66 protein-coding genes (2 of these 66 only partly in view) are annotated in these 54,120 nt (G+C 69.8%); 14 read left to right on the plus strand and 52 right to left on the minus strand.

What is annotated here, in order from left to right:
• Window positions 1-915, plus strand: the final stretch of a protein-coding gene (locus ACE4Q9_RS13350; RefSeq protein ID WP_397984467.1) for a glycoside hydrolase family 3 N-terminal domain-containing protein. Its footprint begins 1,449 nt before the window's first position; only the last 915 of its 2,364 coding nucleotides appear in the window; its start codon lies off the left edge, out of view; the stop codon is at window positions 913-915.
• Window positions 916-1,146: 231 nt separating this feature from the next.
• Here the strand turns inward: ACE4Q9_RS13350 and ACE4Q9_RS13355 are convergent, their stop codons facing one another.
• The 4 genes from ACE4Q9_RS13355 to tsaB are packed head-to-tail and all read right to left on the minus strand — an operon-like array spanning window position 1,147 to window position 3,632.
• Window positions 1,147-1,404, minus strand: coding sequence for a hypothetical protein (locus ACE4Q9_RS13355; protein WP_397984468.1), 258 nt, complete (start codon window positions 1,402-1,404; stop codon window positions 1,147-1,149).
• A complete protein-coding gene (tsaD, locus tag ACE4Q9_RS13360; RefSeq protein WP_397984470.1) occupies window positions 1,401-2,489 on the minus strand; it encodes a tRNA (adenosine(37)-N6)-threonylcarbamoyltransferase complex transferase subunit TsaD in 1,089 nt (362 codons plus the stop codon). The genes ACE4Q9_RS13355 and tsaD overlap by 4 nt, the downstream gene beginning before the upstream one ends.
• Window positions 2,482-2,958, minus strand: coding sequence for a ribosomal protein S18-alanine N-acetyltransferase (rimI, locus tag ACE4Q9_RS13365; RefSeq protein WP_397987207.1), 477 nt, complete (start codon window positions 2,956-2,958; stop codon window positions 2,482-2,484). The genes tsaD and rimI overlap by 8 nt, the downstream gene beginning before the upstream one ends.
• 17 nt (window positions 2,959-2,975) lie before the next feature.
• Window positions 2,976-3,632 carry a tRNA (adenosine(37)-N6)-threonylcarbamoyltransferase complex dimerization subunit type 1 TsaB gene (gene tsaB / locus ACE4Q9_RS13370; RefSeq protein ID WP_397984471.1) on the minus strand — a complete coding sequence of 219 codons (657 nt, stop codon included), beginning with the start codon at window positions 3,630-3,632 and terminating at the stop codon, window positions 2,976-2,978.
• Window positions 3,633-3,745: 113 nt separating this feature from the next.
• Here tsaB and ACE4Q9_RS13375 point away from each other — a divergent pair, with 113 nt between their 5' ends.
• On the plus strand, window positions 3,746-4,306 hold the full coding sequence (locus tag ACE4Q9_RS13375) for a hypothetical protein (protein ID WP_397984472.1): 561 nt from the start codon (window positions 3,746-3,748) through the stop codon (window positions 4,304-4,306).
• A 367-nt stretch (window positions 4,307-4,673) separates the two neighbouring features.
• Here ACE4Q9_RS13375 and tsaE read toward each other — a convergent pair whose 3' ends face one another.
• The 6 genes from tsaE to ACE4Q9_RS13405 form a co-directional block, all read right to left on the minus strand.
• The gene (tsaE, locus tag ACE4Q9_RS13380) at window positions 4,674-5,204 is read right to left on the minus strand and encodes a tRNA (adenosine(37)-N6)-threonylcarbamoyltransferase complex ATPase subunit type 1 TsaE (RefSeq protein WP_397984473.1); all 531 of its coding nucleotides are present in this window, start codon (window positions 5,202-5,204) and stop codon (window positions 4,674-4,676) included.
• The gene (locus ACE4Q9_RS13385; RefSeq protein WP_397984474.1) at window positions 5,167-6,432 is read right to left on the minus strand and encodes an alpha/beta fold hydrolase; all 1,266 of its coding nucleotides are present in this window, start codon (window positions 6,430-6,432) and stop codon (window positions 5,167-5,169) included. Before ACE4Q9_RS13385 ends, tsaE begins: the two co-directional genes overlap by 38 nt.
• 146 nt (window positions 6,433-6,578) lie before the next feature.
• A complete protein-coding gene (gene alr / locus ACE4Q9_RS13390; protein WP_397984475.1) occupies window positions 6,579-7,757 on the minus strand; it encodes an alanine racemase in 1,179 nt (392 codons plus the stop codon).
• Complete coding sequence (locus ACE4Q9_RS13395; RefSeq protein WP_397984477.1) at window positions 7,750-7,917, minus strand: hypothetical protein; 168 nt, start codon at window positions 7,915-7,917, stop codon at window positions 7,750-7,752. Before ACE4Q9_RS13395 ends, alr begins: the two co-directional genes overlap by 8 nt.
• Before the next feature lie 51 nt (window positions 7,918-7,968).
• Window positions 7,969-9,408, minus strand: coding sequence for an NAD(P)H-hydrate dehydratase (locus tag ACE4Q9_RS13400; protein WP_397984478.1), 1,440 nt, complete (start codon window positions 9,406-9,408; stop codon window positions 7,969-7,971).
• 76 nt (window positions 9,409-9,484) lie between these two features.
• Window positions 9,485-9,856, minus strand: a complete 372-nt coding sequence (locus tag ACE4Q9_RS13405; protein WP_397984479.1) for a holo-ACP synthase — start codon at window positions 9,854-9,856, stop codon at window positions 9,485-9,487.
• A 52-nt stretch (window positions 9,857-9,908) separates the two neighbouring features.
• Between ACE4Q9_RS13405 and ACE4Q9_RS13410 the strand changes: the two genes are divergently transcribed.
• Window positions 9,909-10,700: an SDR family NAD(P)-dependent oxidoreductase gene (locus ACE4Q9_RS13410; protein WP_397984480.1), complete on the plus strand. Its 792-nt coding sequence runs from the start codon at window positions 9,909-9,911 to the stop codon at window positions 10,698-10,700.
• Window positions 10,701-10,743: 43 nt separating this feature from the next.
• Here the strand turns inward: ACE4Q9_RS13410 and glmS are convergent, their stop codons facing one another.
• Window positions 10,744-12,591: a glutamine--fructose-6-phosphate transaminase (isomerizing) gene (glmS, locus tag ACE4Q9_RS13415; RefSeq protein WP_397984481.1), complete on the minus strand. Its 1,848-nt coding sequence runs from the start codon at window positions 12,589-12,591 to the stop codon at window positions 10,744-10,746.
• Window positions 12,592-12,777: 186 nt separating this feature from the next.
• On the opposite strand from glmS, the gene ACE4Q9_RS13420 reads away from it, so the two are divergent.
• The 4 genes from ACE4Q9_RS13420 to ACE4Q9_RS13435 all read left to right on the plus strand — a co-directional run bounded on the left by ACE4Q9_RS13420 (window position 12,778) and on the right by ACE4Q9_RS13435 (window position 17,954).
• On the plus strand, window positions 12,778-14,349 hold the full coding sequence (locus ACE4Q9_RS13420; protein ID WP_397984482.1) for an FG-GAP-like repeat-containing protein: 1,572 nt from the start codon (window positions 12,778-12,780) through the stop codon (window positions 14,347-14,349).
• Between the two features lie 133 nt (window positions 14,350-14,482).
• Window positions 14,483-15,451, plus strand: a complete 969-nt coding sequence (coaA, locus tag ACE4Q9_RS13425; RefSeq protein WP_397987208.1) for a type I pantothenate kinase — start codon at window positions 14,483-14,485, stop codon at window positions 15,449-15,451.
• Between the two features lie 28 nt (window positions 15,452-15,479).
• A complete protein-coding gene (locus ACE4Q9_RS13430) occupies window positions 15,480-16,409 on the plus strand; it encodes a DUF389 domain-containing protein (RefSeq protein WP_397984483.1) in 930 nt (309 codons plus the stop codon).
• Between the two features lie 327 nt (window positions 16,410-16,736).
• Window positions 16,737-17,954, plus strand: a complete 1,218-nt coding sequence (locus tag ACE4Q9_RS13435; RefSeq protein WP_145486262.1) for an IS110 family transposase — start codon at window positions 16,737-16,739, stop codon at window positions 17,952-17,954.
• 109 nt (window positions 17,955-18,063) lie between these two features.
• On the opposite strand, the gene glmM is transcribed toward ACE4Q9_RS13435, so the two are convergent.
• The 3 genes from glmM to rplM form a co-directional block, all read right to left on the minus strand.
• Window positions 18,064-19,422 carry a phosphoglucosamine mutase gene (glmM, locus tag ACE4Q9_RS13440; protein ID WP_397984484.1) on the minus strand — a complete coding sequence of 453 codons (1,359 nt, stop codon included), beginning with the start codon at window positions 19,420-19,422 and terminating at the stop codon, window positions 18,064-18,066.
• Between the two features lie 196 nt (window positions 19,423-19,618).
• The gene (gene rpsI / locus ACE4Q9_RS13445; RefSeq protein WP_391083534.1) at window positions 19,619-20,131 is read right to left on the minus strand and encodes a 30S ribosomal protein S9; all 513 of its coding nucleotides are present in this window, start codon (window positions 20,129-20,131) and stop codon (window positions 19,619-19,621) included.
• Between the two features lie 41 nt (window positions 20,132-20,172).
• The gene (gene rplM / locus ACE4Q9_RS13450) at window positions 20,173-20,616 is read right to left on the minus strand and encodes a 50S ribosomal protein L13 (RefSeq protein WP_397984485.1); all 444 of its coding nucleotides are present in this window, start codon (window positions 20,614-20,616) and stop codon (window positions 20,173-20,175) included.
• A 278-nt stretch (window positions 20,617-20,894) separates the two neighbouring features.
• Here rplM and ACE4Q9_RS13455 point away from each other — a divergent pair, with 278 nt between their 5' ends.
• Entirely contained in the window at window positions 20,895-21,788 is an 894-nt protein-coding gene (locus tag ACE4Q9_RS13455; protein ID WP_397984486.1) for a hypothetical protein, read from the plus strand.
• A 1-nt stretch (window position 21,789) separates the two neighbouring features.
• Here ACE4Q9_RS13455 and truA read toward each other — a convergent pair whose 3' ends face one another.
• The 31 genes from truA to rpsJ form a co-directional block, all read right to left on the minus strand.
• Complete coding sequence (gene truA / locus ACE4Q9_RS13460) at window positions 21,790-22,644, minus strand: tRNA pseudouridine(38-40) synthase TruA (protein WP_397984487.1); 855 nt, start codon at window positions 22,642-22,644, stop codon at window positions 21,790-21,792.
• Between the two features lie 146 nt (window positions 22,645-22,790).
• Window positions 22,791-23,264 (minus strand): 50S ribosomal protein L17, encoded by a 474-nt coding sequence (rplQ, locus tag ACE4Q9_RS13465; protein WP_397984488.1) that lies wholly within the window; start codon window positions 23,262-23,264, stop codon window positions 22,791-22,793.
• A 189-nt stretch (window positions 23,265-23,453) separates the two neighbouring features.
• Entirely contained in the window at window positions 23,454-24,476 is a 1,023-nt protein-coding gene (locus tag ACE4Q9_RS13470; RefSeq protein WP_003966937.1) for a DNA-directed RNA polymerase subunit alpha, read from the minus strand.
• Between the two features lie 128 nt (window positions 24,477-24,604).
• On the minus strand, window positions 24,605-25,009 hold the full coding sequence (gene rpsK / locus ACE4Q9_RS13475) for a 30S ribosomal protein S11 (protein WP_003956432.1): 405 nt from the start codon (window positions 25,007-25,009) through the stop codon (window positions 24,605-24,607).
• A gap of 66 nt (window positions 25,010-25,075) precedes the next feature.
• Window positions 25,076-25,456, minus strand: a complete 381-nt coding sequence (gene rpsM / locus ACE4Q9_RS13480; protein ID WP_037657579.1) for a 30S ribosomal protein S13 — start codon at window positions 25,454-25,456, stop codon at window positions 25,076-25,078.
• A 191-nt stretch (window positions 25,457-25,647) separates the two neighbouring features.
• Window positions 25,648-25,761: a 50S ribosomal protein L36 gene (gene rpmJ / locus ACE4Q9_RS13485; RefSeq protein WP_003998809.1), complete on the minus strand. Its 114-nt coding sequence runs from the start codon at window positions 25,759-25,761 to the stop codon at window positions 25,648-25,650.
• A 60-nt stretch (window positions 25,762-25,821) separates the two neighbouring features.
• Window positions 25,822-26,043, minus strand: coding sequence for a translation initiation factor IF-1 (infA, locus tag ACE4Q9_RS13490; RefSeq protein WP_004927214.1), 222 nt, complete (start codon window positions 26,041-26,043; stop codon window positions 25,822-25,824).
• Between the two features lie 166 nt (window positions 26,044-26,209).
• Window positions 26,210-27,049, minus strand: coding sequence for a type I methionyl aminopeptidase (gene map, locus ACE4Q9_RS13495; RefSeq protein ID WP_397984489.1), 840 nt, complete (start codon window positions 27,047-27,049; stop codon window positions 26,210-26,212).
• 102 nt (window positions 27,050-27,151) lie between these two features.
• Entirely contained in the window at window positions 27,152-27,817 is a 666-nt protein-coding gene (locus ACE4Q9_RS13500) for an adenylate kinase (protein WP_397984490.1), read from the minus strand.
• Complete coding sequence (gene secY / locus ACE4Q9_RS13505; RefSeq protein ID WP_397984491.1) at window positions 27,817-29,133, minus strand: preprotein translocase subunit SecY; 1,317 nt, start codon at window positions 29,131-29,133, stop codon at window positions 27,817-27,819. The genes ACE4Q9_RS13500 and secY overlap by 1 nt, the downstream gene beginning before the upstream one ends.
• A 324-nt stretch (window positions 29,134-29,457) precedes the next feature.
• A complete protein-coding gene (rplO, locus tag ACE4Q9_RS13510; RefSeq protein WP_037657572.1) occupies window positions 29,458-29,913 on the minus strand; it encodes a 50S ribosomal protein L15 in 456 nt (151 codons plus the stop codon).
• Window positions 29,914-29,915: 2 nt separating this feature from the next.
• On the minus strand, window positions 29,916-30,098 hold the full coding sequence (rpmD, locus tag ACE4Q9_RS13515; RefSeq protein WP_003974250.1) for a 50S ribosomal protein L30: 183 nt from the start codon (window positions 30,096-30,098) through the stop codon (window positions 29,916-29,918).
• Window positions 30,099-30,100: 2 nt separating this feature from the next.
• Window positions 30,101-30,706, minus strand: coding sequence for a 30S ribosomal protein S5 (gene rpsE, locus ACE4Q9_RS13520; protein WP_003992370.1), 606 nt, complete (start codon window positions 30,704-30,706; stop codon window positions 30,101-30,103).
• A gap of 41 nt (window positions 30,707-30,747) precedes the next feature.
• Window positions 30,748-31,131, minus strand: coding sequence for a 50S ribosomal protein L18 (gene rplR, locus ACE4Q9_RS13525; RefSeq protein WP_030174556.1), 384 nt, complete (start codon window positions 31,129-31,131; stop codon window positions 30,748-30,750).
• A gap of 3 nt (window positions 31,132-31,134) precedes the next feature.
• Complete coding sequence (rplF, locus tag ACE4Q9_RS13530; protein ID WP_397984492.1) at window positions 31,135-31,674, minus strand: 50S ribosomal protein L6; 540 nt, start codon at window positions 31,672-31,674, stop codon at window positions 31,135-31,137.
• Between the two features lie 24 nt (window positions 31,675-31,698).
• The gene (gene rpsH, locus ACE4Q9_RS13535; protein WP_037657563.1) at window positions 31,699-32,097 is read right to left on the minus strand and encodes a 30S ribosomal protein S8; all 399 of its coding nucleotides are present in this window, start codon (window positions 32,095-32,097) and stop codon (window positions 31,699-31,701) included.
• 211 nt (window positions 32,098-32,308) lie between these two features.
• Complete coding sequence (locus ACE4Q9_RS13540) at window positions 32,309-32,494, minus strand: type Z 30S ribosomal protein S14 (RefSeq protein WP_003948630.1); 186 nt, start codon at window positions 32,492-32,494, stop codon at window positions 32,309-32,311.
• Between the two features lie 5 nt (window positions 32,495-32,499).
• A complete protein-coding gene (gene rplE / locus ACE4Q9_RS13545; protein WP_037657562.1) occupies window positions 32,500-33,057 on the minus strand; it encodes a 50S ribosomal protein L5 in 558 nt (185 codons plus the stop codon).
• Window positions 33,057-33,380 (minus strand): 50S ribosomal protein L24, encoded by a 324-nt coding sequence (rplX, locus tag ACE4Q9_RS13550; protein ID WP_067045328.1) that lies wholly within the window; start codon window positions 33,378-33,380, stop codon window positions 33,057-33,059. The genes rplE and rplX overlap by 1 nt, the downstream gene beginning before the upstream one ends.
• 2 nt (window positions 33,381-33,382) lie before the next feature.
• Window positions 33,383-33,751 (minus strand): 50S ribosomal protein L14, encoded by a 369-nt coding sequence (gene rplN, locus ACE4Q9_RS13555; protein WP_003998823.1) that lies wholly within the window; start codon window positions 33,749-33,751, stop codon window positions 33,383-33,385.
• 99 nt (window positions 33,752-33,850) lie between these two features.
• The gene (rpsQ, locus tag ACE4Q9_RS13560; RefSeq protein WP_018543912.1) at window positions 33,851-34,135 is read right to left on the minus strand and encodes a 30S ribosomal protein S17; all 285 of its coding nucleotides are present in this window, start codon (window positions 34,133-34,135) and stop codon (window positions 33,851-33,853) included.
• The gene (rpmC, locus tag ACE4Q9_RS13565) at window positions 34,135-34,359 is read right to left on the minus strand and encodes a 50S ribosomal protein L29 (protein WP_007494763.1); all 225 of its coding nucleotides are present in this window, start codon (window positions 34,357-34,359) and stop codon (window positions 34,135-34,137) included. The genes rpsQ and rpmC overlap by 1 nt, the downstream gene beginning before the upstream one ends.
• On the minus strand, window positions 34,359-34,778 hold the full coding sequence (gene rplP / locus ACE4Q9_RS13570; protein ID WP_046418010.1) for a 50S ribosomal protein L16: 420 nt from the start codon (window positions 34,776-34,778) through the stop codon (window positions 34,359-34,361). The genes rpmC and rplP overlap by 1 nt, the downstream gene beginning before the upstream one ends.
• 5 nt (window positions 34,779-34,783) lie before the next feature.
• A complete protein-coding gene (gene rpsC / locus ACE4Q9_RS13575) occupies window positions 34,784-35,605 on the minus strand; it encodes a 30S ribosomal protein S3 (RefSeq protein ID WP_014674374.1) in 822 nt (273 codons plus the stop codon).
• Window positions 35,605-35,952, minus strand: coding sequence for a 50S ribosomal protein L22 (rplV, locus tag ACE4Q9_RS13580; protein ID WP_003974262.1), 348 nt, complete (start codon window positions 35,950-35,952; stop codon window positions 35,605-35,607). Before rplV ends, rpsC begins: the two co-directional genes overlap by 1 nt.
• 45 nt (window positions 35,953-35,997) lie before the next feature.
• Window positions 35,998-36,279: a 30S ribosomal protein S19 gene (gene rpsS, locus ACE4Q9_RS13585; RefSeq protein ID WP_031076666.1), complete on the minus strand. Its 282-nt coding sequence runs from the start codon at window positions 36,277-36,279 to the stop codon at window positions 35,998-36,000.
• Between the two features lie 12 nt (window positions 36,280-36,291).
• Window positions 36,292-37,128, minus strand: coding sequence for a 50S ribosomal protein L2 (gene rplB, locus ACE4Q9_RS13590; protein ID WP_030811669.1), 837 nt, complete (start codon window positions 37,126-37,128; stop codon window positions 36,292-36,294).
• 40 nt (window positions 37,129-37,168) lie between these two features.
• Entirely contained in the window at window positions 37,169-37,588 is a 420-nt protein-coding gene (gene rplW, locus ACE4Q9_RS13595) for a 50S ribosomal protein L23 (RefSeq protein WP_397984493.1), read from the minus strand.
• Window positions 37,588-38,241 (minus strand): 50S ribosomal protein L4, encoded by a 654-nt coding sequence (gene rplD, locus ACE4Q9_RS13600; RefSeq protein WP_397984494.1) that lies wholly within the window; start codon window positions 38,239-38,241, stop codon window positions 37,588-37,590. Before rplD ends, rplW begins: the two co-directional genes overlap by 1 nt.
• Before the next feature lie 8 nt (window positions 38,242-38,249).
• Entirely contained in the window at window positions 38,250-38,894 is a 645-nt protein-coding gene (gene rplC, locus ACE4Q9_RS13605) for a 50S ribosomal protein L3 (RefSeq protein ID WP_285561826.1), read from the minus strand.
• A 17-nt stretch (window positions 38,895-38,911) separates the two neighbouring features.
• On the minus strand, window positions 38,912-39,220 hold the full coding sequence (gene rpsJ / locus ACE4Q9_RS13610) for a 30S ribosomal protein S10 (RefSeq protein ID WP_003948644.1): 309 nt from the start codon (window positions 39,218-39,220) through the stop codon (window positions 38,912-38,914).
• Between the two features lie 560 nt (window positions 39,221-39,780).
• On the opposite strand from rpsJ, the gene ACE4Q9_RS13615 reads away from it, so the two are divergent.
• From ACE4Q9_RS13615 to ACE4Q9_RS13630, 4 genes are read left to right on the plus strand one after another with little or no spacing between them, the layout of a single operon-like run.
• On the plus strand, window positions 39,781-40,086 hold the full coding sequence (locus tag ACE4Q9_RS13615; protein ID WP_397984495.1) for a hypothetical protein: 306 nt from the start codon (window positions 39,781-39,783) through the stop codon (window positions 40,084-40,086).
• Complete coding sequence (locus tag ACE4Q9_RS13620; RefSeq protein WP_397984496.1) at window positions 40,083-40,796, plus strand: hypothetical protein; 714 nt, start codon at window positions 40,083-40,085, stop codon at window positions 40,794-40,796. The genes ACE4Q9_RS13615 and ACE4Q9_RS13620 overlap by 4 nt, the downstream gene beginning before the upstream one ends.
• A gap of 22 nt (window positions 40,797-40,818) precedes the next feature.
• Entirely contained in the window at window positions 40,819-42,342 is a 1,524-nt protein-coding gene (locus ACE4Q9_RS13625; protein WP_397984497.1) for a putative T7SS-secreted protein, read from the plus strand.
• Window positions 42,343-42,346: 4 nt separating this feature from the next.
• Window positions 42,347-43,021 carry a hypothetical protein gene (locus ACE4Q9_RS13630; protein WP_397984498.1) on the plus strand — a complete coding sequence of 225 codons (675 nt, stop codon included), beginning with the start codon at window positions 42,347-42,349 and terminating at the stop codon, window positions 43,019-43,021.
• Window positions 43,022-43,046: 25 nt separating this feature from the next.
• On the opposite strand, the gene ACE4Q9_RS13635 is transcribed toward ACE4Q9_RS13630, so the two are convergent.
• Entirely contained in the window at window positions 43,047-43,667 is a 621-nt protein-coding gene (locus tag ACE4Q9_RS13635; protein WP_397984499.1) for a serine/arginine repetitive matrix protein 2, read from the minus strand.
• A 60-nt stretch (window positions 43,668-43,727) separates the two neighbouring features.
• On the opposite strand from ACE4Q9_RS13635, the gene ACE4Q9_RS13640 reads away from it, so the two are divergent.
• Together ACE4Q9_RS13640 and ACE4Q9_RS13645 are read left to right on the plus strand one after the other, a co-directional pair.
• Window positions 43,728-44,678 carry a toxin glutamine deamidase domain-containing protein gene (locus ACE4Q9_RS13640; RefSeq protein WP_397984500.1) on the plus strand — a complete coding sequence of 317 codons (951 nt, stop codon included), beginning with the start codon at window positions 43,728-43,730 and terminating at the stop codon, window positions 44,676-44,678.
• 127 nt (window positions 44,679-44,805) lie between these two features.
• Window positions 44,806-45,741 carry a hypothetical protein gene (locus ACE4Q9_RS13645; protein WP_397984501.1) on the plus strand — a complete coding sequence of 312 codons (936 nt, stop codon included), beginning with the start codon at window positions 44,806-44,808 and terminating at the stop codon, window positions 45,739-45,741.
• Window positions 45,742-45,843: 102 nt separating this feature from the next.
• On the opposite strand, the gene ACE4Q9_RS13650 is transcribed toward ACE4Q9_RS13645, so the two are convergent.
• The 6 genes from ACE4Q9_RS13650 to ACE4Q9_RS13675 all read right to left on the minus strand — a co-directional run.
• The gene (locus tag ACE4Q9_RS13650) at window positions 45,844-46,797 is read right to left on the minus strand and encodes a hypothetical protein (RefSeq protein WP_397984502.1); all 954 of its coding nucleotides are present in this window, start codon (window positions 46,795-46,797) and stop codon (window positions 45,844-45,846) included.
• Window positions 46,798-46,931: 134 nt separating this feature from the next.
• The gene (gene tuf, locus ACE4Q9_RS13655; RefSeq protein ID WP_397984504.1) at window positions 46,932-48,125 is read right to left on the minus strand and encodes an elongation factor Tu; all 1,194 of its coding nucleotides are present in this window, start codon (window positions 48,123-48,125) and stop codon (window positions 46,932-46,934) included.
• Between the two features lie 154 nt (window positions 48,126-48,279).
• A complete protein-coding gene (fusA, locus tag ACE4Q9_RS13660) occupies window positions 48,280-50,406 on the minus strand; it encodes an elongation factor G (protein WP_397984506.1) in 2,127 nt (708 codons plus the stop codon).
• A gap of 39 nt (window positions 50,407-50,445) precedes the next feature.
• Entirely contained in the window at window positions 50,446-50,916 is a 471-nt protein-coding gene (gene rpsG, locus ACE4Q9_RS13665) for a 30S ribosomal protein S7 (RefSeq protein ID WP_003992340.1), read from the minus strand.
• 2 nt (window positions 50,917-50,918) lie between these two features.
• Window positions 50,919-51,290 carry a 30S ribosomal protein S12 gene (gene rpsL, locus ACE4Q9_RS13670; protein ID WP_003948652.1) on the minus strand — a complete coding sequence of 124 codons (372 nt, stop codon included), beginning with the start codon at window positions 51,288-51,290 and terminating at the stop codon, window positions 50,919-50,921.
• 543 nt (window positions 51,291-51,833) lie between these two features.
• Window positions 51,834-54,120: the 3' portion of a DNA-directed RNA polymerase subunit beta' gene (locus tag ACE4Q9_RS13675; RefSeq protein ID WP_397984507.1), read on the minus strand. It continues 1,613 nt past the right edge of the window; only the last 2,287 of its 3,900 coding nucleotides appear in the window; the start codon falls outside the window, past its right edge — the gene reads right to left on this strand; it ends in the stop codon at window positions 51,834-51,836.

The raw sequence follows: 54,120 nt of genomic DNA on the forward strand, positions 1-54,120 counted from the left end.
GCGCGAGGCTGCGGGGTGTCCGAACCGGACACCGCCGGTTTCCCGGAGGCGGTGGCGCGGGCGTCCGGGGCGGAGGTGTGCGTGGCCGTCCTCGGCGACCGGGCAGGGCTGTTCGGGCGCGGCACCTCGGGCGAGGGCTGCGACGCGGAGGACCTGCGGCTGCCCGGCGTCCAGGCCGAGTTGCTGGACGCGCTGGTGGCCACCGGCGTCCCGGTGGTGCTCGTGCTGCTGACCGGCCGCCCGTACGCGCTGGGCCGCTGGCAGGGCCGGCTCGCGGCGGTCGTGCAGGCGTTCTTTCCGGGCGAGGAGGGCGGTCCGGCGCTCGCCGGGGTGCTGTCCGGCCGGGTGAACCCCTCCGGGCGGCTCCCGGTGAGCGTCCCGCGCCGGCCCGGCGGCCAGCCCTGGACCTACCTCCAGCCCCCGCTCGGGCTGGCCGGCGAGGTCAGCAACCTGGACCCGACCCCGCTGTTCCCGTTCGGACACGGCGGTTCGTACACCGCGTTCACCTGGGAGGACTTCACCGGGACCGGGGACGAGATCCCGACGGACGGGTCGTACGAGCTCTCCGTCACCGTCCGCAACACGGGTGCGCGCGCGGGTGCCGAGGTCGTCCAGCTGTACCTGCACGACCCGGTGGCCTCGGTGACCCGGCCGGACATCCGCCTCATCGGGTACCGGCGGGTGCAGCTGTCGCCCGGCGAGGCCCGCCGCCTCACCTTCCGCTTCCACCCCGACCTGTCCTCCTTCCCCGGCCGCGCGGGCACCCGGATCGTGGAGCCGGGCGAGCTGGAGCTGCGGCTGGCCGCGTCGAGCACGGACGTACGGCACCGGGCGCGGCTGCGGCTGACGGGTCCGGTGCGGACGGTGGGCACCGGGCGGGTGCTGCGCTGCGAGACGCGGGTCACGGAGGTCTGAGGTCCGGGGCGTACGCGAACACGCCGCCTCCGGAACACCGGAGGCGGGGTGTGAGTGGAGCGCCGGGCAGGCCTTGCACCTGCATCTCCCCGCAGGAAGCGGGACGTCTTTCCTTGGACCACCAACGCACTGCGTTCGTACCGGCTTTCCGGCCGTTCGCTGTGTGATGATCATAGACCGACGCGGGCGCCGGCCGCAAACTCGCCCGGTACGAACGGGACTTATGCGCCCCTACTCGGACGCGACCGCCTCGAACCGCCAGCGGTGCACGGCACGGGTCACCAAGTCGGGTCCGGGCTCGGGCAGTTCCGGCACCCTCGCGTCGTACGCGTCCGGCCACCACGTGATGACCAGCACCCGGTCCTGCGGTGCCCGGAAGGTCTCGCGGCGCAGCGGCTCCCGTTCCAGCCGCTGTGCGCGGGCCCAGGCGAGGAGTTCCCCGCCCCGGCCCTCGGCCGCACGCGCCTCCCACATCAGGGCGACCGTCATGAGTACAGGTTCTCCTTGCTGACCTCGTGCACATGGTCGTGGTTGCCCGGCACATGCGGGTCGGTGACCGGCAGGGAGGAGTCGGCCGACAGGTCCCAGGCGGACGCGGCCCGGTTGCGGGCGACCATCTCGGCGCCGAGCGCGGCGACCATCGCGCCGTTGTCGGTGCACAGCTTGGGGCGCGGCACGCGCAGCCGGATGCCGGCCGCCTCGCAGCGCTCCTGGGCGAGGGCGCGCAGCCGGGAGTTGGCCGCGACCCCGCCGCCGATCATCAGATGGTCGACGCCCTCGTCCTTGCAGGCGCGCACGGCCTTGCGGGTGAGCACGTCCACCACGGCTTCCTGGAAGGAGGCGGCCACGTCGCGCACCGGGACCTCCTCGCCGGCCGCGCGCTTCGCCTCGATCCAGCGGGCCACGGCGGTCTTGAGACCGGAGAAGGAGAAGTCGTACGCCGGGTCGCGCGGGCCGGTCAGACCGCGCGGGAAGTTGATCGCGGCCGGGTCGCCCTCCCTGGCGTACCGGTCGATGACCGGGCCGCCGGGGAAGCCCAGGTTCAGCACGCGGGCGATCTTGTCGAAGGCCTCGCCGGCCGCGTCGTCGATCGTCGCGCCCATCGGCCGCACGTCGGAGGTGATGTCCGAGGACAGCAGCAGCGAGGAGTGGCCGCCGGAGACCAGCAGCGCCATCGTCGGCTCGGGCAGCGGGCCGTGCTCCAGCTGGTCCACGCAGATGTGGGAGGCGAGGTGGTTGACGCCGTAGAGGGGCTTGCCCAGGGCGTAGGCGTAGGCCTTGGCGGCGGAGACGCCGACGAGGAGGGCGCCCGCGAGGCCGGGCCCCGCGGTCACCGCGATGCCGTCGAGGTCCCTGGCGGTGACCCCGGCCTCCTTCAGGGCGCGTTCGATGGTCGGGACCATCGCCTCCAGGTGGGCGCGGGAGGCGACCTCGGGGACGACGCCGCCGAAGCGGGCGTGCTCGTCCACGCTGGAGGCGACGGCGTCGGCCAGCAGGGTGGTGCCGCGCACGATGCCGACGCCGGTCTCGTCGCAGGAGGTCTCGATGCCGAGGACGAGGGGTTCGTCAGCCATTGATCTCGGTTCCTTGAACAGATGCGGAAGGGTCGGTCAGGCGCATCACCAGGGCGTCCACGTTCCCCGGCTGGTAGTAGCCGCGCCGGAACCCGATGGGGGCGAAGCCGAAGCGCTCGTACAGCTTCTGCGCGCGGATGTTGTCCACCCGGCATTCGAGCATCACCTCGCGGCACTCGAACGCGGTCGCGGCCCGCAGCAGGTCGGTCAGCAGCCGTCCGCCGAGCCCGGTGCCCTGGAGGTCGCGGCTGACGGCGATGGTCTGGACGTCGGCCAGGTCGCCGGAGGCGGCGAGGCCCGCGTAGCCGACGATCCGGCCGGCGCCGTCCTGGGCCACGACGTAGCGGCGGCTGGCCTCGGGGCCCCGAGAGTGGGCCAGCTCGGACCAGAACATGCCCCGCGACCAGGCGTCCTCGGGGAACAGGTCCTTCTCCAGCTCCAGCACCGGATCGATGTCCCACCAGCGCATCTCGCGCAGTTCGACGGTCACTTCGGGGTGACCACCTTGTAGTTCTTGGGGACCTGCGCGTCCGGGCGGCGCAGGTACAGCGGCCGCGGCGCGGGCAGTTCCTCCCCGGCGGCCAGCCGCTCGGCGGCGAGCGCGGCCAGCGCGGCGGCGGACACGTGCTCGGGCTCGTGGGCGCTCGGGAACGTGTCCGGGTAGAGCAGGGCGCCCGCGCCGACCGCCGGTAGCCCGGCGACCCGCTCGGCGATGTCGGCCGGGCGGTCGACGGCCGGGCCGGTCAGCCGGGTGCGGGAGTCGGCGTACGTGGCCCAGTAGACCTCCTTGCGCCGGGCGTCGGTCGCCACGACGAAGGGGCCCTTGGCGATGTCGGCGGCGTAGGCGAGGCCGTCCAGGGTGCACACGCCGTACACGGGGACGCCGAGGGCCAGGCCGAAGGTGTCGGCGGTCATCAGGCCGACGCGCAGTCCGGTGTAGGGGCCGGGGCCGGTGCCGACGACGATCGCGGTGACCGCCTCCAGCGTGCGGCCGGCCTCGGTGAGGACCCGGTCGACGGCCGGCAGCAGCAGCTCCCCGTGCCGGCGCGCGTCCACCTGTTTCGACGAGGCGATGGTGTCCGTGCCGTCGTGCAGGGCGACGGTGACGGCGGGCGTTGCGGTATCCAGAGCGAGCAAGAGCACGCGAACAGCCTACGGCGCCCGCGCCCCGTGCACGGCCGGCCGGGTCGGACGGTCACCGGCTGCTACGGTCTGCACGAAGTACGACATATCGCACGCGGCGGAGGTGGAAGCAGGTGGCAGGGACCAGCTCGGGAATCGTGGCCGGCCTCACCGCGGCGGCCGTCGGCGTGGTCGGCTTCCTGGCCTACGAGGCGTCCGCGACGGTGCCGGCGGGGCTGGGCGGCCGTCCCGCGGCGAACGGCTCGCCCGGCGGACAGGCCACCAAGGCGCCCCGCGACCAGCATCACCCGACCGCGCTGCCGAGCGGTTCCGGCAAGGGTGAACGGGTGGTGTACTCGGTGGACGACGACCGGGTGTGGCTGGTCAGCGTGGGCAACCGGGTGCTGCGTACCTTCCGCGTCCACCCCGGCACGGTGGACCCGCCGCTCGGCACGTACTGGGTCACCTCCCGCTCGCACGCGGTGACCGGCACGGACGGCATCCCCATCGAACACGTGGTCCGCTTCACCGCGGTCGACGGCGTCACCATCGGCTTCTCCGCCCCCGCCACCACGGACGCCGTCCCAGCCGCCGACGCGAGCACCCGAACCGGCGGCATCCGCGAGTCCCGCGCCGACGGCGCCGCGATGTGGAACTTCGCGACGATCGGCGAACGGGTCCTGGTGATCCGCTGAGGAGCCGTTCGGGAACCGGCAGCGCGGCGGACCGGGGGCGTGGCCCGCTGGTAGCGGCTCTCCCGGTCGCCGTGCCCGGCAGCGGTCGGCGGCCGGAGGGCTACGCCGCCTGTTCCGGGGCGTTCGTCCGGTGGGGGGTCCGGGGCTCCGGGGGGCGTGGGGGGCGGGAGATCGCGGCCGCGGCGGCGCAGGCGGCCAGGAGGGTTCGCATGGGGACCGGCGGCGGGGGCTGCGGGGCGGGCATGGGCGCCTCCTGAGGTGCGGCGGCGTAGTTAGGCATGCCTGACTACGGGCTGGACACCATGTCATCACGCCCGCGAGGGCCACGCAACATCTTGCCGACGGCCTGTCGGAAAACCGGCGGTGTTCAGGCCGTGAGCGTCTCCAGACCCGCCTCGGCCCAACGCTCGCCGAGCCCGGTGAGGGTCACGTGCCGCACCTCGTCCGTGGTGTCGCCGACCGCCCGGTGGATGACCAGCTGGAGCCGGTCCTCGGTCAGCTCCTCGACCTTGCCCTCGCCCCACTCCACGACGATCACCGAGTCGGACAGCGAGACGTCGAGGTCCAGGTCCTCCATCTCGTCCAGACCGCCGCCGAGCCGGTAGGCGTCCACGTGCACGAGCGGCGGGCCGTCGCCCAGGGACGGATGCACCCGCGCGATCACGAAGGTCGGCGAGGTGACCGCGCCCCGCACCCCGAGCCCCTCCCCGAGCCCGCGGGTCAGCGTGGTCTTGCCCGCGCCCAGTTCCCCGGAGAGCATCACCAGGTCCCCGGCGCGCAGCAGCTTGGCGAGGCGGCGGCCAAGCTCGCGCATCTGCTCGGGCGAGGTGATCGTCAGCCGGGTCCCGGCGGTGTCGTGCTCAGCGGGGTCGTACGGTGCTGCTGCTGGACGTTCCATAGGAACTTACGGTAGCCGCTGCGGGCACCGCACCCGCGCGGGTGAGCAGATCGGCGAGGCGGTCGGTGACCACCTCCGGGTGTTCCAGCATCACCAGATGCCCGGCGTCCGGCACCAGCACCAGCTCGGCGTCGGGCAGTTCGCCGGCTATGGCCTCGCTGTGCGCGCTCGGCGTCACCAGGTCCCGCACGCCCGCCAGCACCAGCACCGGCATCCCCCGGAAGCTGGCCAGCGCGGCCGTCTTGTCGTGGTCGGTGAACGCGGGGTAGAACTCCGCGACCACGTCGATCGGCGTGGACTCGATCATCCGCTCGGCGAACCGCTCCACCGCCGGATCGACGTCCCGCCCGGCGAACGAGTACCGCTTGATGATCCCGGCGAACAGCTCCGACGTCGCCCGGCGCCCCTTCTCCACCAGCTCCGCCTGCTGCCCGAGCGCCCGCAGCACTCCGGGCAGGATCCGGCGTATCGCGTTGACCCCGGCCACCGGCAGCCCGAAGTTCACCTCGCCGAGCCGCCCCGGTGACGTGCCCACGAACGCGGTGGCGACCACCCGTTCCGCGATCAGCTCCGGGTACTGGGCGGCGAGCGCCATCACCGTCATCCCGCCCATCGAGTGGCCGACCAGCACGATCGGCCCCTCGGGCACGGCCGCGTCGAGGACCGCCCTCAGATCACGGCCGAGCTGGTCGATGGTGAGCGGCTCCCGGTCCCGGAGCTGCGCCACGCCCCGCCCGGAGCGGCCGTGGCTGCGCTGGTCCCAGTGCACGGTGCGCACCACCCCCCGCAGCGCCGCCCGCTGGAAGTGCCAGGAGTCCTGGTTGAGGCAGTAGCCGTGGCAGAAGACGACGGTGACCGGGGCCGGCGCCTTGCGGCCGAACAGCCTGAGCCGGCGCGCGGAGGGCGGCGCGGCCGCGTCCGGCTCCACCTCGTCGACCTCGTAGTACAGCTCCGTGCCGTCGTCGGCGTACGCCTTGCCCGGCGTGCCGCGCAGGGTGCCGTAGGGCCCCGCGGAGTCCAGTGCGAGACGTGCCTTGCGGCGCACCCCGCGGCCCACAGTCATCCGCTCGACGGCGACGCCGGCCGCCGCGCCCGCGGCGAGGACGCCCAGCGCGGCACCGGCGATGCCGGTCGCCCGGCGCCAGCTCCCGGCCGCCCCCGCGGCGGAGGCCGCGGCCGCCGAGACGACGCTGTCCGCGACGGCGTCCGCCGCCCTGCTGTCGCTCACGTGCCGCTCCTTCTCGCCGTCGTACTGCCTCGCCGTCCGGGCGCCTCGTGCCGTGCGCCGTACCGATGGTCGCCGAGTCGGGTGGGACAGGGTGTGCGGATGTGACCGTTGTTACACGTGATATGGAGCAGTCGTCCTCGAACGGGTTATCCGCGCGCTTCCTCGTTGACCTCAGAGACGTAGACGCGCGGCACCCGGCTCCCGATGCGGGTGACGATCTCGTACACGATCGTGCCGCCGGCCGCCGCCCAGTCCTCGGCGGTGGGTTCGCCCCGGTCGCCGGGGCCGAACAGCACCGCGTCCGCGCCGACGGGCGGTTCGTCGCCGCCGAGGTCCACCACGAACTGGTCCATGGCGACCCGCCCGGCGGCCGTCCGCCACTTGCCGTCGACGAGCACCGGACCGGCGCCGGAGGCGTGCCGCGGGATGCCGTCGCCGTAGCCGAGCGGGACGAGGCCGAGGGTGGTGGCGCCGGGGGTGACGTAGTGGTGGCCGTAGCTGACCCCGTGTCCGCCCGGTACGTGCTTGACCAGGGCCAGCGAGGCGCTGAGCGTCATCACCGGGCGCAGTCCGAAGTCCGCGGGGGTGCCGACCTCGGGACTGGGCGACAGGCCGTACATGGCGATACCGGGACGGACCAGGTCGAAGTGGGTCTCGGGAAGGGTGAGCGTGGCGGGCGAGTTGGCGATGTGCCGCACCTCGGGGCGGGCGCCCTGTTCCTCGGCGTACGCCACCATCTCCTCGAAGCGGGTGAGCTGAGCGGCGATGGAGGGGTGGCCCGGCTCGTCGGCGCAGGCGAAGTGCGACCACAGGCCGGTGACCCGGACCAGCCCCTCGGCCTCGGCGCGCAGGGCGGCGGCGACCAGTTCCGCCCAGTCGGCGCCGGGCTGGCAGCCGTTGCGGCCGAGCCCGGTGTCGGCCTTGAGCTGGACGCGCGCGGTCCGCCCGGCGGCGCGCGCGGCCTCGGTGACCTCGCGCAGCGCCCACATCCCGCTGAGCGACATGTCGATGCCGGCCTCGATCGCCTGCCGCCAGGGCCCGCCGGGCACCCACAGCCAGCACAGGACGCGCTGGGTCAGCCCGGCCGCGCGCAGCGCGAGGGCCTCCTCCGGCAGCGCGGTGCCGATCCAGGTGGCCCCGGCCTCGACCGCCGCGCGGGCGCAGGGCACCGCGCCGTGGCCGTATCCGTCGGCCTTGACGACGGCCATCACGGCCGCGTCCCCCACGCGGGCGCGCAGGGTCCGCACATTGGCGCGCAGCGCGCCCAGATCGATCTCGGCACGGGCACGCAGGGAGGCGGTCGGCACAGCTGGTGTCTCAGTCATGGCGCCCCCAGTCTCTCAGAGCGCGCGCCCGGCCCCCGGCCGCGGTGCCGGTACGGCCGCCGCGCGGGTCCAGGGGGCGGTGCGGGTACGGCAGTTCACCGGCGCCGGATTCCGCGAGGTCGCGTACCCCACGGTCGCCGGCGCGGTTGCGCGAGGTCACGCGTCCCGCGCCGGGAACCGGCCGGCCCCGCCACCGCCTCCGGCCGCCCCCTCAGTCCCGCTCATCCCGCACGTCCCGCCACGCCCGAGGCAGGAACTCCGCCACGTCGTGCGCGCCCGCCGGTGCCCCCTGCGCCGCGAACCGGCCCGCCAGGCCGTGCAGATACGCCGCGACGCTGCCCGCGTCCAGGGCGGACAGGCCCGCGGCGAGCAGGGAGCCGCCGAGCCCGGAGAGCACGTCGCCGCTGCCCGCGGTGGCCAGCCAGGGGGTGCCGGTGGCGTTCACCCGCGCCGCACCGCCCGCCGCGTCCGCGACCAGCGTGGTCGAGCCCTTGAGCAGCACCGTCGCCCGGTACGCGGCCGCCAGTTCGCGCGCCGCGGCCAGCCGGGCGCCCTCGACCTCCTCGCGCGCCACGCCGAGCAGGGCCGCGGCCTCGCCCGCGTGCGGTGTCATCAGGGTGGGCGCGGCGCGCCCGCGTACGGCGTCCCGTTCCGCGAGCCGCAGCCCGTCCGCGTCCAGCAGCACCGGCACCTCTTCGGCCAGCACCTCGGCGACGGTCGCCGCGTCCTCGCCCGCGCCCGGACCGGTCACCCATGCCTGCACCCGGCCCGCCTTGGCCGGGCCCCGGTCGGAGACCAGGATCTCGGGGAAACGGGCGATGACCGCCTGCGCGGCCGGGCCGACGTACCGCACGGCCCCGGCGCCGCCGCGCAGCGCACCAAAGACGGCGAGCACCGCGGCGCCCGGATAGCGCGCGGAGCCGGCCGCGATGCCGACCACGCCGCGCCGGTACTTGTCGCTCTCGGCGACGGGGTGCGGCAGCAGACGCGCCACGTCGGCGTGTTGCAGCGCCTCCAGCTCGGGCCCGGCGGGCAACTCCAGGCCGATGTCCACGAGCCGGACGACCCCGGCGTACTCCCGCGCCGGGTCCACCAGCAGTCCGGGCTTGTACGCGCCGAAGGTGACGGTGAGGTCCGCGCGTACGGCCGCGCCCCGCACCTCGCCGCTGTCCGCCTCGACCCCGCTGGGCAGGTCCACCGCGACCACCGCGGCCCGGCTGCGCGCCACGGCCGCCGCCAGCCGCTCGGCGTCGGGCCGCAGCCCGCCCTCGCCGCCGATCCCGACGATGCCGTCCACCACGAGGTCGGCCCGCCCGATCGCCTCATCGGCCGCCTCGGGTACGGCACTCACGCCCCCGGCCCGGCGCAGGGCCGCCAGTCCCTGCGCGTGCGCCCGCTCGGGCGACAGGAGTACGGCCGTCACTCCGGCCCCCCGCCGCGCCAGCCGGGCGCCCGCGTACAGGGCGTCGCCGCCGTTGTCGCCGCTGCCGACCAGCAGGACCACCCGGCTGCCGTACACCCGGCCCAGCAGTTCGGCGCAGGCGGCGCTCAGCCCGGCCGCCGCCCGCTGCATCAGCGCCCCCTCGGGCAGCCGCGCCATCAGGGCCCGTTCGGCCGCCCGTACCGTCTCCACGCTGTACGCACTCCGCATGGCACCGAGTCTGCCCCGTAACCCCCACCGCCCACACCCGGACCCGGCCGGCGCCGGGCGTCCGCGCCGGCGCCGGTCAGTCCTCGGCGACCACCACGGCCGAGGCGACGCCCGCGTCATGGCTGAGGGAGAGGTGCCAGGACCGCACCCCCAGTTCGGCGGCGCGCGCGGCGACCGTGCCCCGCACCCGCAGCCGGGGCCGCCCGCTGTCCTCGACGTACACCTCGGCGTCCGTCCACAGCAGTCCGGGCGGTGCGCCGAGCGCCTTGGCCAGCGCCTCCTTCGCCGCGAACCGGGCCGCCAGCGAGGCGATGCCGCGCCGCTCCCCGCTGGGCAGCAGCAACTCCGCCGCCACGAACAGCCGGTCGGCCAGTTGCGGGGTCCGCTCCAGGGACGCCCGGAAGCGGTCGATCTCCGCCACGTCGATCCCGACTCCGATGATGCTCATGGGCAGCACCCTAGGCGGGCGGCGGCACCCGAGTCCCTCCTACGCTTCCGGTATGACCGGTACCGCGCCCCAACAGACCTATCTCGCCGACCTGTTCTCGCTGGACGGCCTCGTCGCCGTGGTGACCGGAGGAAGTTCCGGTATCGGCCGGGCCGTCGCCGGGGCGCTGGCGCGGGCCGGGGCGAGCGTGGTGATCGTGAGCCGGGGGGAGGAGCAACGGGCCGTCGCCGTCGAGGAGTTGAGAGCGGACGGCTGCCGGGCGGCCGGGGTCGCCGGGGACCTCGGCAGCCGGGCGGGCGTGCGCGCGGCGGCCGAGGCGGCGGCGGAGGTGTTCGGGGAGCCGGACATCCTGGTGAACTGCGCCGGGATCAATCTGCGGCCCCCGATGGACGAGCTGACCGCGGAGGTCTGGGACGCCACCATGGCCGTGAACCTGGAGGCGCCCTTCCTGCTGGGGCAGCGGTTCGGGCCCGGAATGGCCGAGCGCGGCTTCGGCCGGATCATCCACATCAGCTCCCAGCAGGCGCACCGGGCCTTCGTGCACAGCGGCGCGTACGGCGTCTCCAAGGGCGCGCTGGAGTCGCTCGCCCGCTCCCAGGCGGAGGCGTGGTCGCCGTACGGGGTCACCTGCAACACCCTGGTGCCGGGCTTCGTCATGACCCCGCTCAACGCCCGGCTCTCCGCCGACCCGACGAAGGTGGCGGCGCTGGCCGCGCGCACCCTGACCGGGCGCAACGGCCTCGCGGAGGACTTCGCGGGCGCCGCCGTCTTCCTCGCGAGCCGCGCCTCCGCCTACGTCACGGGCCAGTCCGTCCACGTCGACGGAGGCTTCTCGGTGCACTAGAGGTCTGACCGGAACGGCCACCTGAAGGGCCACCGGAGGCTGCTCACTCCACGGTCACCGACTTCGCCAGGTTCCGCGGCTGGTCCACCTCGTTGCCCCGCGCCACGGCCAGCTCGCAGGCGAAGACCTGGAGCGGCACCGTCGCCACCACCGGCTGGAGCAGGGTCGGCGTGGCCGGGATGCGGATCAGGTGGTCGGCGTACGGGACCACCGCCTCGTCCTCCTCCTCCGCGATCACGATGGTGCGCGCCCCGCGCGCCCGGATCTCCTGGATGTTGGAGACGATCTTGTCGTGCAGCAGGGAGCGGCCGCGCGGTGACGGTACGACGACCACCACCGGCATGTCCTCCTCGATCAGCGCGATCGGCCCGTGCTTCAGCTCGCCCGCCGCGAAGCCCTCGGCGTGCATGTAGGCGAGTTCCTTGAGCTTGAGCGCGCCTTCCAGGGCGACCGGGTAGCCGACGTGCCGGCCCAGGAAGAGCACGGTGTCCTTGCCGGCCAGGGTGCGCGCCAGCGCCCGTACCGGCTCCATGGTCTCCAGGACGCGCTCGACCTCGTCCGAGATCTTCGACAGGTCCTTGATCACCGCCTGGATCTCGTCGCCCCACTTGGTGCCGCGCACCTGGCACAGGTAGAGGGCGACCAGGTAGCAGGCGACCAGCTGGGTCAGGAACGCCTTGGTGGAGGCGACCGCGACCTCGGGCCCGGCGTGCGTGTACAGCACCGCGTCCGACTCGCGCGGGATCGTGGAGCCGTTGGTGTTGCAGATGGCCAGCACCTTGGAGCCCTGCTCGCGGGCGTGCCGCAGCGCCATCAGCGTGTCCATGGTCTCGCCGGACTGGGAGATCGCGATCACCAGGGAACGCCCGCCGAGGATCGGGTCCCGGTAGCGGAACTCGCTGGCCAGCTCCACCTCGCAGGGGATCCGCGTCCAGTGCTCGATGGCGTACTTGGCGATCAGCCCGGCGTGGAAGGCCGTACCGCACGCCACGATCACGACCTTGTCGATCTGGCGCAGCTCGGCGGGGGTGATCCGCAGCTCGTCCAGGGTGAGCGAGCCGGAGGGGTCGATCCGGCCGAGCAGGGTGTCGGCGACCGCCTTGGGCTGCTCGGCGATCTCCTTGAGCATGAAGGAGGCGTAGCCGTCCTTCTCGGCGGCCGAGGCGTCCCAGTCCACGTGGTAGGAGTGCACCTCTGCGGGCCGGCCGTCGAAGCCGGTCACGGTCACCCCGTCCCGGCGCAGCTCCACCACCTGGTCCTGGCCCAGCTCGATCGCCGCGCGGGTGTGCGCGATGAACGCGGCGACGTCGGAGGCGAGGAACGCCTCGCCCTCGCCGACGCCGACCACCAGCGGGGAGTTGCGGCGCGCGCCGACGACCACGTCCGGGGCGTCCGCGTGCACCGCGACCAGCGTGAACGCGCCCTCCAGGCGCCGGCACACCAGCCGCATCGACTCCGCGAGATCGCCGGTCGCCGAGAACTCCTCGGCCAGCAGATGGGCGACGACCTCGGTGTCCGTCTCGGAGTTCAGCTCGTGGCCGCGCTCGGCGAGTTCGGCGCGCAGCAGCGCGAAGTTCTCGATGATGCCGTTGTGCACGACGGCGACCCGGCCCGCGTTGTCCAGGTGCGGGTGCGCGTTGCCGTCCGTGGGGCCGCCATGGGTGGCCCAGCGGGTGTGTCCGATGCCCGTCGAGCCGGCCGGCAGCGGCCGGTCGACCAGTTCCTTCTCCAGGTTGACCAGTTTCCCCGCCTTCTTCGCGGCGGCCAGACCGCCGTCCGCCAGCAGGGCGACGCCCGCCGAGTCGTACCCCCGGTACTCCAGCCGCTTCAGCCCGGCCATCACGACATCGAGCGCCGACTGCGACCCTACGTATCCCACGATTCCGCACATGAGTCGCAGCCTACGGGCCGATCGGTCGTCAAAAGTGGCGCAGCGTGCCCGAATTCGGAAATCCCCGGCCCGTTCAGAGCACATCCGCGGTGCGTCTGCCGCACATCCGGGCCGTCCGCACAACCGTACGACCGGGTGAGAGGTCTACCGGCTGACCGCCGTAAACGAACACGGGGAGACACGCAGGTGAAGCGCAGACATCGCACCGTCCTGGCCACGGCCGTCGCCGCGACGCTGGCCGGGGGCCTGACCATCGGCCTGACCGACCCCGCCACCGCGGCCGGGTCGGGCACCGCAGCCGTACCGAACGCCGCGGCCGGATCGGGCGTGACCACCGCGCGCCGGCCCCTGACCGACTTCAACGGCGACGGGTACGGCGACTTCGCCGTCACCGCCCCGGCCGCCCGGCTGAACGGCAAGTGGCGGGTGGGCGCGGTCAGCGTCCTGTACGGCTCCGCCCACGGCGTCTCGGCCGACCGGCACACCACCATCACCCAGGACACGTCCTGGGTGCCGGGCGCGGCCGAGAACGGGGACCTGTTCGGCGCCGCGACCACCGCGGGCGACTTCGACCACGACGGCTACACCGACCTCGCCGTCGGCACCCCGCTGGAGGACGTGGGCACGGACGTCAACGGCGGCCTGGTCCAGATCATGTGGGGCTCCGCGAAGGGCCTGGCCTCGGCCACCACGATCCCCGACCCGGCCCCGGCCGCCCACGACCGCTTCGGCGCCTCGCTCGCGGCCGGCGACTTCGACGGCGACGGCCGCACCGACCTGGCCGTCGGCACCAACGGCTCCACCCTCTACACCTTCCGCAAGGGCATCTCCAGGAGCGGCAAGACGGGCGCCCTCGCCACCCGCACCCTCCCGCTGCGCGCCGCGCCGGAGGCCGGGATCACCAACCTCACCGCCGGGGACGTCACCGGCGACGGCCGCGCGGACCTGGTGGTCAACGGCCTGAACCCGACCAAGGGCGCCGACGGCACGTACTACAACGTCAACTACTTCGTGCCCGGCACCGCCACCGGCCCCTCCACCACCAGCGCCAGGAAGATGCCCGGCGGTGTCGCCGGCGCCATCGGCGACCTCGACGGCGACGGCCGCGGCGACATCGTCACCGGCGTCTACTGGGGCCGCACCACCGCGAACGGCCCCATCGGCGGCAAGGTCCTCGTCACCTACGGCTCCGCCTCGGGCCCCTCCCGCCGCGTCCAGACCATCACCCAGGAGTCCGGCACCGTCCCCGGCGACTCCGAGAACTGGGACAAGTTCGGCCAGTCGGTCGCCCTCGGCGACGTCAACGGCGACGGCCTGCTCGACCTGGCCATCGGCGCCCCGCGCGAGAACATGCGGCTGTGGGGGAACATGTACTACAACCTGGGCACCGTCACCGTGCTGTACGGCTCCAGGTCGGGCGTCGACACCAGCGCCGCGCCGCAGTACTTCTATCCGGGCAACCACGGCGTCCCCGGCGACCCGCACGGCAACTTCGGTACGGCCGTGCTGCTCACCGACCTCGACCACGACGGCCGCGCCGACCTGATCGCCGGCACCCCGTGGGCGGACAACGGCGACGGCACCGTCACCGTGCTGCCCTCCGGCATCGCGGCGGACGGCAAGCGGCGGATCGGCACGGCGGGGGCCCAGGTGTTCAAGCCGGCGCAGGTCGGAATGGAGATACTCGACGCCATCCCGCAGTTCGGCACCGTCCTCCAGAACTCCCGCCAGGTGTCCCTGATCAACACCAACACCTGAGGCACCCGCGGTGCGGGGTGGGAGGAGGCGGAGCACGCCCGCGTGACGCACGCCGCCGAGGCGTGACGTACCCCACCCCGCCAGCTCGTTCAAACTCCGTTAACAATGGAATGTGATCTCACCGGTCCCCTCGATGCCCCGGAGCGCCCACCGGCACAGGCCGGAGGCGACTCCCTACGTCGACCTCACCCGCGCCGAGTGGAGCGCGCTGCGTGACAAGACGCCGCTGCCGCTCACCGCCGAGGAGGTGGAGAAGCTGCGCGGTCTGGGCGACGTGATCGACCTGGACGAGGTGCGCGACATCTACCTCCCGCTGTCGCGCCTGCTCAACCTGTACGTCGGCGCGACCGACGGCCTCAGAGGCGCGCTGAACACCTTCCTCGGTGAGCAGGGCTCCCAGTCCGGCACGCCGTTCGTGATAGGCGTCGCCGGCTCCGTCGCCGTCGGCAAGTCCACCGTCGCCCGGCTCCTCCAGGCCCTGCTGTCCCGCTGGCCCGAGCATCCGCGCGTGGAACTGGTCACCACCGACGGCTTCCTGCTGCCCACGAGGGAGCTGGAGGCGCGCGGCCTGATGTCCCGCAAGGGCTTCCCCGAGTCCTACGACCGCCGCGCGCTGACCCGCTTCGTCGCCGACATCAAGGCCGGCAAGAGCGAGGTGACGGCCCCCGTCTACTCGCACCTCATCTACGACATCGTCCCGGACCAGCGGCTCACCGTCCGGCGCCCCGACATCCTGATCGTGGAGGGCCTGAACGTCCTCCAGCCCGCCCTGCCCGGCAAGGACGGCCGCACCCGCGTGGGCCTCGCCGACTACTTCGACTTCAGCGTGTACGTCGACGCGAGCGCCGAGGACATCGAGCGCTGGTACCTCAGCCGCTTCCGCAAGCTGCGCCAGACCGCCTTCCAGGACCCCGACTCGTACTTCCGCAAGTACACCCAGGTCTCCGAGGACGAGGCCCTGGACTACGCCCGCACCCTGTGGCGCACGATCAACAAGCCCAACCTGACCGAGAACATCGCCCCGACCAGGGGCCGCGCCACCCTGATCGTCCGCAAGGGCCCGGACCACAAGGTCCAGCGGCTGCGCCTGCGCAAGCTGTAGAACGCGGCGCACCTGCTACAAAGGCGCCATGCTGCATCTGCGCCTGATCACCCCGGCCGAACGGACCGACGAGGTGGTGCGGCTGATCCGGGAAACGGTCGGCACCACCCACCTCGCGGTCATACCGGGGGCCGCCCGCGAGCCGGCCGGAGACCTGGTGATGTGCGATGTCGCGCGCGAGGCGGGCGACGCCCTGATCGCCGGGCTGCGGCGCCTGGGTCTGGACGACACCGGATCGATCGCCGTGGAGAACATCGACCTGTCGCTGTCCCGGCGCGCCGACCAGGCGGAGCGGGACGCGCCGGGCGAGGGCGCGGACGCGGTGCTGTGGGAGGGCCTGACCGAGGCCACCCACGAGGAGTCGACGCTGTCGGTCACCTACGTCGCCTTCATCACGCTGGCCACGATGATCGCGGCCTGCGGTGTGGTGCTGGACAACGCCATCCTGATCGTCGGCGCCATGGCCGTGGGACCGGAGTTCGGCCCGCTGGCCGGCATCTGCACGGCCACGGTACGGCGCCATCCGCGCCTGGCGCTGCGCTCGCTGACCGCGCTGCTCGTGGGCTTCGCGGTGGCGATGGCGGTGACGGTCCTCTTCACGCTGTTCATGGACGCCGTCGGCCTGTTCCACCGCTCCGCCCTGGAGGGCCGGCGCCCGAACACCGCGTTCGTCTACGCCCCGGACGCCTTCTCGTTCATCGTGGCGCTGCTGGCGGGCGTGGCCGGTACCCTCTCCCTGACCTCCGCCAAGTCCGCCGCGCTGGTGGGCGTCGCCATCTCCGTCACCACGGTCCCCGCCGCCGCCAACGCCGCGATCGCCCTGGCCTACGGCGACACCACCCAGACCCTGGGCTCGACCGACCAACTCCTGCTGAACCTGCTGGGCATCATCCTGGCGGGAACGCTCACGCTGCTGGCACAGCAACTTCTCTGGAAGCGCCGGCAGCAACTCCCTTAGGGGAGCGGGGCTGTGTTGATACGGGGTTCCGCCACGCGGGCGCGGCCAGCCACGACGAGCCCCCGTTATCTTTTTCGCGGTCCTGCAAGAGGGCCGCTGGCCTCCGGGCCCGGTATGACTGTGTCCCCCTGTCGAAGGCATGACCTGGGGGGTGGTGTCACCGGGCCCGGGAGGTGTCCGTCGGAGACGCTGATCAGAGGTCCGGCCACCGTCCGGTCCGGCGCAACGCCGGGCAGTTCGCGGGCGGCAGGTCTGCATAACGTGGATGCGCGAGCACGACACCCGAGCCGAGGCCGGCACCGTCAACACCCCTTGGGAAGGGGCACGATGTTCGAGATCGAAGACGTTGGCGTGTTCCTGGGCCTGGACGTCGGCAAGAGCGCCCATCACGGCCACGGACGCACCCCGGCCGGGAAGAAGGTCTTCGACAAACCGCTGCCCAACAGCGAACCCAGGCTGCGGGCCGTCTTCGACAAGCTGCGCGACAAGTTCGGCACCGTCCTGGTGGTCGTCGATCAGCCCGCCTCGATCGGCGCCCTTCCGCTGACCGTCGCCCGCGACGCGGGCTGCCAAGTGGCCTACCTGCCCGGACTGGCCATGCGCCGGATCGCCGATCTCTACCCGGGCGAGGCCAAGACCGATGCGAAGGACGCCGCGGTGATCGCGGACGCGGCCCGCACCATGCCGCACACCCTGCGCTCGCTGGAACTGACCGACGAGATCACCGCCGAACTCACGGTCCTGGTGGGCTTCGACCAAGACCTCGCCGCCGAGTCCACCCGCACGTCCAACCGGATACGCGGCCTGCTCACCCAGTTCCACCCCAGCCTGGAACGTGTCCTGGGACCGCGTCTGGACCACCAGGCCGTCACCTGGCTGCTGGAGCGTTACGGTTCTCCGGCCGCCCTGCGCAAGGCCGGCCGCCGCAGACTCGTCGAGCTGATCCGCCCGAAAGCTCCCCGCATGGCCCAGCGGCTGATCGACGATGTCTTCGACGCACTCGACGAGCAGACCGTCACCGTCCCCGGCACCGGCACCCTCGACATCGTCATCCCCTCCCTGGCCGCATCCCTGGCCGCCGTCCACACCCAGCGCCGGGCGATGGAAGCGCAGATCAACACGCTGCTGGAGGCCCACCCTCTTTCCCCGGTCCTGACGTCGATGCCCGGCGTCGGCGTCAGGACCGCCGCCGTCCTGCTGGTCACCGTCGGCGACGGCACCGGCTTCCCCACCGCCGCCCACCTCGCCTCCTACGCCGGACTCGCCCCGACCACGAAGTCGTCCGGCACCTCGATCCACGGCGAACACGCACCCCGAGGCGGCAACCGGCAGCTCAAACGCGCGATGTTTCTGTCCGCCTTCGCCTGCATGAACGCCGATCCGGCCTCCCGCACCTACTACGACCGCCAGCGAGCCCGCGGCAAAACCCACACCCAGGCCCTCCTCCGACTCGCCCGCCAACGCATCAGCGTCCTGTTCGCCATGCTCCGCGACGGCACCTTCTACGAATCCCGGACGCGCACGGACATCGAGCTCGCCGCATAACCCAGCAACCCCGGACCACCCCAAACCCGACAAGGGTGCCTTGACGAAAGACATAGAGGCACCCCCCGCCCGCGACGCACAGCCCCGGCCCCCCCGGACGCGCCCGGAACTATCCCAGCGCGGACTTCACCGCGTCGGCGAGCCGGGACGCCACCGACCGCGCCTGCTCGATGTCCGCCGCCTCGACCATCACCCGGACCAACGGCTCCGTACCCGACGGCCGCAGCAACACCCGCCCCGTCGCCCCGAGTTCACGCTCCGCCTCGGAAACCGCGGCGGCCAGGTCGGCAGACGTCCGCACCCGCGACTTGTCCACGTCCGGGACATTGATCAGCACCTGCGGCAAACGCTCCATCACGGACGCCAGTTCCCGCAGACTGCGACCGCTCTGCGCCACCCGCGCCGCCAGCAGCAGCCCCGTCAGCGTCCCGTCACCCGTCGTCGCGTGGTCGAGGATGATCACGTGCCCGGACTGCTCGCCGCCGAGCGCGAACCCGTGCTGCTTCATCTCCTCCAGCACGTACCGGTCCCCGACCGCGGTCTGCACCAGCCGGATCCCGGCCTTCTCCATCGCCAGCTTGAAGCCGAGGTTGGACATCACCGTCGCCACCACGGTGTCGGCCCGCAGCGCGGACCGCTCCCGCAGCGCCAGCGCCAGCACCGCGAGGATCTGGTCGCCGTCGACCTCCTCGCCGGTGTGGTCCACCGCGAGGCACCGGTCGGCGTCACCGTCGTGCGCGATGCCGAGATCCGCACCGTGCTCGACCACCGCCGCCTTCAGCCGGCTCAGGTGGGTCGAGCCGCAGCCGTCGTTGATGTTGAGCCCGTCCGGCTCCGCGCCGATCGTGACGACCTGCGCACCGGCCCGGCCGAACGCCTCCGGCGAGACCCCCGAGGCCGCGCCGTGCGCTTCGTCCAGGACGATCTTCAGCCCGTCGAGCCGGTTGGGCAGCGCCGCCAGCAGATGGCCGACGTACTGCTCGAAACCCTCGTCGTACGGCCGCACGCGCCCCACCCCGGCGCCCGTCGGACGCTGCCAGGGCTCACCGTGCCGGTGCGACTCGTAGACCGCCTCGATCCGGTCCTCCAGCTCGTCGGCGAGCTTGTGCCCGCCGCGGGCGAAGAACTTGATGCCGTTGTCCGGCATGGCGTTGTGGCTCGCGGAGAGCATCACACCGAGGTCGGCGCCGAGCGCGCCGGTGAGATGGGCCACCGCCGGCGTCGGCAGCACCCCGACCGTCAGGACGTCCACGCCCGCGCTCGCCAGGCCCGCGACCACCGCCGCCTCCAGGAACTCCCCGGACGCGCGCGGGTCCCGGCCGACCACGGCCGTCGGCCGGTGGCCCGCGAAGGTACCCGCCTCGGCCAGCACATGCGCCGCGGCCACGGAGAGGCCGAGGGCCATCTCGGCGGTCAGATCCGCGTTGGCGACACCGCGCACGCCGTCCGTGCCGAAGAGTCGTCCCACTTGTCCTCCTGAGGAAGCGTCGATGGCGTAAACGGACGGGCGCCGCATCGATGGGAGGCGCCTCGCCATCCGATCACACAAGCCTTTGAGCGTCTTGTGTCGTTATACGCCCTTGGCTGAGATAAACGAACGCCCCGACGGCACATGTGGCGTGCCGCCGGGGCGTTCGGAGTACGAGCAGGCAGCTCGGGTTTCTTTAGCGCTTGCTGTACTGCGGAGCCTTGCGGGCCTTCTTCAGACCGGCCTTCTTCCGCTCGACCGCACGGTCGTCGCGGCGCAGGAAGCCGGCCTTCTTCAGGGCACCACGGTTGTTGTCGACGTCCGCCTCGTTCAGCGCACGGGCGACACCGAGACGGAGCGCACCGGCCTGACCGGAGACACCGCCACCCGCGATGCGGGCGATGACGTCGTAACGGCCCTCGAGCTCGAGCACCTTGAAGGGCTCGTTGACCTCCTGCTGGTGCACCTTGTTCGGGAAGTAGTCCTCGAGGGTGCGGCCGTTGATCTTCCACTTGCCGGTGCCCGGAACGATCCGGACGCGGGCAATGGCGTTCTTGCGGCGGCCCAGGCCGGCGGCCGGCTGGGGCTCACCGAAGCGGGAGGCCATGGACTCCGAGGTGTACTCGCCCTCGACGGGCACCTCGGACTCGGTGGTGTAGCTGTCGATGTCGATCTCTTCGAGCGGCTGCTCGGCAGTGGTCTCGGCCACGATTCTCCTCAGATTCTCTTCAGCTTTGGGGGTGGCCGGACTTACTGCGCGACCTGGGTGATCTCGAACGGCACCGGCTGCTGGGCAGCGTGCGGGTGCTGGTCACCCTTGTAGACCTTCAGCTTCGAGAGCATCTGACGGCCCAGGGAGTTCTTGGGGAGCATGCCCTTGACGGCCTTCTCGACGGCCTTCTCGGGGTTGTTGGCCAGCAGGTCGTCGTAGCGGACCGACCGCAGACCACCCGGGTAGCCGGAGTGGCGGTACGCCATCTTCTGGGTCCGCTTGTTGCCGGACAGGTGCACCTTGTCGGCGTTGATGATGATGACGAAGTCACCGGTGTCGACATGCGGCGCGTAGATCGCCTTGTGCTTGCCCCGGAGGAGGGATGCGGCAGTGGTGGCGAGACGACCCAGGACGACGTCCTGAGCGTCGATGACGTGCCACTGGCGCGTCACATCGCCGGGCTTGGGGCTGTACGTACGCACGGTTCGTAGCCTTCGCTTCGAGTGAATGGTCCTGAACAGGTCACCGAAACGATCACGACAGCCTCGATCGCACCGCGGTGACGCAAACCGCGTGCTGAATCGCTGGTCATCGGCCCGGTGGACCGGTGTAAGGGCCCGTCCCGTGAGAATGAGCAAGCCAATACACAACGAAGAAGCAGGTTACCTGGCGGCCCCCGGACGGGTCAAAACGAGGCAGGCCGCCCGGCGGGCCGCCGCGCGGTACTCCCCCGTGATCCCCCGCGTCTAAGATGCGCCCCATGAGTTACGGGCAGGGGGGACCCCAATCTCAGTGGGATCCCTGGAAACCGCAATCCGAGCAGCCCCAGCAGCCCCAGCAGCCCTGGAGCGGCGGCGGCGACGAGGGAACACCCGACTGGGCCGCGCTCGCGGCGGCCTCCGAGGCCCGCGGCAAGCGGCGCAAGCTGCTGTTCATCGGCGGCGGCGCGCTCGCCACGGTCGCCGTCGGCGCCGTCGTCGCCCTGGCCGTCGTCTCCGCGAACAGCCACGACGACGCCTCCGGACACCCCACGCAGACGCCCAGCTCCTCGCTGCCCCACGGCTCCCCCACCGCGCCGTCCTTCGCGCCCACCAGCGCCCCGCCGCCGCTGGACCCGAAGGTCTTCATATCCAGCGCCAAGAAGGACACCGCCCCGCTGAGCCCCGCCACCCTGTTCCCCGGCACCCGGCTCACCATGGGCGGCACGGTGTACAAGAAGGGCGCCACCGGCGACACCACCGACTGCGCCACGGCGACCGGCGGCTCCCTGCCCAAGATCGTCACCGCCGACGGCTGCACCCGCGTCCTGCGCGCCACGTACACCAACGGAGACATCGCGGTCACCGTCGGCGTCGCCCTGTTCGACACCGAGGCCCGCGCCACCAAGGCCCGCGAGCAGACGGACGACCACAGCATCGTGCGCGCGCTGCCCGGCAAGGGCGTCCCCGCCTTCTGCGACGGCGCGACCTGCCGCTCCACCCGCAACGCCTACGGCCGCTACGCCTACTTCACCCTCGCCGGCTTCACCAACGGCAGGAACGTCACCACCAAGGACACCGCGGTCTTCCGCGCCGGCGACGACGTGGCGGAGTTCACCTTCCAGCAGATCCACCGCCGCGGCCAGGCCCAGGCGTCGGCGGCGGCGAACCAGTAGCTCAGCAGCACCCCGCCGACGGCAGCGTGCGCTTGTTGCGGGCCTCCTTGTTCCGGGCGGCCAGCAGCTCGTCGGCGGGGTAGCCGACCTCCTCCAGGGTCAGCCCGTGGGGCCGTACGACATGGACGGCGGAGTCGCGCACCCCCGCGGCCAGCACCTTTCCGGGCCACTCCGGCCCCCGGTGCCCGTCGCCCACGAACAGCAGCGCGCCGATCAGCGAGCGCACCATGTTGTGGCAGAACGCGTCCGCCCGGACCGTCGCCGTGATCACCCCGTCCGCGCCCCGCACCAGGCTCAGCTCCTGGAGCGTGCGGATGGTGGTCGCGCCCTCGCGCTTCTTGCAGTACGCCGCGAAGTCGTGCTCGCCCAGCAGCGCCCGCGCCGCCTCGTTCATGGCGTCCACGTCGAGCGGCCAGTCGTGCCAGAGCACATGGCCGCGCAGCAGCGGGTCCACACCGCCGGGGTGGTCGGTGACCCGGTACGCGTACCGCCGCCAGATCGCCGAGAACCGGGCGTTGAAGCCCTCCGGCGCCTCGGTCAGCCGCCAGATCCGCACGTCCTTCGGCAGCCGCCCGGCGAGCCGCTTGAGGAGCTTCTCGCGGTGCTCCGCCCACAGCCCGGCCGGCAGGTCGACGTGCGCCACCTGCCCGCGTGCGTGCACCCCGGCATCGGTGCGCCCGGCCACGGTCAGCTCGTACGTCTCCTTCGACCGCGTCACCGTGCGCAGCGCGTCCTCGATCTCCCCCTGCACGGTCCGCTTCCCGCCGGCCTGCTTGGCCCAGCCGTGGAAATCGGTGCCGTCGTAGGAGAGGTCGAGGCGGATGCGTACATGTCCGGGCAGCGCTTCGTCACTCACACACAGATCCTCTCAGCCACAAAAAAGCGGGCCCGCCCCTTGGAAAGGAACGAGCCCGCAAACACGCCCCGAAGGGGCGCGGGGAACTGCGCGACCAGCCACGACGAGCGCCGCAGCCGCCGCCGCACAGTCCCCCGGCAGAACGCTTACGCGTCCTTCGACTCCTCAGCGGCAGCCTCGACGGGTGCCTGAGCCTCTTCGGCGTCCTTGGCGGAGCGCTTCGTCGCGGCCTCGGCCTCGCCCACGGCCGTCTGCTGCACCGTCAGCGCCTCGACCAGCTCGATGACGGCCATGGGCGCGTTGTCGCCACGGCGGTTACCGATCTTGGTGATGCGGGTGTAGCCACCGGGACGGTTCTCGTACCGCGGGCCGATCTCGGTGAACAGCGTGTGCACGATGCTCTTGTCCGTGATGACCTGGAGCACCTGGCGGCGGTTGTGAAGGTCGCCCTTCTTCGCCTTGGTGACCAGACGCTCGGCGTACGGACGCAGGCGGCGGGCCTTGGCCTCGGTGGTGGTGATGCGGCCGTGCTCGAAGAGGCTCTTCGCCAGGTTCGCGAGGAGCAGCTTCTCGTGCGCGGCGCTGCCGCCCAGACGGGCACCCTTGGTGGGCTTCGGCATTGTTCTTCTCCTGTGTGTCTGCCCCGGCCGTATCAGGTACCGGAGTCAGTATCCGAGCGAGCGGTTGCCCGTCGGAGATCCGGGCGCCTCATGGACACCCGGAGGGTCCGCACCCCCGAAGGGGCGCGGGGAACTGCGCGACCAGCCACAGCCGGCCCGCAGCCGCAGTACGGCCCCCTCGCGGAGCGCTCAGTACTGCTCGGTCTCGACGAACCCGGCGTCCGCGTCGTCGTCCGCGCCGAACGCGTCCGCCGCGGCGGTGGGGTCGAATCCGGGCGGGCTGTCCTTGAGCGCCAGGCCCATGCCGGCCAGCTTCGCCTTGACCTCGTCGATGGACTTCGCACCGAAGTTGCGGATGTCCAGCAGGTCGGCCTCGGAACGCGCCACGAGCTCACCCACGGAGTGGATGCCCTCGCGCTTGAGGCAGTTGTAGGAGCGGACCGTGAGCTCCAGCTCCTCGATCGGCAGCGCCAGGTCGGCGGCGAGCGCGGCGTCCGTCGGGGACGGACCCATGTCGATGCCCTCGGCGTCGATGTTCAGCTCGCGCGCGAGACCGAACAGCTCGACCAGGGTCTTGCCCGCGGAGGCCATGGCGTCACGCGGACGCATCGCCTGCTTGGTCTCGACATCCACGATCAGCTTGTCGAAGTCGGTGCGCTGCTCGACACGCGTGGCCTCGACCTTGTACGTGACCTTGAGAACCGGCGAGTAGATGGAGTCGACCGGGATACGGCCGATCTCCTGGCCCACCTGCTTGTTCTGCACGGCGGAGACGTAGCCGCGACCGCGCTCGACGGTCAGCTCCATCTCCAGTTTGCCCTTGCCGTTGAGCGTGGCGAGGACGAGGTCGGGGTTGTGCACCTCGACACCGGCCGGGGGCGCGATGTCGGCGGCGGTGACCAGACCCGGACCCTGCTTGCGCAGGTACATCACGACCGGCTCGTCGTGCTCCGAGGAGACGACCAGCTGCTTGATGTTGAGGATCAGGTCGGTGACGTCCTCCTTGACGCCCGGCACGGTGGTGAACTCGTGCAGCACGCCGTCGATCCGGATGCTGGTGACAGCGGCACCGGGGATCGAGGACAGGAGGGTACGGCGGAGCGAGTTGCCGAGGGTGTAGCCGAAGCCCGGCTCCAGCGGCTCGATCACGAACCGGGAGCGGAACTCGTCGACGACCTCTTCGGTCAACGAGGGACGCTGAGCGATCAGCATGGATGAGTCCTTCAGTCAGGGGCGCCCGCTATTTGACGCCCGACTCTGTACTGCAAGGGTACGGGCGGTACGGCCTCCTCACAGAGGCCGTACCGCCCGCGACCGCGAAACCAGCGGAGCGCTGTGCGTCAGACGCGGCGGCGCTTCGGCGGGCGGCAGCCGTTGTGCGGGGTCGGGGTGACGTCCTGGATGGAGCCGACCTCGAGGCCCGTGGCCTGGAGGGAGCGAATCGCGGTCTCACGACCGGAACCCGGACCCTTGACGAACACGTCGACCTTGCGCATGCCGTGCTCCTGGGCGCGACGGGCAGCCGACTCGGCGGCCATCTGCGCGGCGAACGGCGTCGACTTCCGGGAACCCTTGAAGCCGACGTGGCCGGCGGAGGCCCAGGAGATCACGTTGCCCGAGGGGTCGGTGATCGAGACGATCGTGTTGTTGAACGTGCTCTTGATGTGCGCGTGGCCGTGAGCGACGTTCTTCTTTTCCTTGCGGCGCACCTTCTTGGCAGCGCCCTGACGACCCTTGGGGGGCATCTACAAACTCCTAGAGGGAGGTGGTCGGTCCTACAGCGAAGACCGTGGACAGAGGTCCGCTGCGGACTACTTCTTGCCCGGCTTCTTCTTGCCGGCGATGGCGCGACGCGGGCCCTTGCGGGTGCGGGCGTTGGTGCTGGTGCGCTGACCGCGGACGGGCAGACCGCGACGGTGACGGAGACCCTGGTAGCAGCCGATCTCGACCTTGCGGCGGATGTCGGCCTGGATCTCGCGACGGAGGTCACCCTCGGTCTTGATGTTGCTGTCGACGTACTCGCGGATCGCGACGAGCTGCTCTTCGCTCAGGTCGCGGACGCGGGTGTTCGGGTCGACGCCGGTCGCAGCCAGCGTCTCCTTCGAGAGGGTCCGGCCGATGCCGAACACGTAGGTGAGGGCGACCTCCACGCGCTTTTCGCGCGGGATGTCAACACCGGAAACGCGTGCCATTCAATGGCTCCTGGTGAATCTTCGGAGGTCTTCCGCAGAACCGGCTCCCGGCCGCCGTATGAGGTACGGACCGGGTCCCCGGCCTCCGAACCGGGGGTGTCGAGCTGGTGGGCTCGGGTTCTGCGTATGAACAATTCAGCTCGCGTCGCGCGAAAACTCTGCGATAGAGGTGCAGAGAGGGTGGTCGTGCGTCAGCCCTGGCGCTGCTTGTGGCGCGGGTTCTCGCAAATGACCATGACCCGACCGTGACGGCGGATCACCCTGCACTTGTCGCAGATCTTCTTGACGCTCGGCTTGACCTTCATGGGGTGAGGTTCTCCGGGTCAGTGCCATCGCACCGGGCGGACCCGATGCGCGGGCAAGATCTACTTGTACCGGTAGACGATCCGGCCACGCGTCAGGTCGTACGGAGAAAGCTCCACCACGACCCGGTCGTCAGGGAGGATACGGATGTAGTGCATACGCATCTTGCCGCTGATGTGTGCCAGGACCTGGTGGCCGTTCTGGAGCTCGACCCTGAACATGGCGTTCGGCAGAGACTCGACGACAGTGCCCTCGATCTCGATGGCACCTTGCTTCTTGGCCACGCTTCGCCCTTCGAATCGACTACCTTGATCGACTCCCCTGCGTCCCTTACGGGCGCATGCGGACATGCGGGTGCACGAGAGCCGACGAGTCAGTCTACGTCGGAGGAACCCGAAACGCGAATCGAGTGAGTCTTCCCCACCGGGGCGCCCCCCATGCGAGCTGTGTTCACCTGGCGAGGGGGTCGGGCGCGGTCGTGATGCCGAACTCCGCCAGCTTCGCCTTGCCGCCGTCGACCGCGGTGAGCACCAGCGGCCCCTCCTCGGTCAGCGCGACCGAGTGCTCCCAGTGGGAGGACCAGGTGCCGTCGGTCGTGATGACCGTCCAGTCGTCCTCCAGGACCTCGGTGCGCGGGGTGCCGAGGGAGACCATGGGCTCGATGGCCAGGCAGAAACCGGGGACCAGCTTGGGGCCCTTGCCGCGCCGCCGCTCGACGTAGTTCAGCAGGTGCGGGTCCATGTGCATCTCGGTGCCGATGCCGTGGCCGCCGTAGTCCTCGATGATCCCGTACTTGCCGCCGCCCGGCTTGGGCTGGCGGCGGATGTACGTCTCGATGGCGCGGGAGATGTCGACCAGCCGGTTGCCCAGCTTCATCGCGGCGATGCCGGCCCACATCGAGCCCTCGGTGACCCGCGACAGCTCGATCAGCTCCGGGGCGTGGCCGGAGCCGACGAAGGCGGTGTACGCCGCGTCGCCGTGCCAGCCGTCCACGATCGCGCCGCAGTCGATGGAGATGATGTCGCCGTCCTTGAGGACGACGTCCTCGGAGGGGATGCCGTGCACCACCACGTCGTTCACGGAGGTGCAGATGGTCGCGGGGAAGCCGCCGTAGCCCAGGAAGTTCGACTTGGCGCCGTGCTCGGCGAGCACCTTGCGCGCGACCTCGTCCAGGTCCTTCGTGGAGGCGCCGGGCACCGCGGCCTCACGGGTGGCCGCGTGGATCGCGGCGACGACCAGGCCCGCCGCACGCATCTTGGCGATCTGCTCGGGCGTCTTGATCTGCACCATGGGGGCCTGCGCTCTCCGTCACTCACGTCGGCTGGGTGTACCTGTACAACACTACGGCCGCGGCGCCCTTGTCAGGGCACCGCGGCCGGTGGGCGGCCGGGCTCAGTGGTTCTCGGCCTGCTCGCTCTTGAGCGCCTCCAGCGCGCGCTCGGTGACCTCGTCCACCGGGCCCATCGCGGAGATCGTGCGGACCAGGCCCTGCGACTTGTAGTAGTCGATGATGGGCTCGGTCTGCGTGTGGTAGACCTCCAGGCGCGTGCGCACGGTGTCCTCGGAGTCGTCGGCGCGCTGGTACAGCTCGCCGCCGCAGATGTCGCAGACGCCCTCCTGCCGGGGCGCGTTGTAGGCCACGTGGAAGACGTGCGAGGAGTCCTTGCGGCAGATCCGGCGGCCGGCGATGCGCTTGACCACCTCGTCCTCGGGGGCCTCCAGGTCCAGCACCGCGTCGAGCGTCATCTTCTCGGTGCGCAGCAGTTCGTCCAGCGCCTCGGCCTGGGCGACGTTGCGCGGGAAGCCGTCGAGCAGGAAGCCGTTCACGGCGTCCGGCTGCTCCATCCGGTCCTTCGCCATGGCGATGGTGACCTCGTCGGGTACGAGGTTGCCGGCGTCCATGTAGGACTTCGCGAGCTTGCCCAGCTCGGTCTGCCGGCTGATGTTGGCCCGGAACAGGTCGCCCGTGGAGATGTGCGGGACGGCCAGCTTCTCGGCGAGCCGGACGGCCTGCGTTCCCTTACCGGCACCGGGCGGCCCGACGAGGACGATACGCATCAGCGGAGGAACCCTTCGTAATTGCGCTGCTGGAGCTGGCTCTCGATCTGCTTCACCGTCTCGAGACCGACACCCACGATGATCAGGATGCTGGTACCGCCGAAGGGGAAGTTCTGGCTTGCTCCGAAGCCGACCAACGCCATTGTCGGTACGAGAGCGATCAGACCCAGATACAGCGAACCCGGCCAGGTGATCCGGTTGAGCACGTACGAAAGGTACTCAGCGGTCGGTCGGCCAGCCCGGATGCCCGGGATGAAGCCACCATACTTCTTCATGTTGTCGGCGACTTCTTCGGGGTTGAAGGAGATCGCCACGTAGAAGAACGCGAAGAACACGATGAGCAGGAAGTACAGAACGATGTACACGGGGCTCTCGCCCTGCTTGGTCAGGTTCTGCTCGATCCAGGACTTCCAGCCCGAGTTGCCGCCCGCGAACTGCGCCACGAGCGCCGGGATGTACAGCAGCGACGAGGCGAAGATGACGGGGATCACACCCGCCTGGTTCACCTTGAGCGGGATGTAGGTGGACGTACCGCCGTAGGACCGGCGGCCGATCATCCGCTTCGCGTACTGGACCGGGATCCGGCGCTGGGCCTGCTCGACGAAGACCACGAGCGCGACCATGACCAGGCCGACCAGGATCACGGTGCCGAACTCGATCCAGCCGCCGGCCAGGGTGCCCTGCTTCTTGATGGCCCACAGCGCGGAGGGGAAGGTCGCGGCGATCGAGATGAACATCAGGATCGACATGCCGTTGCCGATGCCGCGGTCGGTGATCAGCTCGCCGAGCCACATGACGACACAGGTACCGGCGGTCATGCAGACGACCATCGTGATCGTGGTGAAGATCGACTGGTCGGGGACGATCCCGTTGGCGACCGGGCAGCCGCTGAAGAGGGCACCGCTGCGCGCGGTGGCCACCAGACCGGTGCCCTGGAGGACGGCCAGCGCCACCGTCAGGTACCGGGTGTACTGCGTGATCTTCGTGGTGCCGGCCTGCCCCTCCTTCTTGAGGGCTTCCAGGCGCGGGATGACCACGGTCAGCAGCTGGAGAATGATGCTCGCCGTGATGTACGGCATGATGCCGAGGGCGAAGATCGTGATCTGGAGCAGCGCGCCGCCGCTGAACATGTTGACCAGACCGAACAGGCCCTGGTTGGCGGACGCCTCGTCCATGCACTGCTGGACGGCCTTGTAGCTGACGCCGGGGATCGGGATGTGGGTCCCGACCCGGTAGACCACGATGATGCCCAGCGTGAAGAGTAGTTTCTTACGCAGGTCGGGCGTCCTGAACGCCCGGGCGAACGCGGTGAGCACGGTTCCTCCTGCGACCCCCGCGACGCGCGCGATAGGGACTAGTCGTATCAACAAGGCCCAACGGGCCGAACGGTGTTTTCTGCCACCCCGTCGCCGTACGACGTCTCACGCGCGGGCACAGGTGGACCTCAAGGACTCTAACAGTGCGCGCCCAGCCTGGTGAAGTTCGCCAGCCCGTCAGCCCCGTTGGTGTGCGCCGGCGGGTGGCTCGATCTTCCCCCGAGCCGGTCGGGTCCATGCCGGTTTCCGGAAAACGCGAAGGGCCGGGCAGCCCCCCGGAGGGAACTGCCCGGCCCTGTCGCGTACGCGGCGGTGCCGCCGGGCTCAGACGAGCTCGGTGACCGTACCGCCGGCGGCGGTGATCTTCTCCTTGGCGGACCCGGAGACGGCGTCGACCGTCACCTGGAGCGCCACGGAGATCTCGCCCTGGCCGAGGACCTTGACGAGGCTGTTCTTGCGAACGGCACCCTTGTCGACCAGGTCCTGGACGGTGACCTCGCCACCCTGCGGGTAGAGCGCGGCCAGCTTGTCCAGGTTGACGACCTGGTACTCGGTCTTGAACGGGTTCTTGAAGCCCTTGAGCTTCGGGAGACGCATGTGGAGGGGCATCTGGCCACCCTCGAAGCGCTCCGGAACCTGGTAACGGGCCTTGGTGCCCTTGGTGCCACGACCGGCCGTCTTACCCTTCGACGCCTCACCGCGACCCACACGGGTCTTCGCGGTCTTGGCGCCCGGGGCGGGACGGAGGTTGTGGATCTTGAGCGGGTTCTGCTCCGCCATGATCAGTCGACCTCCTCGACCGTCACGAGGTGGCGGACGGTGTGCACCATGCCGCGGAACTCGGGGCGGTCCTCCTTGACGACCTGCGTGTTGATGCCCTTGAGACCAAGGGACCGCAGGGTGTCGCGGTGGTTCTGCTTGCTGCCGATGTAGGACTTGACCTGCGTGATCTTGAGCTGCGCCATGATTACGCACCCGCCCCGGCACGCGCACGCAGCAGAGCGGCGGGAGCGACGTCCTCGAGCGGCAGACCACGGCGAGCCGCGATCTCCTCGGGACGCTGCAGACCCTTCAGGGCCGCCACGGTCGCGTGCACGATGTTGATCGCGTTGTCGGAGCCGAGCGACTTCGACAGCACGTCGTGGATACCGGCGCACTCGAGCACGGCGCGCACCGGACCACCGGCGATAACACCGGTACCCGGAGACGCGGGCTTGAGCAGCACGACGCCGGCAGCCTTCTCACCCTGGATCGGGTGCGGGATGGTGCCCTGGATACGGGGGACCTTGAAGAAGTGCTTCTTGGCCTCCTCAACACCCTTGGCGATGGCGGCCGGCACCTCCTTGGCCTTGCCGTAACCGACACCCACGGTGCCGTCACCGTCGCCCACCACGACCAGCGCGGTGAAGCTGAAGCGACGACCACCCTTCACAACCTTGGCGACACGGTTGATCGCGACGACGCGCTCGACGTACGCGGTCTTCTCGGCGGCAGCAGCGCCGCCGTCACGGCCCTTCCGGTCCCGCCGCTCGCCGCCACCGGCACCGCCACCGCGGCGCTGGGGTCCAGCCATTGGAATTACCTCTCTCTTTTTCCGCTAGCTACGGAACCGGCTCAGAACTTGAGCCCGGCCTCGCGGGCGGCGTCCGCCAGAGCCGCGATGCGGCCGGCGTACTGGTTACCACCACGGTCGAACACGACGGCCTCGACACCGGCGGCCTTGGCACGCTCGGCGACCAGGGCGCCGACCTGCTTGGCCTGCGCGGACTTGTCGCCCTCGCCACCGCGGATCGAGGTGTCCAGCGTGGACGCCGACGCGAGGGTGTGACCCTTCAGGTCGTCGATCACCTGCGCCACGATGTGGCGGTTGGAGCGGGTTACGACCAGACGGGGGCGCTCCGCCGTACCGGCGATCCGCTTGCGGATCCGGATGTGACGGCGCTTGATCGCGGCGCGCTTGTAGGCGTCGCCCTTGAGGATCTTCTGCCCGTATGCCATGGCTTACTTGCCCGCCTTTCCGACCTTGCGGCGGATGACTTCGCCCTCGTACTTGACGCCCTTGGCCTTGTACGGGTCAGGCTTGCGCAGCTTGCGGATGTTGGCCGCAACCTCGCCGACCTTCTGCTTGTCGATGCCCTCGACCGAGAAACGGGTCGGGGTCTCCACCTTGAAGGAGATACCTTCCGGGGCCTCGACCAGGATCGGGTGGCTGTAACCGAGAGCGAACTCCAGGTTGGAACCCTTGGCGGTGACTCGGTAACCGACACCGCTGATCTCGAGCTTCTTCACGTAACCCTGGGTCACGCCGGTGATCATGTTCGCCACCAGCGTGCGGGACAGGCCGTGCAGGGCCTTGTTCTGACGCTCGTCGTTGGGGCGGGTCACCTGCAGGGTGCCGTCCTCGCCCTTGGCGATGTCGATCGGTGCCACGACGGTGTGGGTCAGCTCGCCCTTGGGGCCCTTGACCTTGACCGTGCGGCCGTCGATGGTGACGTCCACGCCGGCGGGAACCGCGATGGGGAGCTTGCCGATACGCGACATAGCTGTTTCCTCCGTTCCCTTCTGCTACCAGACGTAGGCGAGGACTTCCCCACCCACGCCCTTCTTGCCGGCCTGCTTGTCGGTGAGGAGCCCGTGCGACGTGGAGATGATCGCCACGCCGAGGCCGCCCAGCACCTTGGGCAGGTTGGTGGACTTCGCGTACACCCGGAGACCGGGCTTGGAGATCCGCTTGATGCCCGCGATGGAGCGCTCACGGTTCGGGCCGAACTTCAGCTCGAGGACGAGGTTCTTGCCGACCTCGGCGTCCTCGGTCTTCCAGCCCGTGATGAAGCCCTCCTGCTGGAGGATCTCCGCGATGTGCGACTTGATCTTGGAGTGCGGCATCGACACCGAGTCGTGGTAAGCCGAGTTCGCGTTCCGCAGACGCGTAAGCATGTCTGCGATCGGATCAGTCATGGTCATGAATTGGCCTGTGGCCTTTCTCGCCGGGGTTTCCTATATGCGCCATCCCTCTCCCCGTACTGGGACGGGACGGGTGCGGCGCGGGGACCTACGGCGTAGTAAGTCGTTCAGGGCGGCAGAGGCCCAACCCTCCTAGCCTAAGCCATGAGAGTCGGCGCCCCTGCCGTCCCGGTTGCTTACCGAGAGGTCCAGGAATCCCTGAAAGTGGGGATTACCAGGAGCTCTTGGTCACGCCCGGCAGCTCGCCACGGTGAGCCATCTCACGAAGGCACACGCGGCACAGGCCGAACTTGCGGTACACGGAGTGCGGGCGGCCGCAGCGCTGGCAGCGGGTGTAGCCACGCACACCGAACTTGGGCTTGCGAGCAGCCTTAGCGATCAGAGCCTTCTTCGCCATCTCGCTCACGCCTCCTTGAACGGGAAGCCGAGGTGACGAAGGAGCGCGCGGCCCTCAGCGTCATTGGTCGCCGTGGTGACCACGGTGATGTCCATACCCCGGACGCGGTCGATCTTGTCCTGGTCGATCTCGTGGAACATGACCTGCTCCGTGAGACCGAAGGTGTAGTTGCCACGGCCGTCGAACTGCTTGGGGGACAGGCCGCGGAAGTCGCGGATGCGCGGGAGCGCCAGCGACAGGGTGCGGTCCAGGAACTCCCACATGCGGTCGCCACGGAGCGTGACGTGGGCACCGATCGGCTGACCCTCACGCAGCTTGAACTGCGCGATGGACTTCCGGGCCTTGGTGACGGCCGGCTTCTGACCGGTGATCGTGGTGAGGTCGCGGATGGCGCCCTCGATCAGCTTGGAGTCGCGGGCGGCGTCGCCCACACCCATGTTGACCACGATCTTGACGAGGCCGGGGATCTGCATGACGTTCTCGTACTTGAACTCGTCACGCAGCTTGCCCGCGATCTCGTCACGGTACTTCTGCTTCAGACGCGGAGTGGTGGTGGTAGCCATCAGATGTCCTCACCCGTCCGCTTGGCAACGCGGATCTTGTTGCCCTCTTCGTCGAAGCGGTAGCCGACACGCGTGACGACCTTCTGGCCATCCTTCTCCACGACCAGCTGGACGTTGGAGACGTGGATCGGCGCCTCGGTGGTCACGATGCCGCCGGCCTGCGAGCCGCTGGCGGTCGGACCGGCCTTCGTGTGCTTCTTGACCCGGTTGACACCCTCGACCAGGACACGCTCGTCGCGCGGGTAAGCGGCAATGACCTTGCCCTGCTTGCCCTTGTCCTTGCCGGTGATGACCTGGACCAGGTCGCCCTTCTTGATCTTCATGCTTACAGCACCTCCGGCGCGAGCGAGATGATCTTCATGAACTTCTTCTCGCGCAGCTCACGGCCGACCGGGCCGAAGATGCGGGTGCCGCGAGGGTCGCCGTCGTTCTTCAGAATGACGGCGGCGTTCTCGTCGAAGCGGATGTACGAGCCGTCCGGACGGCGGCGCTCCTTGACGGTGCGAACGATGACCGCCTTGACGACGTCACCCTTCTTCACGTTGCCACCGGGGATCGCGTCCTTGACGGTGGCGACGATGACGTCACCGATGCCCGCGTAGCGGCGACCGGAGCCACCGAGCACACGGATGCAAAGGATCTCCTTCGCACCAGTGTTGTCGGCGACACGCAGTCGCGACTCCTGCTGGATCACGTCTATCTCCTGAATGTCTGCCGGTTCCCCGGGGGCCGCTCAGCGAGCGGCCCCCGGAGCCTGGCGGAACTGTCCTGCGAGGGGCGCCCCGCAGGAGAATTACTTGGCCTTCTCGAGGATCTCGACGACGCGCCAGCGCTTCGTCGCGGACAGCGGCCGGGTCTCCATGAGGAGGACGCGGTCGCCGACACCCGCGGCGTTCTGCTCGTCGTGCGCCTTGAGCTTGTTCGTACGGCGGATGACCTTGCCGTACAGCGCGTGCTTCACGCGGTCCTCGACAGCGACGACGACGGTCTTGTCCATCTTGTCGCTGACGACGAGACCCTCACGGGTCTTGCGGAAGCCGCGGGCCTCTGCGTTCTCAGTCACGTTCTTCTCGCTCATCAGGCGTTCTCCACCGTTTCGATGCCCAGCTCACGCTCGCGCATCAGGGTGTAGATCCGCGCGATGTCCTTGCGGACCGCCTTCAGACGGCCGTGGTTCTCGAGCTGCCCCGTCGCCGCCTGGAAGCGGAGGTTGAACAGTTCTTCCTTGGCCTCGCGGAGCTTCGCCAGAAGCTCCTCGTTGCCCAGCTCGCGCAGCTCGGACGCCTTGGTACCGGCCGACATCACGCTTCACCTGCCTCGCGCTTGACGATCCGGCACTTCATCGGCAGCTTGTGGGCCGCACGAGTCAGCGCCTCACGGGCGATCTTCTCGTTGGGGTACGACAGCTCGAACATGACGCGTCCGGGCTTGACGTTGGCGATCCACCACTCCGGAGAACCCTTACCGGAACCCATGCGGGTCTCGGCAGGCTTCTTGGTGAGGGGACGGTCCGGGTAGATGTTGATCCAGACCTTGCCGCCACGCTTGATGTGGCGGGTCATCGCGATACGAGCCGCCTCGATCTGGCGGTTCGTGACGTAGGCCGGGGTCAGCGCCTGGATGCCGTACTCGCCGAACGCAACCTGCGTGCCACCCTTGGACATGCCGTCACGCTTCGGGTGGTGCTGCTTGCGGTGCTTGACCCTACGGGGGATCAGCATGTCGGTCAGGCCTCCGTTCCGGTGCTCTCAGCCGGAGCGGCGGCGGGAGCCTCGGCCTTGGGGGCCTCGGCGCCGGCAGCCTGCTGCGGCTTGCGACCGCGCCGCTCGCCACCGCGGCCACCACGGGCCGGGCGGTCGGCACCACCGCGGGCCGGGCGGTTACCCGCACGGGCCGCAGCGTTCTCGGCGCGGACCTCGGCGATGTTCTTGACGTCGCCCTTGTAGATCCAGACCTTCACACCGATGCGGCCGAAGGTCGTCTTGGCCTCGAAGAAGCCGTAGTCCACGTTCGCGCGGAGCGTGTGCAGGGGCACACGGCCCTCGCGGTAGAACTCCGAGCGGGACATCTCGGCGCCGCCGAGGCGGCCACCGCACTGGATCTTGATGCCCTTGGCGCCCGCCTTCATCGCCGACTGCATGCTCTTGCGCATGGCACGGCGGAAGGAGACACGGGAGGAGAGCTGCTCGGCGACGGCCTGGGCCACCAGCTGAGCGTCCGTCTCCGGGTTCTTGACCTCGAGGATGTTGAGCTGGACCTGCTTGCCGGTCAGCTTCTCCAGGTCACCGCGGATGCGGTCGGCCTCGGCGCCGCGGCGGCCGATGACGATGCCCGGACGAGCGGTGTGGATGTCCACGCGGACACGGTCACGGGTGCGCTCGATCTCAACCTTCGAGATGCCGGCGCGCTCCATGCCGGACGTCATCATCCGACGGATGGCGACGTCTTCCTTGACGTAGTCCTTGTACAGCTTGTCGGCGTACCAACGCGACTTGAAGTCGGTCGTGACACCGAGCCGGAACCCATGCGGGTTAACCTTCTGGCCCATTACCGGGTTCCTTCCTTGCTGCTGACGACCACGGTGATGTGGCTGGTCCGCTTGCGGATCCGGTAGGCACGGCCCTGGGCGCGCGGCCGGAACCGCTTCAGGGTCGGGCCCTCGTCGACGTAAGCCTCGGAGATGAAGAGGCTGTCGGCGTCGGTGTGGTCGTAGTTGTGCGCGGCGTTGGCAATGGCGCTGTCCAGCACCTTGCCGACCGGAACCGAGGCTGCCTGCGGGGCGAATCGCAGAACAGCCTGGGCCTCCGTGGCGTCCATGCCACGGATGAGGTCCACCACACGGCGGGCCTTCATGGGCGTGACGCGGATGTACCGCGCCTGGGCCCTGGCTTCCATGGTTGTCCCTTCAGAGTTTCTTACTTGTCTGAATGCGATCCGCGATTAGCGGCGCTTCGACTTCCGGTCGTCCTTGACGTGGCCGCGGAAGGTGCGCGTCGGCGAGAACTCGCCGAGCTTGTGGCCGACCATCGACTCGGTGACGAACACCGGGATGTGGGTCTTGCCGTTGTGCACCGCGATCGTGTGGCCGAGCATGGCCGGGACGATCATCGAGCGACGGGACCAGGTCTTGATGACGTTCTTGGTGCCGGCTTCGTTCTGCGAGTCCACCTTCTTGATCAGGTGGTCGTCGACGAAGGGCCCCTTCTTCAAGCTACGAGGCATCTCAACCCGTCCTTAGCGCTTCTTGTTCGTCTTGCGGCGGCGGACGATGTACTTGTTCGACGCCTTCTTGGGCGAACGAGTACGGCCTTCCTTCTTGCCCCACGGGGACACAGGGTGGCGACCACCGGAGGTCCGGCCCTCACCACCACCGTGCGGGTGGTCGACCGGGTTCATGACGACACCACGGACGGTCGGGCGAACGCCCAGCCACCGCTTGCGGCCCGCCTTGCCCCAGTTGATGTTGCTCTGCTCGGCGTTGCCGACCTCGCCGACGGTGGCGCGGCAGCGGACGTCGACCAGGCGGATCTCGCCGGACGGCATGCGCAGGTGGGCCATGGAGCCCTCCTTCGCGAGCAGCTGCACGGAGGCACCGGCGGAACGGGCGAACTTGGCGCCGCCACCGGGACGGAGCTCGATCGCGTGGATCGTGGTACCGACCGGGATGTTGCGGAGCGCCAGGTTGTTGCCCGGCTTGATGTCGGCCCCGGGACCGTTCTCGACGCGGTCACCCTGCTGCAGGTTGCGCGGGGCGAGGATGTAGCGCTTCTCGCCGTCGGCGTAGTGCAGCAGCGCGATGCGCGCGGTGCGGTTGGGGTCGTACTCGATGTGCGCGACCTTCGCCGGCACGCCGTCCTTGTCGTGACGACGGAAGTCGATCACACGGTAGGCGCGCTTGTGTCCGCCACCCTGGTGGCGAACGGTCACACGACCGGCGTTGTTACGGCCGCCCTTGCTGTGCAGGGGACGGACCAGCGACTTCTCCGGCGTGGACCGCGTGACCTCGACGAAGTCGGCGACGCTGGCGCCACGACGGCCCGGCGTAGTCGGCTTGTACTTGCGGATTCCCATTTCTCAGTCCTCGTCCGATATCGGACGATCCGGACCGCCCTCAGGCGGTCGGACCGCCGAAGATGTCGATACGGTCGCCCTCGGCGAGGGTCACGATCGCGCGCTTGGTGGCGGCACGCTGACCGAAACCGGTCTTCGTGCGCTTGCGCTTGCCCTGGCGGTTGATCGTGTTGACCCCGGTGACCTTGACGTCGAAGACCGCCTGGACGGCCTGCTTGATCTGGGTCTTGTTGGCGTTCGGGTCGACGATGAACGTGTACTTGTTCTCGTCCAGGAGCGCGTAGCTCTTCTCCGAGACGACCGGCTTCAGCAGGACGTCACGGGGGTCCGTGTACGCCTTGCTCAGCGGGGTCTCGACGGTGTTCTTGCCCTCGGCGGCGTGGCGGCGCGCCTTGGCGACGCGCGCGGCCTTGGCGGCCTTGGCGGCCTTCGAGGCAATAGCGGGGTGACGGATAGCCATCAGACCTCGCTCCCTTCGGTGTCAGCAGCCGACGGCGCGCCAGACACGAAGGACTCGAAGGCGGCCTGGGTGAAGACCACGTCGTCCGAGACGAGAACGTCGTACGTGTTCAGCTGGCCCGGCTCCAGGATGTGGACCTGGGGCAGGTTGCGGGCGGACAGCCACGCGGCCTCGTCGGAGCGGTCGGCGACCAGGAGCAGGTTCTTGCGCTCCGAGATCTTGCCGAACAGGCTCTTGGCGGCCTTCGTGGAGACCTGGCCCTCGACCACGCCGGAGACGACGTGGATGCGGTTGTGACGCGCCCGGTCGGTGAGGGCACCGCGCAGGGCGGCGGCCTTCATCTTCTTCGGGGTGCGCTGCGAGTAGTCACGCGGCACGGGACCGTGCACGACGCCACCACCGGCGAACTGCGGCGCGCGGGTCGAACCCTGGCGGGCGCGACCGGTGCCCTTCTGGCGGTACGGCTTCTTGCCACCACCGCGGACCTCGCCACGCGTCTTGGTCTTGTGCGTGCCCTGACGGGCCGCGGCCAGCTGCGCGACGACGACCTGGTGGATCAGCGGGACGCTGACCTTGGCGTCGAAGATCTCCGCGGGGAGCTCGACGGAACCGGCCTTGTCGCCCGCCGGCGAAAGGATGTCAACAGTGCTCATCGGTTACCTCAGGCCCCCTTGGCCGCGGTGCGGACCAGGACGAGGCCGCCGTTCGGACCGGGAACCGCGCCCTTGATGAGCAGCAGACCCTTCTCCGCGTCAACGGCGTGGACGGTCAGGTTCTGGGTGGTGACCCGCTCGTTGCCCATGCGACCCGCCATGCGGAGGCCCTTGAACACGCGGCCCGGGGTGGCGCAGCCACCGATGGAACCGGGCGAGCGGTGCTTGCGCTGGGTGCCGTGTCCGGCGCCGAGGCCCTTGAAGTTGTGACGCTTCATGACACCGGCGAAGCCCTTGCCCTTGCTCTTGCCGGTCACGTCGACCTTCACGCCGGCCTCGAACACCTGCGCGGTGATCTCCTGGCCCAGCGTGTACTCGGAGGCGTCCGCGGTGCGGATCTCGACGAGGTGGCGACGGGGGGTGACGTCGGCCTTGGCGAAGTGGCCCTTGAGGGGCTTGTTCACCTTGCGCGGGTCGATCTCGCCGAAGGCGATCTGGACCGACTCGTAGCCGTCGACGTCGTTCGTACGGACCTGGGTCACGACGTTGGGGCCGGCCTTGACGACGGTGACCGGGACGACACGGTTGTTCTCGTCCCACACCTGCGTCATGCCGAGCTTCTCGCCCAGGATGCCCTTGATCTGCTTAGCCATTCTCAGATCACCAGCCCTCAGAGCTTGATCTCGATGTCGACACCGGCCGGGAGGTCGAGTCGCATCAGAGAGTCAACGGTCTTGGGGGTCGGGTCGAGAATGTCGATCAGGCGCTTGTGCGTGCGCATCTCGAAGTGCTCGCGCGAGTCCTTGTACTTGTGCGGCGACTTGATGACGCAGTACACGTTCTTCTCAGTGGGCAGCGGCACCGGGCCCGCGACCGACGCACCAGTGCGGGTCACCGTCTCGACGATCTTCTTCGCCGAGGAGTCGATGACCTCGTGGTCGTAGGCCTTGAGCCGGATGCGGATCTTCTGTCCCGCCATGGCTACTCAGTAGTCCTGTCTCTTCTTACGCTCTGGGACCCGGTGGTTTCCGGTACCCGCTTTCTCCGACCCACGCGGTCGGGCGTGTCGCGGTCCCGCTGACATGAATGTCCCTTGTTCGAACATCCCTGCGGGGAATGCGCACGGCCCTTCCGGAAACCGCGGACCGGGGACCTCGGGCCCACCGGGCGCCTGGCCGGTGTCGCGCCCACACTTCCCGGAAGATTCCCGTACGTCCGCCCCAGTGCTGCCCGAGGGCAGTTAGGGCGACGAGTACTGTGGGACTCGCTTCCGGTCCTCCCGGCGGGAGGCGCGCAGCATCAACACTCGACCGAGCAACTCGGACAGTCTGCCATACGGGCGGGGGGCTCCGCCAATCGAGCCGAAGAGATTACCCGCGGAGTGACGTAGGTCAAACCGGAGGCGGGTCAGCCGGCGCCGTGGAGGCGCCGGGGCCCTCCCGCGAACATCTCGCGGACCGGCGGCCGAACGGCCCACTCTCCCCACAGAGGTTGTGCCAGGATTACAGCCCGAATGGACTTTCGGGGGGTACGACGGGGATGACCGGCTACTGCAAGGTCGAATTCGAGGCCCTGGTGCGACTCGTCACCGACCTCGGCGAGTGCGCCGACAGCATGCGGTCCGCCATGAAGCAGCTGAAGGACATCGGCCCGACGGGCGCCGGCTCCAAGGAGCTGGAAGCGGCCTGTGACGAGTTCCAGCACAAGTGGGGCTACGGCATCAAGCAGATCGCCAAGGCCACGGATGGGATCACCGGGAAGGTGGTGCAGTCGGTCCGGCTCTACCAGGGCCTGGAAGACGAGATTGCCGCGATGCTGAAGGCGGTCCAGGCGGGTGACCGATGACCAGCGAGCAGAGCCCGCCGCCTGCCGCCCTGCATTTCCAGGTGCCGTCCGAATTCCACGAAGTCCCGCTGGCCATCGGCGCAGACCAGGATGCCCTGTACGCGGATCTGCGCCGGTTCGCCCGCGACTACTGGGGCGAACAGGAGGAGCTCGAACCGCTCCGCGCCCTGACCGAAGCCATGTACGCCGCGAACGCGGACCAGTTGGTCGCGGGCGGGGCTATCTACAACGCGCTCGGCATCTTCTCCATGGGCGGCAGCCCGGAGGGCTCCGAGCCGCCGGAGCGGATCAGCCGCGCCACGCTCACCATCAGCGTGCGCGAGATGGAAAACCCGGATCCGTGCCTCACCACCGCGGGCATTCTGGAGACGCTGGACAACGCCTCGGAGAACGGTGAGGCAGCAGAGGTCCTGCCGATCGACCTGCCGGCCGGGCCAGCAGTCGTCCGCGTCGCCGGTTCCCGTGCGACGTGGGACCTGCCAGAGGGGGAACACGAGCGGTTCTTCGTCCATGTCGAGGTCTGGCTGCCCTTCCCCGGAGAGGATCGGTTGCTGCTGCTCTCTCTGAGCACACCCGACACCCAGGATTTTCAGCATTATCAGGCGGTTCTCGCCGACATCGCCGACACGGTCGCCTTCGGCGAACCCGAAGTGAACGGTTCCAGGACCGCTGACGCCGCTTCCGCCATCTCGCCTTTCGCGTCCTACTGACCGTGCCGTGGAGGCCACCTTCATGACCACTCCGACCTATGGCGCGCTCGGCTTCGATCCCGCGCCCGGCGTCCCCTCCTCCGTGCACCACCTGGTCACCTCGCTGACCAGCGTGACCAAGCAACTGCACGACGCCCACTCGACGCTGACCCGGCTGGGCAAGCCGGACGCGGCCTGGGTGGGCGAGGCCGCGTCCGCCTTCGCGAAGAAGACCGGGTCGCTGCCGAAGTATCTGGCTGACGGACATACCTCGCTGATCGACGCCGCGCACGCCCTGCACGGCTGGGAGTCCGATCTGCGGGAGTTCCAGACGCTGGCCAAGCACTACGAGCAGGAAGCGGAGGCCGCGCGCAGGACTCTGAAGACGGCGCAGAACGACCCGGACCTGCAACTCGCGGGCCGTACGTTCGACACCGACGCTGAGCTCCAGCAGGCACAGCGACGTCTCGACGGCGCCGTGCGACGGCTGAACGGGGCCCGCGACGAGCTGAACGCCATCATCAAGAAGGCCGAAGCGCTGCTCACTGAGCATGACAGGGCGGCCAGTGCCGCCGCTGCGGCGATCCGCAAGGCGGCCGAGGCTGCGCCGGACGAGTCTTTGCTCCACAAGCTCGGAGATCTCCTCTCGGACCTCGGCGACCGGATCAAGGACCTTGCCGGGGATCTCTGGCGCTGGATCCAGAAGCACGCGGACACGATCTATAAGATCGGCGACTGGCTCGGTTACGCGGCCGCCGCTTGCGACGTACTTGCCATCGTCTTCTCCGAGACGATCGTCGGTGCCGTCGTCTTCGAGGCCCTCGGCCGGGTTCTGAACACCGGCGCCCTCATCTTCCACGGCGTCGGCTGGGCCGCTGGCGCGAAAGAGGGAAACCCGCTGGACATCGGCCTGGATCTCGCTGGGTTCATTCCCTTTGGAGACCTGGCACGCACGGGGAAGATCGCGCACGCCGCCTTCAAGGGCGTCAAGATCCCGATGAATGCCCTCGACTTCGGGGTGAAGGCTGCCGACTCCTGGAAGCGGGCCGCCGATCTCATCGAACACGTCGGAGGAACAGCGAAGTTCGGCGAGGACGCCGAGGAGTGGGCGATGCGGAACGCCGCCGCGCTCGGCAGGAAGGCGCACGCGATCCACATCACCGCGGACAGCGTGGCAGATCGCCTCAAGCTCGGTATCGCCAGGCAGCTCGGCGACAACACGCTGTACCGAGCCGGTGCAAAGCTGACCGACATCCCCTTCCAGAAGATGATGCCCCATCTGATCGAGAACACCCCGCTGAAACACATCCCTGGGGTCTCGGAGTCCGTCCGGCCGATCTTTGACGATGCCGGCAGAAAAGTCGGCCAGTACATCGATCCCCGGTCCTGGACTGCGCGTGGCTATGTGGCGATCAGAGGCTCCAAGCACCTGCTCACAGAAGGAGTGCGCGTCGCGACCGAGGACACCCAGTACGAGTCCGAGAAGATCCACGAGAAGATCGACCAGGCACGTGAGACCGCCGGCCACCTTCTCGGTGGCCTGGCGAACGCCAACCCATTCGGATGACATCGTGGACAGCAATCCGTATTCGCTTCTGATTTCCGTGAACAACCCGGTGCCGGTGCCCTCCCCCTCGCCGGCGCACCTGCCGCCCGGCGCGGAGATGGCCTCGACCATCCGGTTGTCGACCGCGAGGCGCCCCGAGGACGCTCCCCTCGCCCGCGTCCTCACCCCGCCCACGACCCGGCGGTGGAGCCGCCAGGAGCCGGTGCCCTTCTGGATCCATGACGGGCGGGACGACAGGCTGCTGTGCTCCGTCCGCCCCACCGCGCCGGACGGGTACGACGTCCACGCGGCCGACGGCGCGCCGCTGGCCCGCGTCACGCGCCGGGCGGGACGGCTGCTGCCCTGGCCGCGCCGCGTCCGGTGGACCGTGGCGCCCGACGGCCCCGCCCGGCCGGTCACGGGCCGGGTGGGCACCTGGTACTCATGGCTGCTCTACGTCGCGACAGCGCCCGTCTGGTTCCTCTACGTGCTCTGCATGATGGTGTACTCGTTCGTCGACGGCAGCCCGGACGGCACCGCCTTCAAAAGCCCCACCCGGACCCGCTGGCGCGTCCATGGCGCCGGTACGGCCCTGGACTACCGCGGCATCAGCAGAACCTACCGCTTCACTGCCCGCCTCCTGGACCCCCGGATCGCCTACGCCCTGGCTGTCCTGCACACCTGGGAACGCGAACGCTGAGCACCTGCCGGGCGGCGATCAGTGCCTAGCAGGGCGGTGGGCCCCACACCGGCGCCGGGGGCGGGGTCATGAGCCGGCGGCGGTGGCGGCCCCGGCGGACCGCGGTCACGATGCAGATGACCGGGACCGCGACGGCCGCCGCGATGAAGCAGCCGATGGCCGCCAGGATGCCGCCGACCATGCCGCCGACGTGGGGCTGGTCGCCGAGGGCGAAGTCGGCTGCCGGGATGTCCGAGGTGCAGACGACGGGATAGTCACCGGTGGTCCTGGGCGTGAACTCGAAGACACGTTCCCAGGTGCGGGAGCCAAGGGTCACGCGGAAGCTGCCGGACGGCTGGACCACCGCGTCGGCCAGTGCCCGCGGGACCCGGCAGTCGACGTGGCCGTACGCGGACTGGGAGACGTAGATCGTCCGGGTCCTGCCCTCCGTGAAGCTGAAGGTGCGCTGCGCCCCGCTGGTGAACGTGTGTGTCGTATCAACCGACTTCACCGTGTCCCGGACCGTCAGCACGATGAGCGTGATGCCGGCGCCGGCCAGGACGACACCCAGCAGTGCCGCTACGACGTACCAGAGCCGCCGAGGGCGCAGGGCCTTCGCGGGGGGCGGGTCGCCGTACGGTGTGCCCCAGGCATTGGGTATGGACATGACGCCGCATCGTAGAGGAACCATCATGGGCTGTCCGTGAGTTGAAGCGGAGGGGGCCTGATGGGGACGCGAGAGGAAGCCGTGGCGGCGGCCGAGCGGTGGCTGCGGACGACGGCGTACCCGGAGCGTGCGGCATCCGTCGTCATGCTGCCGCAGACGGCCACGTGGCACCCGTACGCCTGGACGGTCTGCTTCGACTTCCGGGAGCACCTGGACACCGGGGTCTTCGCGCAGGCCCCGTTCAGCTCTCTCGTCGTCGTGCCGCACGACGGTACGGGGCCCCACTGGTCGCCCACGTACCTCCCGGCCGAGCAGTACCTGGCGCAGCGGGCCGCGGGCACGTGGGGCGTGCCGGAGCCCGACGAGCGGCGGGAGCGCGCCGAGGCGTGGCTGCGGAGCGTGTATGGCGGTCTGGTGGAGCTCGCCGGGCCGAGCCCGGCGCCCGTCTACGAGACGGCCTCCGCCTGGCTGCTGCCGTGCTGGACGGTCCCCCAGCCCGGCTTCCCCGACACGCCCATGCTCGCCGCCTCGGTCGTGGTGCCGAAGGACGGCGGCACGCCCTTCCACCCCTCCCCCAGCGACCCGCTCGCCGACCTGGAGGCGCCCGGCGCGGCGGCACGGCGCGCGGACGGAGGGCATCTGCACGCGCGCGGCTGCCTCGTCGCCGTGCACTGCGGGATCGACGGGATACCGGTGAGCGCCCTGCCCTGGCGCCCCTTCCACGAGGCTCCCGGCTGGTGGGAGCGGCTCCGGCGGCGCTACTTCCCGGGGTTCGAGCCGGTCGACGTGACCGGCTGGGACGACATGGTCGGGGCGGTCGCGGAGCCGGGGCTCGGCACGCGGGGAGTCGTATGGGTGCGCCGCCAGATCGAGGGCCACGAGATCAGCGGGAACCTGATCTACGTGCACAACAACCAGGGCCGCGTCGTCTTCCTCGACGGCCTGTCCGGCTCGCTCGCCCGCCTCGATCCCCCGTCCCTGCTGCGCGAGTTGGTCCTGCTACGGCGGTAAAACCGGTGGGTCGCTGTCAGTGGCCTGTGACAGGATCCACAGCGATCACAGGCGGCGACGGAGGCGACACGCTTCCGCCTGCCCGCACCGGCAACGTCTGTGCACGCGTCTACCTGGGGGGTACCACATGTCACGTCTCCTGGTCGTTCCGTCCCGCGGCTCCCGCCTCGCCCGTCTCTCCACCGTCTTCGCCCTGACGCTGGCCTGTGCCGGCGCCACCACCGGCCTGCTGAGCGGCCCCGCGGCGCAGGCCCAGACCGTCTCCGCGGGCTCGCTCGCGTTCAGCGGCGACGAGGGCGACTACATCAGCGGTGGCCAGTCGTACTCCTACTCGCCCGCGTCCGGAGACGGTCTGAACGTCTTCGCCTCCGACGACCACAGCCACATATCCGTCGACGTCAGCGGGGCGAACGGCGACTGGTGGTACCTGGACCTGGCCGCGCCGGGCGGCCAGGCGCTCGCGCCCGGCGACTACGCCGGAGCCACCCGCTACCCGTTCAACTCCGCGTCCGAGCCCGGCCTTTCGGTGGACGGCAACGGCCGCGGCTGCAACACCCTGACCGGCTCCTTCCACGTCGCCGACGTGGCCTTCGGGCCGCACGGGTACGTGCAGAAGCTGGACGCCACCTACGAGCAGCACTGCGAGGGCGGCACCGCCGCGCTCCGCGGTGAGGTGCACATCGACAACCCGGCGCCGCCGTCCGAGCTGGACCTCGGCGTCTCCGTCGCCGTGAAGGGCACGGCGAGCACGCTGAACGGCAAGGCCACCATCGGCGGCACCGTCAGCTGCAACGCGCCGGCCACGGTGAACGTGTCCGGCAGCGTCACCCAGGTCGCCAAGAAGGTCCTGATCAAGGGCTCGTACGCGACGACGGTCGCCTGCGCGCCGGGCACCCCGGCCGCCTGGACGGCCACGGCCGAGCCCACCGGCACGACCCCGTTCCAGAAGGGCGACGCCGAGGTCGACGCGCAGGCCACCGCCACCGACCCGAACTACGGCGACACCGTGACGGCGACCCAGACCGCCGTGGTCTCCCTCGCCAGGAGCAAGTCGGTGAGCTGACGGAGGACGCGCCGCGGGGCGGCGGGTGACACCACGGAGGGGACCGCCGGCGAAGGCCGGTGGCCGCCGGTGTCCCCCGCCGCCCCTGACCGTTTTCCGGGGTCAGGAACTCGCGTCCGGTACCAGGTTCTCCGCGCTGAGCAGGCCGCCGCCCGGCGGGAGGCCGAGGGAGGTGCGCAGGGTGCCGATGGCGGGGTCGCGCAGGGAGACGACCAGGCGGTAGGGCGGGCGGCCGGTGACGGTGCCGGCGGAGTCGGTGGGCGGCACCAGGGACTTCGCCACGGACCTGCCGTCGTGGCCGGGGCACAGGGCCTGGGCGGGGAGGACGACCTCGCCGCCGCTCCCGTCGCTCACGGCCACGGAGGCGCCCGACCGGGCAGCGGCGGAGGGCCAGGCGACGGGCAGGCCATGGGCGCCGGCCACCAGGCCGTCCGGGCCCTCGATCTCCACGGCCACCCCCTCTCCGCCGGGCGTGCGCGAGAGGTGGAGCGGCTGCCCGGTGCCGGGAGCGGTGAAGCGCAGCCCGATGAGCAGGCGGCCCTTGCCGTCGGGGCCCTCCGCGTAGCCGTAGTGGCCCAGCGACAACCGCGGGCCGCGCGCGGCGGAACCGGCGGACGCCGCGGAACCGGTGGCCGGCTGCCCAGCGGTAGTCGCGCTCGCCTGAAGCGGGAAGTGGTGGTAGCCCCTGGTACCGCACTGGTTGCCGTCCGAGGTCCCGCCGCCGGGCAGTGTCACCGCCCTGGCCGGTCCGGAGGCGGGCCCGGCGGCCGGTGCGGACGACGCGGAGCGCGGGAACAGGCCCATCTGGAAGGCGCCGAAGGCGACCACGGCCGCGGCCGCCGCCCAGGGCGCCGCGTTCGCCAGCCAAGCGGTCACGGGCCGGGGGCGCCCCGGCCGGCGCGGGCGTCGTACCCGGACGGCCGCCAGCCGATCCCGTGCCGACGGCTCCTTGGGGGCGCCCGCGCCACCCCCCGCCATCGCGTCCCGCAGGAACGCCTCCCACTGCTCGTCGGACGGGGACTCGTCGGGGCCTTCGGCGGGCGGGAGAGCGCTCACGGGCTCGCTTTCGTCGGACGATCGGACGGTCGTACGGGAGCGGTGATACGCAGAGAGTACGACGAAGAGGCCCGTACGACCGAAGTCGTACGGGCCTCTCCAGGGTCAATCAGTGACCTTCAAGCAAGCGGAACTTACTTGACGATCTTGGTGACCTGGCCGGCGCCCACGGTGCGACCACCCTCACGGATGGCGAACTTCAGGCCCTCCTCCATGGCGACCGGCTGGATCAGCTGGACGGTCATCTCGGTGTTGTCGCCCGGCATGACCATCTCGGTGCCCTCGGGGAGGGTCACAACGCCCGTCACGTCCGTCGTACGGAAGTAGAACTGCGGACGGTAGTTGTTGAAGAACGGCGTGTGGCGGCCACCCTCGTCCTTGGACAGGATGTAGGCCTGCGCCTCGAACTCGGTGTGCGGGGTGACCGAGCCCGGCTTGATGATGACCTGGCCGCGCTCGACGTCCTCGCGCTTGATGCCACGGAGCAGCAGACCGACGTTCTCACCGGCCTGGCCCTCGTCGAGCAGCTTGCGGAACATCTCGATGCCGGTGACCGTGGTGGTGGTCTTCTCGGTCTTGATGCCGATGATGTCGACGGTCTCGTTGACCTTGAGGACACCACGCTCGATACGGCCGGTGACGACCGTACCGCGACCGGTGATGGTGAAGACGTCCTCGATCGGCATCAGGAACGGCTTGTCGACGTCGCGCTCCGGCTCCGGAATCGCGGTGTCGACGGCGCTCATGAGGTCCAGGACGGACTGGGTCCACTGCGCGTCGCCCTCGAGGGCCTTCAGCGCGGAGACACGGACGACCGGCAGGTCGTCGCCCGGGAACTCGTACTCGGAGAGAAGCTCACGGACCTCGAGCTCGACGAGCTCCATGATCTCCTCGTCGTCCACCATGTCGGCCTTGTTCAGGGCGACGACGATGTACGGAACGCCGACCTGGCGGGCCAGGAGCACGTGCTCCTTGGTCTGCGGCATCGGGCCGTCGGTGGCGGCGACCACCAGGATCGCGCCGTCCATCTGCGCGGCACCGGTGATCATGTTCTTGATGTAGTCCGCGTGACCCGGGCAGTCGACGTGGGCGTAGTGACGCGCCTCGGTCTGGTACTCGACGTGCGCGATGGAGATGGTGATACCGCGCTGGCGCTCCTCGGGCGCCTTGTCGATGTTGTCGAACGGGGTGGCCTCGTTCAGCTCCGGGTACGCGTCGTGCAGCACCTTGGTAATGGCGGCCGTGAGGGTCGTCTTACCGTGGTCGATGTGACCGATGGTGCCGATGTTGACGTGCGGCTTAGTCCGCTCGAACTTCGCCTTCGCCACTGGGGTCCTCCTGTGGAGTGGTTCTGTACGCCTTACTCATCGGCGCCAGGTGATCTTTGCTGGATAGCCCGGAACCCGGGGCATTCATCCTGGTATGCGGCTGAATGCCCCTTGAGGCTCCGGAGTCAAGCCTAAAGCGTGCGAACGCGGTGCGTTACTCGCCCTTGGCCTTCGCGATGATCTCCTCGGCGACGTTCCGCGGAACCTCGGCGTAGGAGTCGAACTGCATCGAGTAGCTTGCGCGACCCGACGTCTTGCTGCGGAGGTCGCCGACGTAGCCGAACATCTCCGACAGGGGCACGAGGCCCTTCACGACGCGGGCACCAGCCCGCTCCTCCATGGCCTGGATCTGGCCACGGCGGGAGTTGATGTCGCCGATGACCTCACCCATGTAGTCCTCGGGCGTGGTGACCTCGACGGCCATCATCGGCTCCAGGAGCACGGGCGAAGCCTTGCGCGCGGCCTCCTTGAAGGCCTGCGAACCGGCGATCTTGAAGGCGAGCTCGGAGGAGTCGACCTCGTGGAAGGCACCGTCGTGAAGGATGACACGGACACCGGTCATCTCGTAGCCGGCCAGGATGCCGAACTGCATGGCCTCCTGCGCACCGGCGTCCACCGAAGGGATGTACTCCTTCGGGATGCGGCCACCGGTCACCTTGTTCACGAACTCGTACGAGGTGTCGCCACCCTCGATCGGCTCGATGCCGATCTGCACCTTCGCGAACTGACCGGTACCACCGGTCTGCTTCTTGTGGGTGTAGTCGACGCGCTCGACGGCCTTGCGGATCGTCTCACGGTAAGCCACCTGCGGCTTGCCGACGTTGGCCTCGACCTTGAACTCGCGCTTCATCCGGTCGACCAGCACCTCGAGGTGAAGCTCGCCCATACCGCCGATGACGGTCTGGCCGGTCTCCTCGTTGGTGTGCACCTGGAAGGAGGGGTCCTCCTCCGCGAGACGCTGGATGGCGACACCCAGCTTCTCCTGGTCACCCTTGGACTTGGGCTCGATCGCGACCTCGATGACCGGCGCAGGGAAGTCCATGGACTCCAGGATCACCGGGTTCTTCTCGTCGCACAGCGTCTCGCCGGTCGTGGTCTGCTTCAGACCCATGACGGCGACGATGTCGCCGGCGCCCACCGACTCGATCTCCTCACGCTTGTTCGCGTGCATGCGGTAGATCTTGCCGATGCGCTCCTTGCGGCCCTTGACGGAGTTCAGCACGGCGGTGCCGGACTCCAGGCGGCCGGAGTACACGCGGACGAAGGTGAGCTTGCCGAGGTGCGGGTCGCTCATGATCTTGAACGCCAGCGCCGACAGCGGCTCGTCGTCGGACGGCTTGCGCTTGACGACCGTCTCCGGGTCCTTGACGTCGTGGCCCTCGATGGCCTCGATGTCGACCGGCGACGGCAGGTAGCGCACGACCGCGTCGAGCAGGGGCTGGACGCCCTTGTTCTTGAACGCGGTACCGCAGAACACCGGGGTGACCGTGGTGCCGACGCCCTTGCCGGACGCGATGGTGATACGACGGATCGCGGCGTACAGCTGCTCCACGGAAGGCTCCTCGCCCTCCAGGTACAGCTCCATGATCTCTTCGTCGTTCTCGGCCACGGCCTCGATCAGCTTGCCGCGGTACTCCTCGGCAGCCTCGGTGTGGGTGTCCGGGATGTCGACGGTGTCGTACATCTCGCCCTTGGTGGCCTCGGCGGACCACACGTAGGCCTTCATCGTCACCAGGTCGACGACGCCCTTGAAGTCCGCCTCGGCACCGATCGGCAGCTGCATGACCAGCGGCTGGGCGCCCAGACGGTCGACGATCATGTCGACGCAGCGGTGGAACTCGGCACCGGTGCGGTCGAGCTTGTTGACGAAGCAGATGCGCGGAACGCCGTAGCGGTCCGCCTGACGCCACACCGTCTCGGACTGGGGCTCAACGCCGGCGACGCCGTCGAACACCGTCACGGCACCGTCGAGCACGCGCAGGGAACGCTCCACCTCGACGGTGAAGTCGACGTGACCCGGCGTGTCGATGATGTTGATGGTGTGGTCGACGTCTTCCAGCGACCAGTGACAGGTGGTGGCAGCAGAGGTGATCGTGATGCCACGCTCCTGCTCCTGCTCCATCCAGTCCATGGTGGCAGCGCCGTCGTGGACCTCACCGATCTTGTAGGACACACCGGTGTAGAACAGGATCCGCTCGGTGGTGGTCGTCTTGCCCGCGTCGATGTGGGCCATGATCCCGATATTGCGGACCTTGGCCAGGTCAAGTGAAGTGGTAGCCATAAGGCTTCAGTCTTCTCTCGGTCTCGATGTGGGTAGCGACTACCAGCGGTAGTGCGCGAAGGCCTTGTTGGACTCGGCCATCTTGTGGGTGTCCTCGCGCTTCTTCACAGCGGCGCCGAGGCCGTTGGACGCGTCGAGAAGCTCGTTGAGCAGACGCTCGGTCATGGTCTTCTCGCGACGGGCGCGGGAGTAACCGACGAGCCAGCGCAGCGCGAGCGTGTTGGCGCGACCGGGCTTGACCTCGATCGGAACCTGGTACGTCGCACCACCGACACGGCGGGACTTGACCTCGAGGGTCGGCTTGATGTTCTCCAGTGCGCGCTTCAGCGTGATGATCGGGTCGTTGCCCGTCTTCTCACGCAGACCCTCCATGGCGCCGTAGACGATGCGCTCGGCGGTGGAGCGCTTGCCGTTCAGCAGCACCTTGTTGATGAGGGAGGTCACCAGAGGAGAGCCGTACACCGGGTCGATGATGACCGGGCGCTTCGGGGCGGGGCCCTTACGAGGCATTCTTACTTCTCCTTCTTGGCGCCGTAGCGGCTGCGGGCCTGCTTGCGGTTCTTGACACCCTGGGTGTCGAGGGAGCCGCGGATGATCTTGTAGCGAACACCCGGCAGGTCCTTCACACGGCCGCCGCGCACGAGCACGATGGAGTGCTCCTGGAGGTTGTGGCCCTCACCCGGAATGTAAGCGGTGACCTCGATCCCGCTGGTCAGACGCACACGCGCGACCTTACGCAGGGCCGAGTTCGGCTTCTTCGGGGTGGTCGTGAACACACGCGTGCAGACGCCGCGGCGCTGAGGGGAACCCTCAAGTGCGGGCGTCTTGTTCTTCTCGACCTTGTCCTGCCGGCCCTTACGGACCAGCTGCTGGATCGTAGGCACTACTTCTCCGGTTTCTGTGTGCCGAATAGGTAAAGCTAACCTGGAACGCCTCCGACCCACGCGGTCGGGTGTGTCGAATCCGCCAGACTTCCGCCGCGAGGCGGGAAGGGCGCGAATTACGGTGGCCGTTCGAGGCTCGCCATACGGTTTCAAGGCACGCACAGCAGCCAGGGCACACCCCAGGCACAAGGTCTGAGGGTACCTAGCTCATTCGCTGTGGTCAAAACAAATGGAGCCGCCCTCGACACGCCGGGGCTTGACAAGCTCCATGTTCACCCACGCGAGTGAACTCGAGACCCTCCGTCAATGCCGCTGCCGGGCGCTGTACGGGCGCTGTCGCGGTCCTCGTCGGCGCCCGGGGCCGCATACCGCGCCGAGCCGTGCGGAGGGCGAGCACGGCCGCACGGCCGCTCCCCGGCAGCCCCCGCGGCAGGGCCGGCGCGGCACCCGGCCGGTGCGGGCCCTCGCGGCGGACACGCCGAAGGGCGGCCACCCCCCGAGGGGAGCGGCCGCCCTTCAGAGCGACTGCTTCAGACTGCCCGCTTACTGGTTGTACGGACCGTAGTCGTAGTCCTCCAGCGGAACGGCCTGGCCGGAGCCCGTGCCGAACGGCGAGTAGTCGATGTCGTCGTAGCCGACGGCCGAGTACATCGCGGCCTTGGCCTCTTCGGTCGGCTCCACCCGGATGTTGCGGTAGCGGGACAGACCCGTACCGGCCGGGATGAGCTTACCGATGATGACGTTCTCCTTGAGGCCGATGAGGCTGTCGGACTTGGCGTTGATCGCCGCATCCGTCAGCACTCGGGTCGTCTCCTGGAAGGAGGCGGCCGACAGCCAGGACTCCGTCGCCAGCGAGGCCTTGGTGATACCCATCAGCTGCGGACGACCGGAGGCCGGGTGACCGCCCTCCTGGACCACACGACGGTTCTCGGTCTCGAACTTCGAGCGCTCGACCAGCTCGCCGGGCAGCAGCTCCGCGTCGCCCGACTCGATGATCGTCACCCGTCGCAGCATCTGCCGGATGATGATCTCGATGTGCTTGTCGTGGATCGACACACCCTGCGAGTTGTAGACCTTCTGGACCTCGCCGACCAGGTGGACCTGGACGGCACGCTGACCCAGGATGCGCAGCACGTCGTGCGGGTTGGTGGCACCCATGGTGAGCTGCTGGCCCACCTCGACGTGCTCGCCCTCGCGGACCAGGACCTTGGCACGCTTCGAGATCGGGAACGCCGTCTCGTCGCTGCCGTCGTCCGGAGTGACGACGATCTTCTTCGTCTTCTCCGTCTCCTCGATCCGCACCCGGCCGGAGGCCTCGGAGATCGGGGCGACACCCTTCGGGGTACGGGCCTCGAACAGCTCGACGACACGCGGCAGACCCTGGGTGATGTCGTCACCGGCCACACCACCGGTGTGGAAGGTACGCATCGTCAGCTGGGTACCGGGCTCACCGATGGACTGGGCGGCGATGATGCCGACCGCCTCACCGATGTCGACCAGCTTGCCGGTGGCCAGCGAACGGCCGTAGCACATCGCGCAGGTGCCGACGGCGGACTCGCAGGTCAGGACCGAACGGGTCTTGACCGTCTCCACACCGTGCTTGACCAGCTCGTCGATGAGCACGTCGCCGAGGTCGGTACCGGCCGGGGCCAGCACCTTGCCGTCGACCACGATGTCCTCGGCGAGGCAGCGCGCGTACACCGACGTCTCGACGTTGCCCGTCTTGCGCAGGACACCGTCCTCGCCGCGCTCGGCGATCGCCAGCTTGAGGCCGCGCTCGGTGCCGCAGTCCTCCTCGCGGATGATGACGTCCTGGGAGACGTCGACCAGACGACGGGTGAGGTAACCCGAGTCGGCGGTACGCAGAGCGGTGTCCGCCAGACCCTTACGGGCACCGTGGGTGGAGATGAAGTACTCCAGCACGGACAGGCCCTCACGGAACGAGGCCTTGATCGGACGCGGGATGGTCTCGTTCTTCGCGTTCGACACCAGACCACGCATACCGGCGATCTGCCGCATCTGCATCATGTTTCCTCGGGCACCCGAGTCAACCATCATGAAGATGGGGTTGGTCTTGGGGAAGTTCTCGTTCATCGCCTCGGCGACCTCGTTGGTCGCCTTGGTCCAGATCGCGATGAGCTCCTGAGTGCGCTCTTCCTTGGTGATCAGACCGCGCTCATACTGCTTCTGGACCTTCTCGTCCTGGGCCTCGTAGCCCGCGACGATGGCCTTCTTGGCCTCGGGGACGACGACGTCGGAGATGGCCACGGTGACACCGGAACGGGTGCCCCAGTAGAAGCCGGCCGCCTTCAGGTTGTCGAGCGTCGCCGCCACGATGACCTTGGGGTAGCGCTCCGCCAGGTCGTTGACGATCTCGCCGAGCTGCTTCTTGCCCACCGAGTAGTCGACGAACGGGTAGTCCTCGGGCAGCAGCTCGTTGAACAGCGCCCGGCCCAGGGTGGTGCGCAGGCGGAACGAGTCCCCCGGCTGCCACTCGGGCTCGCCCTCCTCGCGGGCCGGCGGGGTCCAGCCGCGCGGCGGGATGGTGCCCACCGGGAAGCGGATGTCGACCGACGCCTGGAGGGACAGCTCGCCGGCGTCGAACGCCATCGTCGCCTCGGCCGTGGAGCCGAACGCGCGGCCCTCGCCCTTGACGTCGCGCAGCTCGCCGTCGGTGGTGAGGAAGAACAGACCGAGGACCATGTCCTGGGTCGGCATCGTCACCGGGCGGCCGTCGGCCGGCTTGAGGATGTTGTTCGAGGACAGCATCAGGATGCGGGCCTCGGCCTGCGCCTCCGCGGACAGCGGCAGGTGCACGGCCATCTGGTCA

This window comes from Streptomyces sp. AM6-12, assembly GCF_044327085.1.
GTDB lineage: Bacteria > Actinomycetota > Actinomycetes > Streptomycetales > Streptomycetaceae > Streptomyces.

Coding starts and splice junctions, on each gene's coding strand:
- ACE4Q9_RS13355 (WP_397984468.1), bottom strand. CDS start 1,404: ATGACGGTCGCCCTGATGTGGGAGGCGCGTGCGGCCGAGGGCCGGGGC.
- tsaD (WP_397984470.1), bottom strand. CDS start 2,489: ATGGCTGACGAACCCCTCGTCCTCGGCATCGAGACCTCCTGCGACGAG.
- rimI (WP_397987207.1), bottom strand. CDS start 2,958: ATGCGCTGGTGGGACATCGATCCGGTGCTGGAGCTGGAGAAGGACCTG.
- tsaE (WP_397984473.1), bottom strand. CDS start 5,204: ATGGAACGTCCAGCAGCAGCACCGTACGACCCCGCTGAGCACGACACC.
- alr (WP_397984475.1), bottom strand. CDS start 7,757: ATGACTGAGACACCAGCTGTGCCGACCGCCTCCCTGCGTGCCCGTGCC.
- ACE4Q9_RS13400 (WP_397984478.1), bottom strand. CDS start 9,408: ATGCGGAGTGCGTACAGCGTGGAGACGGTACGGGCGGCCGAACGGGCC.
- ACE4Q9_RS13405 (WP_397984479.1), bottom strand. CDS start 9,856: ATGAGCATCATCGGAGTCGGGATCGACGTGGCGGAGATCGACCGCTTC.
- ACE4Q9_RS13410 (WP_397984480.1), top strand. CDS start 9,909: ATGACCGGTACCGCGCCCCAACAGACCTATCTCGCCGACCTGTTCTCG.
- glmS (WP_397984481.1), bottom strand. CDS start 12,591: ATGTGCGGAATCGTGGGATACGTAGGGTCGCAGTCGGCGCTCGATGTC.
- coaA (WP_397987208.1), top strand. CDS start 14,483: ATGCCCCGGAGCGCCCACCGGCACAGGCCGGAGGCGACTCCCTACGTC.
- ACE4Q9_RS13430 (WP_397984483.1), top strand. CDS start 15,480: ATGCTGCATCTGCGCCTGATCACCCCGGCCGAACGGACCGACGAGGTG.
- ACE4Q9_RS13435 (WP_145486262.1), top strand. CDS start 16,737: ATGTTCGAGATCGAAGACGTTGGCGTGTTCCTGGGCCTGGACGTCGGC.
- ACE4Q9_RS13455 (WP_397984486.1), top strand. CDS start 20,895: ATGAGTTACGGGCAGGGGGGACCCCAATCTCAGTGGGATCCCTGGAAA.
- rplQ (WP_397984488.1), bottom strand. CDS start 23,264: ATGCCGAAGCCCACCAAGGGTGCCCGTCTGGGCGGCAGCGCCGCGCAC.
- ACE4Q9_RS13470 (WP_003966937.1), bottom strand. CDS start 24,476: ATGCTGATCGCTCAGCGTCCCTCGTTGACCGAAGAGGTCGTCGACGAG.
- rpsK (WP_003956432.1), bottom strand. CDS start 25,009: ATGCCCCCCAAGGGTCGTCAGGGCGCTGCCAAGAAGGTGCGCCGCAAG.
- rpsM (WP_037657579.1), bottom strand. CDS start 25,456: ATGGCACGCGTTTCCGGTGTTGACATCCCGCGCGAAAAGCGCGTGGAG.
- rpmJ (WP_003998809.1), bottom strand. CDS start 25,761: ATGAAGGTCAAGCCGAGCGTCAAGAAGATCTGCGACAAGTGCAGGGTG.
- map (WP_397984489.1), bottom strand. CDS start 27,049: ATGGTGCAGATCAAGACGCCCGAGCAGATCGCCAAGATGCGTGCGGCG.
- ACE4Q9_RS13500 (WP_397984490.1), bottom strand. CDS start 27,817: ATGCGTATCGTCCTCGTCGGGCCGCCCGGTGCCGGTAAGGGAACGCAG.
- rplO (WP_037657572.1), bottom strand. CDS start 29,913: ATGGCGGAGCAGAACCCGCTCAAGATCCACAACCTCCGTCCCGCCCCG.
- rpmD (WP_003974250.1), bottom strand. CDS start 30,098: ATGGCGCAGCTCAAGATCACGCAGGTCAAGTCCTACATCGGCAGCAAG.
- rpsE (WP_003992370.1), bottom strand. CDS start 30,706: ATGGCTGGACCCCAGCGCCGCGGTGGCGGTGCCGGTGGCGGCGAGCGG.
- rplR (WP_030174556.1), bottom strand. CDS start 31,131: ATGGCATACGGGCAGAAGATCCTCAAGGGCGACGCCTACAAGCGCGCC.
- rplF (WP_397984492.1), bottom strand. CDS start 31,674: ATGTCGCGTATCGGCAAGCTCCCCATCGCGGTTCCCGCCGGCGTGGAC.
- rpsH (WP_037657563.1), bottom strand. CDS start 32,097: ATGACCATGACTGATCCGATCGCAGACATGCTTACGCGTCTGCGGAAC.
- ACE4Q9_RS13540 (WP_003948630.1), bottom strand. CDS start 32,494: ATGGCGAAGAAGGCTCTGATCGCTAAGGCTGCTCGCAAGCCCAAGTTC.
- rplE (WP_037657562.1), bottom strand. CDS start 33,057: ATGGCTACCACCACCACTCCGCGTCTGAAGCAGAAGTACCGTGACGAG.
- rplX (WP_067045328.1), bottom strand. CDS start 33,380: ATGAAGATCAAGAAGGGCGACCTGGTCCAGGTCATCACCGGCAAGGAC.
- rpsQ (WP_018543912.1), bottom strand. CDS start 34,135: ATGAGCGAGAAGAACGTGACTGAGAACGCAGAGGCCCGCGGCTTCCGC.
- rpmC (WP_007494763.1), bottom strand. CDS start 34,359: ATGTCGGCCGGTACCAAGGCGTCCGAGCTGCGCGAGCTGGGCAACGAG.
- rplP (WP_046418010.1), bottom strand. CDS start 34,778: ATGCTGATCCCCCGTAGGGTCAAGCACCGCAAGCAGCACCACCCGAAG.
- rpsC (WP_014674374.1), bottom strand. CDS start 35,605: ATGGGCCAGAAGGTTAACCCGCATGGGTTCCGGCTCGGTGTCACGACC.
- rplV (WP_003974262.1), bottom strand. CDS start 35,952: ATGGAAGCCAGGGCCCAGGCGCGGTACATCCGCGTCACGCCCATGAAG.
- rpsS (WP_031076666.1), bottom strand. CDS start 36,279: ATGCCTCGTAGCTTGAAGAAGGGGCCCTTCGTCGACGACCACCTGATC.
- rplB (WP_030811669.1), bottom strand. CDS start 37,128: ATGGGAATCCGCAAGTACAAGCCGACTACGCCGGGCCGTCGTGGCGCC.
- rplW (WP_397984493.1), bottom strand. CDS start 37,588: ATGGCTATCCGTCACCCCGCTATTGCCTCGAAGGCCGCCAAGGCCGCC.
- rplD (WP_397984494.1), bottom strand. CDS start 38,241: ATGAGCACTGTTGACATCCTTTCGCCGGCGGGCGACAAGGCCGGTTCC.
- rplC (WP_285561826.1), bottom strand. CDS start 38,894: ATGGCTAAGCAGATCAAGGGCATCCTGGGCGAGAAGCTCGGCATGACG.
- rpsJ (WP_003948644.1), bottom strand. CDS start 39,220: ATGGCGGGACAGAAGATCCGCATCCGGCTCAAGGCCTACGACCACGAG.
- ACE4Q9_RS13615 (WP_397984495.1), top strand. CDS start 39,781: ATGACCGGCTACTGCAAGGTCGAATTCGAGGCCCTGGTGCGACTCGTC.
- ACE4Q9_RS13620 (WP_397984496.1), top strand. CDS start 40,083: ATGACCAGCGAGCAGAGCCCGCCGCCTGCCGCCCTGCATTTCCAGGTG.
- ACE4Q9_RS13625 (WP_397984497.1), top strand. CDS start 40,819: ATGACCACTCCGACCTATGGCGCGCTCGGCTTCGATCCCGCGCCCGGC.
- ACE4Q9_RS13635 (WP_397984499.1), bottom strand. CDS start 43,667: ATGTCCATACCCAATGCCTGGGGCACACCGTACGGCGACCCGCCCCCC.
- ACE4Q9_RS13640 (WP_397984500.1), top strand. CDS start 43,728: ATGGGGACGCGAGAGGAAGCCGTGGCGGCGGCCGAGCGGTGGCTGCGG.
- ACE4Q9_RS13645 (WP_397984501.1), top strand. CDS start 44,806: ATGTCACGTCTCCTGGTCGTTCCGTCCCGCGGCTCCCGCCTCGCCCGT.
- fusA (WP_397984506.1), bottom strand. CDS start 50,406: ATGGCTACCACTTCACTTGACCTGGCCAAGGTCCGCAATATCGGGATC.
- rpsG (WP_003992340.1), bottom strand. CDS start 50,916: ATGCCTCGTAAGGGCCCCGCCCCGAAGCGCCCGGTCATCATCGACCCG.